General features: G+C 71.7%; 48 protein-coding genes (2 of these 48 running past the window's edge). 20 read left to right on the forward strand and 28 right to left on the reverse strand.

Going from position 1 to position 57,671, the window contains the following annotated elements:
• A protein-coding gene (locus tag AF1_RS00270; protein WP_067791956.1) for a (Fe-S)-binding protein crosses the window boundary here: on the forward strand, positions 1–375 show its end. It extends 912 nt beyond the left edge of the window; the window shows 375 of its 1,287 coding nt (coding positions 913–1,287); the start codon falls outside the window, past its left edge; its stop codon occupies positions 373–375.
• Positions 376–495: 120 nt separating this feature from the next.
• Positions 496–1,215 (forward strand): hypothetical protein, encoded by a 720-nt coding sequence (locus AF1_RS00275; protein WP_067791959.1) that lies wholly within the window; start codon positions 496–498, stop codon positions 1,213–1,215.
• A gap of 11 nt (positions 1,216–1,226) precedes the next feature.
• Here the strand turns inward: AF1_RS00275 and AF1_RS00280 are convergent, their stop codons facing one another.
• The 4 genes from AF1_RS00280 to AF1_RS00295 are packed head-to-tail and all read right to left on the reverse strand — an operon-like array spanning position 1,227 to position 6,479.
• On the reverse strand, positions 1,227–2,897 hold the full coding sequence (locus AF1_RS00280) for an ABC transporter family substrate-binding protein (RefSeq protein WP_067791962.1): 1,671 nt from the start codon (positions 2,895–2,897) through the stop codon (positions 1,227–1,229).
• Positions 2,897–4,699 (reverse strand): ABC transporter ATP-binding protein, encoded by a 1,803-nt coding sequence (locus tag AF1_RS00285; protein ID WP_067791968.1) that lies wholly within the window; start codon positions 4,697–4,699, stop codon positions 2,897–2,899. The genes AF1_RS00280 and AF1_RS00285 overlap by 1 nt, the downstream gene beginning before the upstream one ends.
• Entirely contained in the window at positions 4,696–5,493 is a 798-nt protein-coding gene (locus AF1_RS00290) for an ABC transporter permease (RefSeq protein WP_067791972.1), read from the reverse strand. Before AF1_RS00290 ends, AF1_RS00285 begins: the two co-directional genes overlap by 4 nt.
• Positions 5,490–6,479 (reverse strand): ABC transporter permease, encoded by a 990-nt coding sequence (locus AF1_RS00295; protein ID WP_067791974.1) that lies wholly within the window; start codon positions 6,477–6,479, stop codon positions 5,490–5,492. Before AF1_RS00295 ends, AF1_RS00290 begins: the two co-directional genes overlap by 4 nt.
• Positions 6,480–6,992: 513 nt before the next feature.
• Between AF1_RS00295 and AF1_RS00300 the strand changes: the two genes are divergently transcribed.
• Positions 6,993–8,954 (forward strand): sensor histidine kinase, encoded by a 1,962-nt coding sequence (locus AF1_RS00300; RefSeq protein ID WP_067792148.1) that lies wholly within the window; start codon positions 6,993–6,995, stop codon positions 8,952–8,954.
• A 254-nt stretch (positions 8,955–9,208) separates the two neighbouring features.
• Here AF1_RS00300 and dapF read toward each other — a convergent pair whose 3' ends face one another.
• The 4 genes from dapF to miaB form a co-directional block, all read right to left on the reverse strand.
• On the reverse strand, positions 9,209–10,009 hold the full coding sequence (gene dapF / locus AF1_RS00305; RefSeq protein ID WP_067791977.1) for a diaminopimelate epimerase: 801 nt from the start codon (positions 10,007–10,009) through the stop codon (positions 9,209–9,211).
• Positions 10,010–10,052: 43 nt separating this feature from the next.
• Entirely contained in the window at positions 10,053–10,943 is an 891-nt protein-coding gene (gene miaA / locus AF1_RS00310; protein WP_067791980.1) for a tRNA (adenosine(37)-N6)-dimethylallyltransferase MiaA, read from the reverse strand.
• 109 nt (positions 10,944–11,052) lie between these two features.
• Positions 11,053–11,766, reverse strand: a complete 714-nt coding sequence (locus tag AF1_RS00315; RefSeq protein ID WP_084262282.1) for a class III extradiol ring-cleavage dioxygenase family protein — start codon at positions 11,764–11,766, stop codon at positions 11,053–11,055.
• Positions 11,767–11,805: 39 nt separating this feature from the next.
• Entirely contained in the window at positions 11,806–13,338 is a 1,533-nt protein-coding gene (miaB, locus tag AF1_RS00320; RefSeq protein ID WP_067791983.1) for a tRNA (N6-isopentenyl adenosine(37)-C2)-methylthiotransferase MiaB, read from the reverse strand.
• 190 nt (positions 13,339–13,528) lie between these two features.
• Here miaB and AF1_RS00325 point away from each other — a divergent pair, with 190 nt between their 5' ends.
• The 5 genes from AF1_RS00325 (at position 13,529) to AF1_RS00345 (ending at position 19,255) form a co-directional block, all read left to right on the forward strand.
• Positions 13,529–14,347, forward strand: coding sequence for an amino acid ABC transporter ATP-binding protein (locus tag AF1_RS00325; RefSeq protein ID WP_084262283.1), 819 nt, complete (start codon positions 13,529–13,531; stop codon positions 14,345–14,347).
• A gap of 20 nt (positions 14,348–14,367) precedes the next feature.
• Positions 14,368–15,237 carry a glutamate ABC transporter substrate-binding protein gene (locus AF1_RS00330; protein ID WP_067791985.1) on the forward strand — a complete coding sequence of 290 codons (870 nt, stop codon included), beginning with the start codon at positions 14,368–14,370 and terminating at the stop codon, positions 15,235–15,237.
• Positions 15,238–15,397: 160 nt separating this feature from the next.
• Positions 15,398–16,081 (forward strand): amino acid ABC transporter permease, encoded by a 684-nt coding sequence (locus AF1_RS00335; RefSeq protein ID WP_067791990.1) that lies wholly within the window; start codon positions 15,398–15,400, stop codon positions 16,079–16,081.
• On the forward strand, positions 16,078–17,070 hold the full coding sequence (locus tag AF1_RS00340) for an amino acid ABC transporter permease (protein WP_067791992.1): 993 nt from the start codon (positions 16,078–16,080) through the stop codon (positions 17,068–17,070). Before AF1_RS00335 ends, AF1_RS00340 begins: the two co-directional genes overlap by 4 nt.
• 151 nt (positions 17,071–17,221) lie before the next feature.
• Positions 17,222–19,255, forward strand: coding sequence for a S9 family peptidase (locus AF1_RS00345; protein ID WP_067791995.1), 2,034 nt, complete (start codon positions 17,222–17,224; stop codon positions 19,253–19,255).
• Between the two features lie 47 nt (positions 19,256–19,302).
• Here the strand turns inward: AF1_RS00345 and rny are convergent, their stop codons facing one another.
• From rny to recA, 3 genes are all read right to left on the reverse strand, one after another.
• Positions 19,303–20,874 carry a ribonuclease Y gene (rny, locus tag AF1_RS00350; protein ID WP_067791998.1) on the reverse strand — a complete coding sequence of 524 codons (1,572 nt, stop codon included), beginning with the start codon at positions 20,872–20,874 and terminating at the stop codon, positions 19,303–19,305.
• Between the two features lie 493 nt (positions 20,875–21,367).
• The gene (locus AF1_RS00355; RefSeq protein ID WP_067792001.1) at positions 21,368–21,874 is read right to left on the reverse strand and encodes a regulatory protein RecX; all 507 of its coding nucleotides are present in this window, start codon (positions 21,872–21,874) and stop codon (positions 21,368–21,370) included.
• 136 nt (positions 21,875–22,010) lie between these two features.
• A complete protein-coding gene (gene recA, locus AF1_RS00360) occupies positions 22,011–23,129 on the reverse strand; it encodes a recombinase RecA (protein ID WP_067792004.1) in 1,119 nt (372 codons plus the stop codon).
• Between the two features lie 275 nt (positions 23,130–23,404).
• Between recA and AF1_RS00365 the strand changes: the two genes are divergently transcribed.
• From AF1_RS00365 to AF1_RS00375, 3 genes are all read left to right on the forward strand, one after another.
• On the forward strand, positions 23,405–24,274 hold the full coding sequence (locus AF1_RS00365; RefSeq protein ID WP_067792007.1) for an ATP-grasp domain-containing protein: 870 nt from the start codon (positions 23,405–23,407) through the stop codon (positions 24,272–24,274).
• A 96-nt stretch (positions 24,275–24,370) separates the two neighbouring features.
• The gene (locus AF1_RS00370; protein ID WP_242608703.1) at positions 24,371–24,730 is read left to right on the forward strand and encodes a hypothetical protein; all 360 of its coding nucleotides are present in this window, start codon (positions 24,371–24,373) and stop codon (positions 24,728–24,730) included.
• 3 nt (positions 24,731–24,733) lie between these two features.
• A complete protein-coding gene (locus AF1_RS00375) occupies positions 24,734–25,891 on the forward strand; it encodes a glutathionylspermidine synthase family protein (protein ID WP_174548802.1) in 1,158 nt (385 codons plus the stop codon).
• A gap of 3 nt (positions 25,892–25,894) precedes the next feature.
• Here the strand turns inward: AF1_RS00375 and AF1_RS32840 are convergent, their stop codons facing one another.
• The gene (locus AF1_RS32840) at positions 25,895–26,089 is read right to left on the reverse strand and encodes a DUF3046 domain-containing protein (RefSeq protein WP_084262284.1); all 195 of its coding nucleotides are present in this window, start codon (positions 26,087–26,089) and stop codon (positions 25,895–25,897) included.
• A 9-nt stretch (positions 26,090–26,098) separates the two neighbouring features.
• Positions 26,099–27,376: an alpha/beta hydrolase gene (locus AF1_RS00380; RefSeq protein WP_067792016.1), complete on the reverse strand. Its 1,278-nt coding sequence runs from the start codon at positions 27,374–27,376 to the stop codon at positions 26,099–26,101.
• A gap of 120 nt (positions 27,377–27,496) precedes the next feature.
• Between AF1_RS00380 and AF1_RS00385 the strand changes: the two genes are divergently transcribed.
• Positions 27,497–32,164, forward strand: coding sequence for an ATP-dependent helicase (locus AF1_RS00385; protein WP_067792019.1), 4,668 nt, complete (start codon positions 27,497–27,499; stop codon positions 32,162–32,164).
• 45 nt (positions 32,165–32,209) lie between these two features.
• Here AF1_RS00385 and secA2 read toward each other — a convergent pair whose 3' ends face one another.
• Positions 32,210–34,537 (reverse strand): accessory Sec system translocase SecA2, encoded by a 2,328-nt coding sequence (secA2, locus tag AF1_RS00390; RefSeq protein WP_084262285.1) that lies wholly within the window; start codon positions 34,535–34,537, stop codon positions 32,210–32,212.
• Positions 34,538–34,771: 234 nt separating this feature from the next.
• Between secA2 and AF1_RS33960 the strand changes: the two genes are divergently transcribed.
• Positions 34,772–34,912: a hypothetical protein gene (locus AF1_RS33960; RefSeq protein ID WP_157419121.1), complete on the forward strand. Its 141-nt coding sequence runs from the start codon at positions 34,772–34,774 to the stop codon at positions 34,910–34,912.
• Positions 34,913–34,983: 71 nt separating this feature from the next.
• Here the strand turns inward: AF1_RS33960 and AF1_RS00395 are convergent, their stop codons facing one another.
• Entirely contained in the window at positions 34,984–36,207 is a 1,224-nt protein-coding gene (locus AF1_RS00395) for an ROK family transcriptional regulator (protein ID WP_067792022.1), read from the reverse strand.
• 255 nt (positions 36,208–36,462) lie between these two features.
• On the opposite strand from AF1_RS00395, the gene AF1_RS00400 reads away from it, so the two are divergent.
• From AF1_RS00400 to AF1_RS00425, 6 genes are all read left to right on the forward strand, one after another.
• Positions 36,463–37,731 carry an extracellular solute-binding protein gene (locus tag AF1_RS00400; RefSeq protein ID WP_067792025.1) on the forward strand — a complete coding sequence of 423 codons (1,269 nt, stop codon included), beginning with the start codon at positions 36,463–36,465 and terminating at the stop codon, positions 37,729–37,731.
• Between the two features lie 21 nt (positions 37,732–37,752).
• On the forward strand, positions 37,753–38,724 hold the full coding sequence (locus tag AF1_RS00405) for a carbohydrate ABC transporter permease (RefSeq protein WP_067792028.1): 972 nt from the start codon (positions 37,753–37,755) through the stop codon (positions 38,722–38,724).
• Positions 38,721–39,614 (forward strand): carbohydrate ABC transporter permease, encoded by an 894-nt coding sequence (locus tag AF1_RS00410; RefSeq protein ID WP_165488345.1) that lies wholly within the window; start codon positions 38,721–38,723, stop codon positions 39,612–39,614. The genes AF1_RS00405 and AF1_RS00410 overlap by 4 nt, the downstream gene beginning before the upstream one ends.
• Positions 39,611–41,077, forward strand: coding sequence for a glycoside hydrolase family 3 protein (locus AF1_RS00415; RefSeq protein ID WP_242608704.1), 1,467 nt, complete (start codon positions 39,611–39,613; stop codon positions 41,075–41,077). Before AF1_RS00410 ends, AF1_RS00415 begins: the two co-directional genes overlap by 4 nt.
• Before the next feature lie 117 nt (positions 41,078–41,194).
• On the forward strand, positions 41,195–41,659 hold the full coding sequence (locus tag AF1_RS00420; protein ID WP_067792034.1) for an RrF2 family transcriptional regulator: 465 nt from the start codon (positions 41,195–41,197) through the stop codon (positions 41,657–41,659).
• Positions 41,660–41,666: 7 nt separating this feature from the next.
• Positions 41,667–42,491, forward strand: coding sequence for a DNA-formamidopyrimidine glycosylase family protein (locus tag AF1_RS00425; protein WP_067792037.1), 825 nt, complete (start codon positions 41,667–41,669; stop codon positions 42,489–42,491).
• Here AF1_RS00425 and AF1_RS00430 read toward each other — a convergent pair whose 3' ends face one another.
• The 13 genes from AF1_RS00430 to AF1_RS00490 all read right to left on the reverse strand — a co-directional run bounded on the left by AF1_RS00430 (position 42,492) and on the right by AF1_RS00490 (position 57,165).
• Positions 42,492–43,010, reverse strand: coding sequence for a hypothetical protein (locus AF1_RS00430; protein WP_067792040.1), 519 nt, complete (start codon positions 43,008–43,010; stop codon positions 42,492–42,494).
• A gap of 153 nt (positions 43,011–43,163) precedes the next feature.
• Positions 43,164–43,631 (reverse strand): Dps family protein, encoded by a 468-nt coding sequence (locus tag AF1_RS00435; RefSeq protein ID WP_067792043.1) that lies wholly within the window; start codon positions 43,629–43,631, stop codon positions 43,164–43,166.
• Positions 43,632–43,759: 128 nt separating this feature from the next.
• Positions 43,760–44,113, reverse strand: a complete 354-nt coding sequence (locus AF1_RS00440; protein ID WP_067792046.1) for a helix-turn-helix domain-containing protein — start codon at positions 44,111–44,113, stop codon at positions 43,760–43,762.
• 111 nt (positions 44,114–44,224) lie between these two features.
• Entirely contained in the window at positions 44,225–45,544 is a 1,320-nt protein-coding gene (locus tag AF1_RS00445) for a CinA family nicotinamide mononucleotide deamidase-related protein (protein ID WP_306303143.1), read from the reverse strand.
• A gap of 496 nt (positions 45,545–46,040) precedes the next feature.
• The gene (locus tag AF1_RS00450; protein ID WP_067792052.1) at positions 46,041–46,631 is read right to left on the reverse strand and encodes a CDP-alcohol phosphatidyltransferase family protein; all 591 of its coding nucleotides are present in this window, start codon (positions 46,629–46,631) and stop codon (positions 46,041–46,043) included.
• Positions 46,628–48,088, reverse strand: a complete 1,461-nt coding sequence (gene rimO / locus AF1_RS00455; protein ID WP_067792055.1) for a 30S ribosomal protein S12 methylthiotransferase RimO — start codon at positions 48,086–48,088, stop codon at positions 46,628–46,630. Before rimO ends, AF1_RS00450 begins: the two co-directional genes overlap by 4 nt.
• A gap of 57 nt (positions 48,089–48,145) precedes the next feature.
• Positions 48,146–48,886 (reverse strand): helix-turn-helix domain-containing protein, encoded by a 741-nt coding sequence (locus AF1_RS00460; protein WP_067792058.1) that lies wholly within the window; start codon positions 48,884–48,886, stop codon positions 48,146–48,148.
• Positions 48,887–49,044: 158 nt separating this feature from the next.
• On the reverse strand, positions 49,045–51,660 hold the full coding sequence (locus tag AF1_RS00465) for a DNA translocase FtsK (RefSeq protein ID WP_067792061.1): 2,616 nt from the start codon (positions 51,658–51,660) through the stop codon (positions 49,045–49,047).
• A 267-nt stretch (positions 51,661–51,927) separates the two neighbouring features.
• Positions 51,928–53,613: a ribonuclease J gene (locus AF1_RS00470; protein ID WP_067792064.1), complete on the reverse strand. Its 1,686-nt coding sequence runs from the start codon at positions 53,611–53,613 to the stop codon at positions 51,928–51,930.
• The gene (gene dapA / locus AF1_RS00475; RefSeq protein ID WP_067792067.1) at positions 53,610–54,509 is read right to left on the reverse strand and encodes a 4-hydroxy-tetrahydrodipicolinate synthase; all 900 of its coding nucleotides are present in this window, start codon (positions 54,507–54,509) and stop codon (positions 53,610–53,612) included. The genes AF1_RS00470 and dapA overlap by 4 nt, the downstream gene beginning before the upstream one ends.
• A gap of 195 nt (positions 54,510–54,704) precedes the next feature.
• Positions 54,705–54,953 carry a hypothetical protein gene (locus AF1_RS00480; RefSeq protein WP_131732494.1) on the reverse strand — a complete coding sequence of 83 codons (249 nt, stop codon included), beginning with the start codon at positions 54,951–54,953 and terminating at the stop codon, positions 54,705–54,707.
• A 111-nt stretch (positions 54,954–55,064) separates the two neighbouring features.
• Positions 55,065–56,081, reverse strand: a complete 1,017-nt coding sequence (locus AF1_RS00485) for a glycoside hydrolase family 18 protein (RefSeq protein ID WP_242608705.1) — start codon at positions 56,079–56,081, stop codon at positions 55,065–55,067.
• A 106-nt stretch (positions 56,082–56,187) separates the two neighbouring features.
• Entirely contained in the window at positions 56,188–57,165 is a 978-nt protein-coding gene (locus tag AF1_RS00490) for a DMT family transporter (RefSeq protein ID WP_084262287.1), read from the reverse strand.
• Here AF1_RS00490 and AF1_RS00495 point away from each other — a divergent pair.
• Positions 57,164–57,671, forward strand: partial view of an aminotransferase-like domain-containing protein gene (locus AF1_RS00495; protein WP_067792073.1) — the 5' portion only. It continues 884 nt past the right edge of the window; only the first 508 of its 1,392 coding nucleotides appear in the window; it begins with the start codon at positions 57,164–57,166; the stop codon falls past the right edge of the window. The genes AF1_RS00490 and AF1_RS00495 overlap by 2 nt on opposite strands.

Here is a 57,671-nt window from a genome sequence, read left to right on the forward strand (position 1 = left end):
GTCACCGTCGCCTATCACGACGCCTGCCACCTCGCCCACGCGCAGGGCGTGCGAAGCCAGCCCCGCGCGCTGCTGGCCGCGATTCCCGAGCTGACCGTGCGGGAGATCGCCGAACCGGACGTCTGCTGCGGTTCCGCCGGAACCTACAACCTGTTCCAGCCGGAGGCCGCCGCAGATCTCGGCGACCGCAAGGCGGGGAACGTGGACGCCACCGGAGCCGAACTCCTGGTCGCCGCCAACCCCGGCTGCTCCATGCAGATCGCCACCGCGCTGCGCGGGCGCGGCGCCGGCATCGCGGTCGCGCACACCGCGCAGGTGCTGGACGCCTCCCTGCGGGGCCTTGGCCGCGACGCCCTCATCTCACGCGGTTCGTAACCCACGGCCCCTGAATGCCGCCGATCCGGCGTCGGGTATCCTGTCCAGCCGCCATCGCCGACCGAGGCTAGACAGGACACGCCTACTGCGCCCACCAGGCCCGAGGGAGCCCGCATCGCCATGTCCAACAGCCACCAGCCGTACCGTTCGCATCGCCGGAGGAAGAAGGCCGGCGCGGGGAGGCTCGGCCTGGCCGCCGCCGTCGCCGGGGCCGTCGGGATCGCCGCGGTGGCCACCGGGATCGTGATCCTGCGGCCGGGCGCGGACGGTGGTGAGGGGTCCGCCCAGCCGACCCTGGCGAGCCAGGGCGACAGCGCCAAGGCGGGCTCGGCGGTGCCCGCGCCGCAGGCCGGCCCGCCGGTGGACTTCACGACCCCGGAGGGCTACGGCTACAGCCTGGCCGCGGTCCGGGCGGGGACGGACCGGCAGCCGCTCGGCGCCACGAAGGCCCCGCCGTCGGGGACGACCTACGCCTACGCCGACTACGTCCTGACCAACAGCCAGCGGCGGCCCGTCCTCCTGGACTTCCCCGCCGACCTGTTCATGCCGAAGGCGCAGGTCCCGGAGTCGGCACGGGAGCGGTGCATGCCGCAGGCGGGCATCCCCGACGACATGTGCACGCTGCCCAACCACAGCGAGGTCACCGCCCGTGTCGAGGGGGCCAAGGCGCCCGTCGAGGAGAACGGCAGCATGATGATGCCGGGCGGCGCCTCCTACGTGGTCCGGATCGCCTCGGACCTGCCGGTGAACGAGGACCTCTCCGCCGACGATCTGCGGCTGTACGTGTGGAGCGCGCGGTACGCCAACGACAGCAAGGGCATCCGGCTCGCCTTCCCATAACCGTCCGGATCTCATCGGTTCGTGAACCCGATGTCCTGGTAGGCGGGTTCGGAGAAGCCGCACGCTCCCATGTTGGCCAGGTTCGCGCGGGCCGCGACGAGCTGGGGACGCTGGTACAGCGGCAGGACCGACGCCTGGCGCCAGATGAGCCGGTCGGCCCTGTTCACAAGGACGTGGATCTTCGCCGGGTCGGCCTCGGCGATGGCCCGGTCCATCGCCGTGTCTATGGCGGCGGTTCCGGTGCGCGAGTAGTTCTGCCGGACATTGCCGCCGCGCGGCCGCGCGAACACCGCCCTCATCGGAGACACCGGGAACGACGTGCCCAGCCATGAGAACGGGACGATGTCGAAGTCCCCCCGCGTGACATAGCTGTCCAGGGCGTCATCGGCGGGGATCAGCCGAATGTCGATACGGACGCCGATGCGTTCGAGCAGTGCGCGCGCCAGTTCCGCTTCACGCTTGCCGATGGGGACGCCGGACGGCACCACGAACCGGAGGGCGAGCGTACGCCCGTTCTTGGCGCGGTACTTGCCGTGCGGTTTCCAGCCCGCTTCGTCCAGGAGGCGTCGGGCACGCCGGGGGTCGTAGGCGCCGAGCACCGCGGAGTTGTCCCGGTAGCCGTTCTGGGTGTTGACGTAGAAGTGGTTGCCGAGCGTCTGGACCGGCACGCCGAGGCCGGACAGGTCCGAGCGTGCGATGACCCGTCGATCGATGCCGAGCATGACCGCACGCCGCACGCGGACGTCCGACAGGGCGGCCCCGGCCGCGTTCAGCGTGAAATGCCGCCAGTCCGGTCCGCCGGCCCGGCGCACCTCGGCCCCGGGGACGCTCCGGACGCGCTGCAACGCGCCTGCGTCAAGGCCGATGTCCATGAGGTCGATCTCGTCGTTGGCGAACGCGCCGGGCATCGCGCTGGTGTCCATTGCGCGATAGACGATGCGGTCGAGTTTCGCGGGCACGCCCCACCAGGCGGGGTCGCGGGCCAAGATGACGGTCTTGGCGGTCCGGTCGATCCGGTCGATCGTGAACGGGCCCGCAGTGACGGGGAGCCGGTTCACCCAGCCGATGTTGAATGCGTGCGGGCTGGAGTAGGCGGAGGCCGGATAGAGAGGGTTGAACAGGCTACGCCAGTCGGCATAGGTCTTGGCGAACGTCACCTTGACCTCGTGTTCGCCGGCGCCTTGTTCGATGCGCTCGATCTGGCGGTAGCCGGTGACGGTGGACGCCTCATAGCGCGGGTCCCGTCCGGAAAGCGCACGCGCCTGAGCCACGAAATCGGCGTATCCGATGTGCCGGCCGTCCGACCATCTGGCCCGCGGGTTGAGCCGGTAGGTAACGCTCTGGCCGTGCTCGGCCCGTTTCAGCGTGGCCGATTGCAGATACTCCGGGACGGGATGCGGAACGGCTTTCTCGTCCGCGCGCATCAGGTACGGCAGGACGCCTTGGAGGACGTGCTCGACCGCGCCCTTGGTGCCGTTGACGTGGTTGAAATTCCACTGGGCGGGGAACTCCGGCAGCGGCCAGCGGAGCGTCCCGCCGTTCATGACGCGGTCGCGCGGGGCCGGGTTGACATCGGACGCGGGTAGCTCGCCGGACGCATTGGTCAGATCCCGCTTCTCAGTGCCGCTGCACCCGGTCATCAGCACGATGCCTAAGAAAACTGCGCCGAGTATCCGTCTCATCATTCTGCTCCGATGGTGACTAGGGGGTGGTGGCAGGCGACTAACCGATCCGTTTCTCGCCCCGGTGACGGGTCTTGCTCCTCACATAGGCGCCCGTCGGCCGCCGGGAGCATGGGGTAGCGAGGACAGCGAGACCGGAACCGGCATCCCCTGACCGGTGTCATGGGATCAGGCGTATCTCCCCGTAGGAGGACACGACGACGACCGCGTTCCAGCAGCGGATCAGGTACCGGGACCGCGTCCAAGAGCGCACGCGTGTACGGATGGGCGGGCGCGCGGTAGAGGTCGCCCACCGGCCCGATCTCGACGATGCGTCCCATATGCATGACGGCGACCCGATCAGCGATGCGGTGGACGACGGCCAGGTCATGAGCGACGAAGAGATACGTCAGCCCGAGACGCTCACGGAGCCCCTCCAGCAGAGCTATGACGGCCGCCTGCGCGGAACCGTCCAGGGCTGCGACTGGCTCGTCCAAGAGGAGAATGCGAGGTTCCAGGGCGAGTGCTCTGGCGATGCCCACACGCTGCCTCTGCCCGCCCGAAAGCTCGTGGGGGTAGCGCCTAGCGTGTTCAGTCTTCAGGCCCACCTGCTCCAGCAACTCCCCCACGCGGCCTTTGATCAGTGATGCTGGAACGCCATGCGTGGTCAGAGGCTCGGCGACGATACCGGCCACGCGCATACGCGGGTTGAGCGACGCGGCCGGGTCCTGGAACACGACCTGGACGTCCCGCCGCAGGGCCTTCCGCCGGGCCGCGTTCAAGGACGCCGTGTCCTGGCCGAGGACGACCACGCGTCCCTCCTGCGGGCGCGACAGCCGCAGGATCTCCATCAGGGCCGTGGTCTTGCCGCACCCCGACTCCCCCACAAGCGCGAGCGTCTCGCCTTCCCGGACGTCGAATCCGATGCCGTCCACGGCGCGCACGGTCCCCGCCCGGCGCCGCACCAGCGTCCCCTTGAGGACGGGGTGATGCCGCACAAGGCCGTCCACTCGCAGCACCACCGGACGCTCAGGCCGGGGCCGAGGCGCGTCGGCCCCGCCTATGCGCGGAATGGAGCGCAGCAACCCGGCCGTGTAGGCCGCGCGTGGTTCCCGGTAGATCTGCTCCACCGGCCCGGTCTCCACGACCTTTCCCCCGCGCATCACCATGACGCGGTCGGCGAAGCCCGCGATGACCCCCAGATCATGCGTGATCAGCACGATCGCGGCGCCCACCGCCTCCTTGGCGGCCCGGAGCACGTCCAAGACCCGCGCCTGGACGGTCACGTCCAGCGCGGCCGTCGGCTCGTCGGCCAGGATCACGCTCGGCTCGTTGGCGATCGCCATGGCGATCATCACGCGCTGCCGCATCCCGCCGGAGAACTCGTGCGGGTACGCGCGAGCCCGCCGTGCCGCACCGGGGATGCCGACCAGGTCGAGCAACTCCGCGGCTCGCGCGCGCGCCGCCGCCCGCGTGACCCCGCAGTGCACCCGGACGGTTTCAGCGATCTGGTCGCCCACGGTGTGGACGGGCGTCAGCGCCGGCTCTTGGAAGACCATCGCCAGGTCTTTGCCGCGCACCCGGGACAGTTCGGCGTCGGACCGTCCGACCAGTTCCTCGTCGTGCAGCCGCACGGACCCCGCCACAGTGGCACCGCCGGGAAGGAGCCCCATCACGGCGAGCGCGAGCGCCGTCTTGCCCGCCCCCGACTCACCGACGATTCCGAGGACCTCGCCCGCCCCGACCGTGACGCTCACCCCGCGCACGGCGCGCGCACCGCCCGCGTAACCGACCTCCAGGTCGGTGACCCGAAGAACCGTCAACGCCCGTCCCTCAGCGGATCGAGGACGTCCCGCAGCCCGTCCCCCAGCAGGTTCACGGCGAGGACGATCAGGACGAGCAGCCCGGCCGCCGCCCCGGCCGGCCACGTGGCCGCCGCGCCGTGCCCCTCCGCGACCAGCGTGCCGAGCGAGACGTCCGGCGGCCGAACCCCGAGGCCGAGGTACGACAGCCCGCCCTCGGCGATGATCGCGACGCCGACGGTCAGGCTCGCGTCCACGGCCAGCAGCGACGCGAGCCGCGGCGAAACGTGCCGGACGATCACGCGCGGCCCGCTCACCCCGAGGAACCGGGCGGCGAGCACGTATTCGCGCTCGCGCAGCGACCGCGTCATGGCCCGCACCACCTTGGCCGTGAGCATCCACATGAACGCCGCGAGCACCGGCACGAGCATCGGCCAGGCCCCGCCCGGCGCCAGGAGGGCGACGACGAGGAACGGCGGAAGCACCAGGAGAAGATCGGCGCCCCACATCAGGGCGCGGTCGAGCGCACCGCCCGCGAACCCGGCCGCGGTCCCGATCACGGCGGCGACTCCGGTGGACAGCACGGCGGCGAGCAGCCCGATCGCCAGCGACCTCCGCGCGCCGCGCAGGGTGAGGGCGAACACGTCCCGTCCGCTCTGCGTCGTGCCGAGCCAGTGACGCGCGGACGGCTCCTGGCGGAACGCCGTGAAGTCCGTCTCGTCCCAGCCCCACGGCGACACGAGCGGCCCGGCGAACGCCAGCAGGAACACCAGTACGAGCAGTACCGCACCGGCCGCGCCCCGCCGCGTCCTCATGCCGCGGCCCCGGCACGCAGCCGAGGGTCGAGGAGACCGCTCAGGACGTCGGAGACCAGGCCGGCCGGCAGCACCGCGCAGGCGGCCGCGCACTCGATCGCGGCGACCGCGTTGACGTCGCCGCGCGTGATCGAGTCGACCAGCCACTCCCCCAGCCCGTGCCGGCCGAAGATCTTCTCGGTGAACACGCCGCTGAGCACGAGCAGGCCGGACGCGTAGGAGAAGTAGGTGATCATCGGGATCAGCGCGGTGCGCAGCCCGTGCCGCAGCAGGGCGCGCCGCCGCCGGAGCCCCCGGGCCCGCGCGGTCCGGACGAAATCGGCGTGCAGGACATCGAGCATCAAGCCCCGCTGATAGCGGCAGTAGAGGGCGAACTGGGCCAGCGCGATCGTGGCCGTCGGGAGCACCAGATGCCGTGCCTGGTCAACGAGCCCGCGGAAGGCGCCCGGCTCTCCCGGCGTGGACTCCCCGACCCACGCGAACACCCGCACGCCCATGGCATCGTTCGCCGTGGCGGCGGCCATCTGTAACAGCGCCGCCAGGACGAACACGGGGACGGCCAGGAGCAGATAGGACCCGGCCGTGATGACCCTGTCGGCGCCCTGTCCACGCCTGACCGCCGCATAGGCCCCGAGGAGCACCCCCAGAACGCTCCCGATGACGCTTCCGGGGACCGACAGCCGCAGGCTCACACCGAGACGACGCCATAACTCGGCGTTGACGGGCTCCCCCTCCTGGGTCCGGCCGAAATCACCGTGCAGGACACCCCGGGCCCAGATGCGGTAACGGCTCGCCAGGGGAACCCGGTCGCTGAGGTTGAGGGCGCTGAGGCGGGCCTCCACGACGGCCTCCGGCGGGCGTGGCGCGCGCCCCTCGAACTCGGCCCGCGGATCGAGCACACCGGCGGCGAGCAGATAGGCGAGGCTCCCGGCGAGAACGACCAGCACTCCGCGGCCGACCAGCCGCCGCACCAGGAACCCCGCCAATGTCTCCCCTCCCGGGATCACGCAGCAACAGCCACGGAATGCTATCGATCAATCACTCACCGCGCCGGAAAACGCCGAGAGCCGGGAGATCGGCGCAGCCGCCCGCCAGGACCCCGGGACGGCCCGCGGCGCCGGCCGGGCGGAAGGCGTCGACGCGCGACGGCATGCTGACTCCACTGGCCTGACCCGGCCACCCGAACCGGTAACCCGCGGGTGCGCGCGGGCCGGCCGGGGGCGGCGGGGGTGCGACCAGGCCCCTCCTTCTCGTGGCGCGGAGCCGTCACCCGCGCCGGGCGGCGAAGTGCGCGAAGTCCGATTCCTGCGACTCTGACCTGCGTCTTCCGTTCTCCTCGGCGGATTACGCGGTTACCATCACGGCACGTCCCAGTGCACCGTGCCCCAGGCCGGCGTCCACCGAACCGGATCCCGGTGTCCTGAGACGGACGCCCTTCGGAGTGCGGGACGGTGACCAAGACGCTTTAACATTCCATTACCTCGGGCGGGGAGCGGATGATGGAAACGGCAGAACACGGCCGTGCGGCAGGACGCGTGGGCGCGCTGCTCGCGCTGACCGCGGTCGCGTTCGTCACCGCGTCGCTCATCATCGGCACCCGGATGCCCGCCCACCTGCGGATGGTCTGGTGGCACCCGGAGATCCTCGTCGCGCTCGCCTGGACGCCGGTCGGCGCCTTCCTGCTGCCGCACCGGCCCAGGCTGAAGGTCGCGTGGCTGATGGTCGGCGCCGGTGCCAGCGCGTCGGTATACGTCCTGTCACTGAATCTCGGCCCATGGGCGGACCTGCACGGCTGGCCCGGCGCCGGATTCATCACGTGGCTCGGGACCTGGCTGTGGGCCGTTGACACCTACGCCCTGACTCTGGTCCTGCCGCTGATCTTCCCGGACGGGCGGCTCGTGTCGCGCTGGTTCCGCCCGGTGCTCGTCCTGGCCTGCCTCGTTCCCGTCATCGTCTGCGTTCATCTGACGATCGATCCGGGGGTGCGGCGCTGGCACGACGGCGTGTCGGTCTACCCGTTCGACGCGATCCCGCCGCCGATCAGCGCGATCATCATCGCGACCCTGGCCGCGGGCCTGTTCTCGGTGCTCGTCCGGTTCGTGCGGTCGGCGCCGGACGTCCGGCGCCAGATCGCCTGGGTCGTCTACCCCGGAATCCTCGCCGAGGGGGTCATCTACATCGGCGAGAACAGCCCCATCGGGGATCCATTGCGCAACATCACCATCGTCGCCGTCCCGATCTGCATCGCCATCGCGATCTCCCGCTACCGGCTGTACGACATCGACCTCGTGGTCAGCCGGACGCTGGTGTACGCGGGGCTCGTCGTCGTCATCACCGGCGTGTACTTCGCGCTGGTCGGCGCCGCGAGCCTGCTGGCGCACGGCAGGGGCACCCTCGCCGGCCTGGCCGGGGCGATCGTCGCGGGCGCGGTGTTCGAGCCCGTCCGGCGGCGTCTCCAGCGCACGGTGGACGGGTTCATCCACGGCGAACGCGACCCGTACCGGATCGCCGACCGCCTCAACCGGCGGCTGCAGACCGCCGCCGACCCCGGTGCCGCGCTCGCCGTGGCCGCCGAGGTCGCCCGCTCCGCGCTGCACGCGACCGGCGCGGTGATCGAGGTCCTGGACCGCGACGGCCGGACGATCTCCGCGGAGGACGGCGTCCTCGGCGGCCGGCCGCAGCTCATCCCGCTGGTGTGGCACGGGGAGCCGGTGGGCCGGCTGCTGTTCGGCGTCACCCGCACCCCGGACGCGCGGCTGTCGGGCGTCCTCGCCCGCAACCTCGCCGAGCTGGCGAACGCGGTGCGGCTCGCCGCGGACGTCCAGCGCTCCCGCGAGCACATCCTGCGCACCCGGGAGGAGGAACGGCGGCGGCTGCGCCGCGACCTGCACGACGGGCTCGGCCCCACCCTCGCCAGCCTCGCCATGACGGTGGACGCGGCCCGCATCACGCTGAAGACCGACCCCGGGGCGGTGGACGCGCTCCTGGAGGATCTGCGCGCCACCATGGGACGCACCATCGGCGACATCAGGGAGCTCGTCTACGGCCTGCGTCCGCCCGCACTGGACGATCTGGGGCTGGAAGGCGCGATCCAGGCGCTCGGCGGGGTCGTCGCCACCGGGGACGGTCCGCGGGTGGACGTGCGCGTCGAGGGCGACCTGCAGGGCCTGCCGGCCGCGGCCGAGGTCGCCGCGTACCGGATCGTCCAGGAGGCGCTGACGAACGTCCACCGGCACGCCGGCGCCGGCTGCGCCGAGGTGCGGCTGTGCCTGAACGGCGACCTGCACGTCACGGTGGGGGACGACGGAGTGGGGCTGCCCGCGCACGTGCGTTCCGGCGTCGGCATGTCGTCCATGCGGGAACGCGCGGCCGAACTCGGAGGGTCCTGCACGGTGGGGCCCGGCCCCAAGGGCGGGACACTGGTCCGGGCCAGGCTGCCGGTCAACGGCGTCCATCCCTGACGTGCCCTTCACGGGGATCTTCGGCATCACCCCTGGTGGGAGGGCCGGTGACCGCCCCCCGCCAAGAAGGTCGCCACCGGCCCTCTGGCTCCGTACGGCTCCGGGGCTCCCATCCCGGTCCATACGGGCCATTCACCAGAGGGTGTGCAAGAAAGAAGTTATGCGGCGGAAGGTCCCGTTGGAGAGGGACACTTGTCCCGTTCAAGCCGGGACGGCCGCGGAACGCGCGCATTCCCTGGTGAGAAGGGGTTCCGTCAGATCCAGCCGGGGTGGGTCTCACCCTCGGCGACCAGCACGGCGGGGCCCCGCAGATGGCTGGTCTCCCCGTCGAAGGTGACGGTCACCCGGCCACCGGGAACGTCCACGGTCCATTCGGACGCGCCCGGCGTCCCCAGGGACGCCGCGGCGGCCACGGCGACCGTGCCGGTGCCGCAGGAGCGGGTCTCGCCGGAGCCGCGCTCGTACACCCGCATCTCCACGTGCCGCTCCCCGACGGCGCGGAAGAACTCGACGTTCACCCCGTCGGGGAACGCGGCCGGGTCGAAGCCGGGGGCGCGCGACAGGTCCAGGGCGTCGACCGGCCCGTCCACGCGGCACGCCAGGTGCGGGTTCCCCATGCTGACCCGCCGGCCCTGGAACGTCGCCCCCGCCAGGGTCGCCTCGCCGTAGCCGAGGAGTTCGGGCGGCCCCATGTCCACGCTCACGTCGCCGGACGCGCCGAGCGTCACGCGTCGCAGGCCCGCGCGGGTCGCCACGTCCCACTCGCCGGGCGCGGCCAGGCCCGCGTCGACCAGGTAGCGGGCGAAGACGCGCACCCCGTTGCCGCACATCTCGGCGATGCCGCCGTCGGCGTTGCGGTAGTCCATGAACCACTCGGCGTCGGCCTCGTACCCGGCCGCCTTCGTCCGGACGACGCGCAGGACGCCGTCGGCGCCGATCCCGGCCCGCCGGTCGCACAGCCGCGCGACGGCCCGCGGAGTGAGGTCGAGCGCGCCGTCCGGGTCGGGGAGGATCACGAAGTCGTTCTCGGTGCCGTGGCCTTTGACGAACCGCATCCCCCGATCGTATTGCCTGCGCCGGACGACCCCGCCCGGCGCGTCAGCCGATCCGGGCGAGCGCGCGTTCGACCAGGTCGGGAGCGTCGTAGGGCAGCCACTGGACGCGGGGGTCGCGGCGGAACCACGACTCCTGCCTGCGGGCGAAACGCCGGGTCGTCCGGACGGTGTCCTCCTTCGCCCGCTCCTGCGTCCACTCCCCCGCGAGGAACCGGAGGACCTGCGCGTAGCCGAGGGCGCGCCCGGCGGTCAGGCCGTCCCGCAGGCCCTTCTTCTCCAACTCGCGGACCTCGTCGACCAGGCCCGCGTCCCACATGCGCTCCACGCGCAGCGCGATGCGCTCGTCCAGCGCCTCGCGCGGGACGCTCAGCCCTATCTGCACGACCGCGTCGTAGCGGTACCGGTGCTCGGGCAGCGTCGCGGTGAACGGGCGGCCGGTGATCTCGATGACCTCCAGGGCCCGGACGATCCGGCGGCCGTTGCTCGGCAGGATCGCCTCGGCCGCCGCGGGGTCCAGTCCGCGCAGCCGTTCGTGCAGCACGCCGGGCCCGGCCTGCGCCAGTTCGTCCTCCAGGCGCGCCCGGACGGCCGGGTCCGTCCCCGGGAACTCCAGGTGGTCGAGGGCGGCCCGCACGTAAAGGCCCGATCCGCCGACCAGGATCGGCGTCCGCCCGCGGCCCCGGACGCCGGCGATCGCGTCGGCGCTGAGCCGCTGGTATTCGGCGACGCTCGCGGTCTTCGTCACCTCCCAGACGTCCAGCAGGTGGTGGGGAACCCCGCGCATCTCGGCCGCGGACAGCTTGGCCGTGCCGATGTCCATGCCGCGGTAGAGCTGCATCGAGTCGGCGTTGACCGCCTCCCCGTCCAGGCGCAGCGCCAGCTCCACGGCGAGATCGGACTTGCCGGCGGCCGTCGCCCCGACCACCGCGATCACAGGGGCATGAGGTGAGGTCACGGGATCGATTGTCGCAACAGAACGGGCATGGCCGGGCGGTGCGGGTACGGGCGGGCGGTGAGCCCGGCCGGCGCGGCGGGCGGCCGTCCTAACCCGCCGGGCGGCCGGTCCGCGACCAGCACGCCACGAAGTAGCCGACACCGTACGGCGCCTCGTGGGCGAGCAGGTCGCCGGCGAGACCGGCCGCACCACCGGTTGCACCGGCCAGCACCTGCCACGCCGCACGCCCCGCCGCCTGGAGGTCCCGGGAGACCTCGGGGCTCAGGGCGGCCAGGGCGGCGGCGTCGGCCGTGCCAAGCGCGCGCGCCACGCCCTCGTCATGGGGAAGCGCGCGCTCATCGAGATACCCGGGCGCCTTCTCCGAGCGGCAGGCCGACCCATCACCCATCACCAGCAGCGCGACGCGGTCGGCCGCCCCTGCCAGACCCCGCCCGAGCGCCAGGCACTCTTCTGGTTCGGCGTCGAAGGCGACGGCCTGATAGTGCGCGCCGACCTCGAAGCCCCGCCGTTCCAGCAGCCAGTGCCCGATCGTCAAGGACAACGGCAGTGCCTCAGCGTCGCCCTTGGGGTCGCCTGGGCTCGTCCAGTCGAGCCCGTAGGGCCGGAGCGTCGCGTAGGCGTCCGTCCCATAGGAGCACGTCTGCGCACCTCCTCCGACGACGATCAGGACGTCCGCTCCCGCGAGGTGGCCGATGGCCCGGTCGCACGCGGCGCGCACCGCGTCGAGCTCCGGCGCCGCCTCCCCCGCCATCTCCGGGACGAGTACGGGCGGATGCGGGCACACCGCCGCCGCTACCAGCACGCTGCCTCCTTGGGAACCGGACCGGCCGCGATGACCCGCTCAGGAGCAGCCGTGGCCGGGGGACGACGGCTGGGCCGGGCGCCCGATCGAGGGCATCCCCAGCGACACGCCTTTCTGACCGCCGTTCCCGCCCTGACGAGCCTCCCACGCGTCGCCCGCGCGCGTCCGGCGGACGGCCGGCACGGGCTTGTCGGCGACCAGGTGATGCGGTGCGGCGTAGGTGACCTCGACGGTGACCATGTCGCCGGGACGGACCGGCTCCGCCGGGACGGCGAAGTGGACCAGCCGGTTGTCGGGCGCACGGCCGGACAGCCGCCGGGTCGCCTCGTCCTTGCGCCCCTCGCCCTCGGCGACCAGGAGCTCCAGGGTGCGGCCGAGCTGCTTCTTGTTCTCCTCCCAGGAGATCTCCTCCTGGAGGGCGACGAGCCGCTCGTAGCGTTCCTGGACGACCTCCTTCGGGAGCTGCCCGTCCATGGTCGCGGCCGGGGTTCCCGGACGCCTGGAGTACTGGAACGTGAACGCCGACGAGAACCGCGCCTCCCGCACCACGTGCAGGGTCTCCTCGAAGTCGGCCTCGGTCTCGCCGGGGAACCCCACGATGATGTCGGTGGTGATCGCCGCGTCCGGGATCGCGGCCCGGACCTTCTCGATGATGCCGAGGTAGCGCTCCTGCCGGTACGACCGGCGCATCGCGCGCAGCACCGCGTCCGAACCGGACTGCAGCGGCATGTGCAGCGACGGCATCACGTTCGGCGTCTCCGCCATCGCGGCGATGACGTCGTCGGTGAAGTCCTTGGGGTGCGGCGAGGTGAACCGGACCCGCTCCAGCCCCTCCACGCCTCCGCAGGCGCGCAGCAGCCCGGCGAAGGCCGTGTTGCCGCCCCTGGTCATCGCGCGCACCTCGTCCGGCGCGGCGGACAGCGCACCGAAACCCGAGCCGTAGGCGTTGACGTTCTGCCCCAGCAGCGTGATCTCCAGGACGCCCTCGGCGACGAGCGCCTCGATCTCGGCGAGGATCTCCCCCGGCCGGCGGTCCTTCTCCTTGCCGCGCAGCGACGGGACGATGCAGAACGTGCACGTGTTGTTGCAGCCGACGGAGATCGACACCCACGCGGCGTACGGGGACTCGCGGCGCGTCGGCAGCGTCGAGGGGAAGGTCACCAGGGACTCTTCGATCTCGACCTGTGCCTCGCTCTGCACGCGGGCCCGTTCCAGCAGTGCGGGCAGCGACCCGATGTTGTGGGTGCCGAACACGACGTCCACCCAGGGTGCCCGCTTGATGATGGTGTCGCGGTCCTTCTGCGCGAGGCAGCCGCCGACGGCGATCTGCATGCCGGGATGGCCGTCCTTGACCGGCCGCAGATGGCCGAGGTTGCCGTAGAGCCTGTTGTCGGCGTTCTCCCGCACAGCGCAGGTGTTGAACACCACCACGTCCGGTTCGGTGTCCTCCGCGCGGACGTACCCGGCCGCCTCCAGCAGCCCGGACAGCCGCTCGGAGTCGTGGACGTTCATCTGGCACCCGTAGGTACGGATCTCGTACGTACGGGGGGCCGTCTCCATTGGCGCACTCATGACGGTAACCAAGGGTACGGGCACGTCACGCCACGATGGAACGCGTGCGGCCGCACGAGGCGCACCCGGCCCCTCAGCTCCGATGATCACTCTCCGCAACGACAGACCCCGTCCGACATGGGGATTCGTGATCGGATCGGTACCGCGTGGCAACTTCTGCGGGTCCGCCGATAACGTAGAGTCCGACCGCATGACGGACAGCGAAGGCGGGCTCGACCTCACCAAAGGCGGGCCGGAGGACTCCATCCAGGAGTCGGCCTCCTCCCCGGACGGCCGGCCTCTCGTCGTGGTGGAGAACGTCAACAAGCACTTCGGCGACCTCCACGTCCTCAAGGACATCAACCTCACCGTGAACCCGGGTGAGGTGGTCGTCGTCATCGGCCCGTCCGGGGGCGGCAAGTCGACCCTGTGCCGGTCGATCAACCGGCTGGAGCCCATCGACAGCGGCAGGATCCTCGTAGACGGCAAGGAACTGCCCAAGGAGGGCAAGGAGCTGGCGAGGCTGCGCGCGGACGTCGGCATGGTGTTCCAGTCGTTCAACCTGTTCGCCCACAAGACGATCCTGGAGAACGTCACGCTCGGGCCGGTGAAGGTCCGCAAGCAGGGCAAAGAGGAGTCGCGGAAGTACGCGATGGAGCTCCTCGACCGGGTCGGCATCGCCAACCAGGCCGGCAAGTACCCGGCGCAGCTGTCCGGCGGACAGCAGCAGCGGGCGGCGATCGCGCGCTCGCTCGCGATGAGGCCCAAGGTGATGCTCTTCGACGAGCCGACCTCGGCACTGGACCCCGAGATGGTCAACGAGGTGCTGGACGTCATGACGAGCCTCGCCCGCGAGGGCATGACGATGATCGTCGTCACCCACGAGATGGGGTTCGCGCGCAGGGCCGCGCAGAAGGTCGTGTTCATGGCGGACGGCCAGATCGTCGAGGAGAACGCCCCCGACGCGTTCTTCACCAACGCGCGCACCGACCGCGCGAAGGACTTCCTCTCCAAGATCCTCACCCACTGAGAGCAAAGGCAGGACGAGAAATGCGAGTACGTCGTTTCGGAGCCCTCATCGGAGCGGGGATGGCGCTGTCCCTCGCGCTCAGCGCATGTGGCAGCGACGCGGAGAAGACCGAGGCCAAGACGGTCGTCCAGAAGGCCAAGGCCGACAAGAAACTGACGATCGGCATCAAATTCGACCAGCCGGCGCTGGGCCTGAAGAAACCGGACGGCACCTACGACGGCTTCGACGTGGACGTCGCCAAGTACATCGCCCAGAAGCTGGGCGTCCCCGCGAGCGGCATCACCTTCAAGGAGACGACCTCGGCGAACCGTGAGTCGTTCCTGGGCGGCGGGCAGGTCGACCTCGTGGTCGCCACCTACTCCATCACCGAGGCGCGCAAGAGCCAGGTGACCTTCGGCGGTCCCTACTACATCGCGCACCAGGACACGATGGTGAAGGCCAGCGACAACAGCATCAAGAAGGCCGCCGGCCTCAAGGGCAAGAAGCTCTGCAAGGCGGCCGGGTCCAACTCCTTCCGCCGTATCACCGAGGGCCCGCCGGACGGCAAGCTCAACATCAAGGGCGTCACGCTGGTGGACGCCAGCAGCTACTCCGAGTGCGTGAGCAAGCTGAAGTCCGGGGCGCTGGACGCGGTCAGCACCGACGACCTGATCCTCGCCGGGTTCGCCAACCAGCAGAAGGGCGCCTTCAAGGTCATCAACGACCCCTTCACCGACGAGAAGTACGGCGTCGGCCTCAAGAAGGGCGACACCGAGACCTGCGAGGCCGTCAACAAGGCCATCAACGACATGTACTCCGACGGCACCGCCAAGACGCTGCTGGAGAAGCACTTCGTCGGCACTGGGCTGAAGTTCACCACGACCGTCCCGCAGATGGAGGGCTGCTCCTGATCGGGACGGCGCCCGACGCCCGTCAGGCCGGTGCGTCCCGGGAGAGGTTCTCCGGGGGACGCACCGGCCCGGCCTGACCCCGTCGGCCCCGGCCGCCGGCCCGACGGCCGGGGCCGGCGGCCGGCCCGACATCGCTGGAACGCCATGAAACAGCTGAGCAATGTTTGACTTCAGCCCGTTCTTCGACAGCTTCGACGAGATCCTCCAGGGGTTCTGGGCGACGATCCGCCTGGCGGCCGCCGCGGCGGTGCTCTCCCTCGTCATCGGCACGGTCCTGGCGAGCTTCCGCGTCGCCCCGGTGCCGGTGCTGCGCGCCTTCGGCACGGGCTACGTCAGCATCGTCCGCAACACGCCGCTGACGCTGGTGCTGCTGATGTGCAGCCTCGGCCTCAACGACATCCTCGCGCTGAAGTTCTCCTCGAACTCGTCGGTCACCTACTACTGGTGGGCCGTCCTCGGCCTGTCCGCCTACACCGGGGCCTTCGTCTGCGAGACGCTCCGCTCGGGCATCAACACCGTCCCGCTGGGGCAGGCGGAGGCGGCGCGGTCGATCGGGCTGACCTTCACCCAGTCGCTGCGCACGATCATCCTGCCGCAGGCGTTCCGGGCGATCATCGCGCCGCTGGGCAGCGTCTTCATCGCAATGATCAAGAACACCACGGTGGCCGCCGCGGCGAGCTACGCCGAGGTGGCGCTGGTCACCAAGACGATCGTTGACAAGCCCACGTTCGCCAACGGCGTCATCCCGCTGTTCCTCGGCGTGTCCGTCGGCTTCCTGATCCTCACCCTGCCGACCGGATACTTCTTCGGCTGGCTGGCCAAGCGGATGGCGGTGGCGCGATGAGCAAGGAAGCGACCGTACTCTTCGACATCCCAGGGCCGAAGGCGCGCACGCGGAACACGATCCTCACCGTCATCGTGTCGGTGGTGATCGCCGCCGTCTTCGCCGCGCTCATCTGGCGCCTCGCCGACAAGGGCCAGCTCGCGGAGAAGCTCTGGACGCCGTTCACCAAGTGGACCGTCTGGCGGCACCTGATCATCCCCGGCCTGCTGAGCACCCTGAAGGCCGCCGCCGTCGCGACCGTCCTCGCGCTGCTGTTCGGCGTCGTGTTCGGCCTGGCCCGGCTCTCCGACCACTGGTGGATCCGGCTCCCCGCCGGGGCCGTCGTGGAGTTCTTCCGCGGCCTCCCGCTGCTGATCCTGATCTTCCTGGCGTTCTTCGTCCCGAACAAGATCAGCCCGGCGATCGCCGAGTCCCAGTTCGGCCAGCTGCAGCGCCTGTCGGTCGACTACTTCTTCTCGATCTTCGGCGTGGAGAGCAACGCCGGCGTGGTCACCGTGCCCGCGTTCGCCGCGGTCGTGTTCGGCCTCACCCTCTACAACGGGTCGGTGCTCGCCGAGGTCGTCCGTGCGGGCGTCCTGTCGATTCCGAAGGGGCAGGCGGAGGCCGCCTACTCCATCGGGCTGCGCAAGAACGGCGTCATGCGGCTCGTCCTGCTGCCGCAGGCCATCACCGTGATGATGCCGGCCATCGTGAGCCAGATCGTCGTCCTGCTCAAGGACACCGCGCTCGGGTTCATCATCGCCTACCCCGAACTGCTGCAGGCCGGCTTCAAGCAGGTACCCGCCAACTACAGCAACAACGTCCTGCAGGCCGGGATCGTGGTCGCGGTCATCTACATCGCGATCAACATGTCGGTGAGCCGGCTGGCGACGGCGCTGGAGTCCCGCAGCCGCCGCAGCCGCAAGACCCAGGCCAGGCCCATGGACGCGGGCGGGCCGCCGCCCGTGCCGGGGGTCGGGGTCACCGGGCAGCCCGTCCCGTTGGCCTGACCTCCTGAGCGCCCGTGCGGGGGTGCCGCCGGTTCCGGCGGCACCCCCGCTCTGTTGCCGGCGAGTCCGCCGGTGGCCTGCATGTATCTTTCCGAAGTCAAACAGGCCGTCATGGCCCCAACCGATCCCCGTATGCGGGACGATTCCTGTTATGACCGCTCGTGCGACCCTCCCCTACGGCTCCTGGCCCTCCCCCATCTCCGCGGCCGATGTCGCCCGCGCCCGGCTGCGCCTCAGTTTTCCCACCGTCGCGGGCGATGACGTGTGGTGGCAGGAGACCCGGCCCGAGGAGGGCGGGCGGACCACGGTCGTCCATCTCAACGGCGGTCATCGCACGGATCTGCTCCAGGCGCCGTGGGACGCCCGTACCCGCGTCCACGAGTACGGGGGCCGGTCCTACCTGCCGATCCGTACCGGCGAGGGCTGGTCGGTCGTGTTCTCCAACTACGACGACCAGCGGCTCCACCGGCTCGACGAGGGCGACCCCAAGCCGTACCCGCTGACGCCCGAACCGGCCGTCCCGGCGGGGCTGCGCTACGCCGACTACGTCCTGTCCCCGGACGGGACGGAGATCTGGTGCGTGTGCGAAGGCCACATCACGGCGCCGGCCGAGCCCGCGCCCGCCGAGGGCGAGGACGCCGGGCACCCTCCGGCGGAGGAGCCGGGCACCACCGGGATCCGGCGCGCCATCGTCGCCGTCCCGCTGGACGGCAGCGCCGCCGGGGACGCCGGCGCGATCCGCGAGCTGGTCACCGGTGCGCAGTTCTACGCCTCGCCCGTCCCGTCGCCGGGCGGCGGGCACCTGGCGTGGGTGCAGTGGAACCACCCGCGCATGCCGTGGGACGGCACCGAGCTGCGCGTGGCGGCCATCGAGGACGGTGCGACGGTCGCGCCCAGGACCGTCAAGGGCGGGCTCACCGAGTCGGCCCTGGCGCCGCTGTGGCGCGACGACGAGTCCCTGTACGTGATCTCCGACTGGCCCGGCTGGTGGAACATCTACCAGGTCGGCCTGCACGGTGAGTCGCCGCAGGCCCTCTACCCGGCCGAGGAGGAGTTCACCGGCCCGCTGTGGCAGCTCGGCGGCATGCCGTACGCGCTGCTCAGCGACGGGCGGCTCGCCGTCCTGCACGGCGAGGGCGACATGCGGCTCGGCGTCTACGATCCGGAGACCCTCGACCTCGTCGACCTGGAGGTCCCGTACGAGCACTGGGCGACGCAGTTGTCCGCGGACGGGACGACGATCGTCGGCATCGCCGGCGGGCCCGACCTGCCGCCCTCGGTCGTCCGCGTCGACACCACGACCGGGCGCGTCGAGGGGCTGCGGCGCGAGCTGGCCGAGCTGCCGGACGTCGCGTACCTGTCCAGGCCGCGCGCCGAACGCCTGGAGGGGCCGTTCGGGCGTCCCGTCCACGCGTACGTGTTCCCGCCGACCAACCCGGAGGCGGCGGGGCCCGAGGGTGAACTGCCGCCGTACGTGGTGTTCGTGCACGGCGGCCCCACCCAGCGGGTCTCCACGGTGCTCGACCTGGAGCGGGCCTACTTCACCAGCCGCGGCATCGGGGTCATCGACGTCAACTACGGCGGATCGACCGGCTATGGCCGCGCCTACCGTGAACGGCTGCGCCGCCAGTGGGGCGTCGTCGACGTAGAGGACGCCATAGCCGCGGCTCAGGCACTCGTGGACGGCGGCATAGCCGATCCGGCACGGCTGGCGATCCGGGGCGGTTCCGCGGGCGGCTGGACTACGCTCGCTGCGATCACCCAGACGGACCTGTTCAAGGCCGCGACGTCCTACTTCGGCATCAGCGACCTGCAGAGCTTCGCCGAGGCCACGCACGACTTCGAGTCGCACTACCTGTTCGGGCTCATCGGCCCCCTGCCCGGCTTCGAGCGCGCCTACGAGGAGCGTTCACCGCTCGGCCGCGCCGACCGGACGGCGTGCCCCGTCCTGCTGCTCCAGGGGCTGAACGACCCGGTCGTGCCGCCGGACCAGTCCGAGCGTTTCGCGCTGGCGCTGGCCGACAAGAAGATGCCGTACGCCTACCTCACGTTCGAGGGCGAGTCGCACGGCTTCCGGAAGGCCGACACGATGATCCGCTGCCTGGAGGCGGAACTCGCCTTCTACGGCCAGACCCTCGGTTTCGAACCGCGCGGCGTGGAGCCGATCAACCTCACGGTCGGCTGATCCGTCCCGCCCGTCCGCTCTCCGGCGGGCGGGCGCCGGACCGGGGCTCAGCGGGCGAACTCGGTCGCCCGGGACTCCCGCACCACGGTGACACGGATCTGGCCCGGGTAGGTCAGCTCGTCCTCGACCTGCTTGGCGATGTCGCGGGCGATGACCTGTGCCTGGATGTCGTCGACCGTGTCCGGCTTGACCATCACGCGGATCTCGCGTCCGGCCTGCATCGCAAAGACCTTCTCCACGCCCTCGTGCTTGTCGCGGGCGATCTGCTCGAGCCGCTCCAGGCGCTTGACGTACGCCTCCAGGGACTCCCGGCGCGCCCCGGGCCGGCTGCCGCTCACCGCGTCCGCCGCCTGGGTGAGGACGGCCTCCACCGTCCGGACCTCGACCTCGTTGTGGTGGGCCTCGATCGCGTGGACGACATCCTCGTGCTCGCCGTAGCGGCGCGCGATCTCGGCGCCGATCAGCGCGTGGCTGCCCTCCACCTCGTGGGTGAGCGCCTTGCCGATGTCGTGCAGCAGCGTGCATCGCTTGGCGACCTCCACGGGAAGCCTCAGCTCGCTCGCCATGACCCCGGCGATATGCGCGGACTCGATCAGGTGCTTCAGCACGTTCTGCCCGTAGGACGTCCGGTACCGCAGTTGCCCGAGCAGCGCGATCAGCTCCGGGTGCATGTCGCCGATGCCGACCTCGACCAGTGCGTCCTCGCCGGCCCGCACGCACAACTGCTCCACGTCGCTCTTGCTGCGCTCGTAGATCTCCTCGATGCGCTGCGGGTGGATGCGCCCGTCCAGGACGAGCTTCTCCAGCGTCAGCCGGCCGACCTCCCGCCGCACCGGATCGAAACAGCTCAGCAGCACCGCCTCGGGCGTGTCGTCGATGATCAGGTTGACGCCGGTCGTCGTCTCGAACGCGCGGATGTTGCGGCCCTCGCGGCCGATGATGCGGCCCTTCATCTCGTCGCTCGGCAGATGCAGCACCGACACGACGGACTCGGCCGTCTGGTCGCTCGCGACCCGCTGGATCGCCAGTGTCACGATCTTGCGGGCGCGCTTTTCGCCCTCCGCCCGCGCCGCGTTCTCGATCTCACGGACGATGGGGATCGACTCCCGCTTCGCCTGGTTCTCGATCGCCGCGACCAGTTCGCCTCTGGCCTGCTCGGCGGTGAGCCCGGCCGCCCGCTCCAGGATCTTGCGCCGCTCCTCGGCGACGCCGGCCAGTTCCTCCTTGCGGGCCTCCAGCGCGTGCTTGGCCGCGGCGAGCCGTTCCTGCCACTCCTCCAGCCGGCGGACCTCGCCGTCCAGCCGCTGCTCGCGTTCGGCGAGACGCGCCTCCCGGCGCTCCAGATCCTCCCGGACGGTCCGCAGGTCGTCCCGGAGGGTCCGGCCCTCCTCCTCGGCCTCGGTGCGCGCCGCGGACGCGATCTGCTGCGCCTCCTGCTCGGCCTTCTCCAGGGTTTCCTGCGCGTCCCGTTTCGCCTTCGACCGGATCTCGTCGGCCTCGCTCTGCGCGCGGGCCATCTCCGCCGCGGCCTTCCCGGGCGTGCCGGGGCGCCACAGGACGACGATGATGAGAGCGACCAGGGTCACCAGCAGAGCTGCACCCAGCAGGACGCTCTCCATGAGGCAGATCCTTCCTCGCCGCGGGCCCCTCCGGACTTCGGGACCCTGCCTAGCGAGGATTTACTCGCGCTCGGATTCACGACATCGCGGGGCCACGCGCGGCGCGCCCCGATGCCCCGGCCGTATCCGGTCGGCGAACGGTGTCCTGTGTGCCTCTCAGCTGCTGGAACGTGCTCGGTCGTATGGCAATCCGCAAGACGCGGAGTAACTCCTCACTGCCGTAACGGTAAGCGGCGCGGAGGTAATGAGCAAGCAAACGAAGGGCATTCCGGACTAACCGAACGTCAGCGTGACTCCTTCCTTACCGCCCTTCCCGACCCTCCACGCCCCTTCCCACCAGGCCGATCACTCTTGTGGGGGAGAGTCAGAAAACACCTCACCCGGCAGTCACCCCGCTCCGCAACCCGGAGTGTCACCGGCCCACGTCCGTGCGCGGGGCGCGGGCCTGCCCCGTATGACCTGCCCCATATGACCCGCCCCGTATGGAAGGTGGTCAGTCGAAGGCGTCGTCGGGGATGGTCTCCAGGTCGGTGCTCTCTTCGGCCAGCGCCTCTTTGACCACCCGGTAGGAGAGGCCGGGCGGGTAGCCCTTGCGGGCGAGCATGCCCACCAGGCGGCGCATGCGCTTGGCGGGGTCGGCGCCCCTGGTGGCCGGGAGTTTGCGGTGAACCAGGGCGCGGGCGGTTTCCTCCTCCTCGGCGGGGTCCAGGGACTCGACGGCTTCGTCGACGGTGTCCTCGGCCACGCCGCGGCGGCGAAGCTCGGCGGCCAGGGCTCGCCTGGCCAGGCCGCGGCCGGCATGCCGGGACCGGACCCAGGCCCGCGCGAACGCCTCATCGTCGATGAGGCCGACGTCGGTGAAGCGGGAGAGGACCCGTTCGGCCACCTCGTCCGGGATGTCCTTGCGGCGCAGGGCGCTCGCGAGCTGGGCCCGCGTGCGGGGCGACGCCGACAGCAGACGCAGGCAGATCTCGCGGGCCCTGGCCTCGGGATCGCTCATGCGGCCGTGGGAGCGGCGGCGCCGCCGGGGAAGGTCCGTGCACCGATCGCGCGGTGCCGGGTGAGGCGCCGCCGCCCTGCATACGAGATCATCGCTCACCCTTCGTCAAGTGTCACCCACCGCCGCGGATTCTTGGTTATGAATCACCCGTCTTGGTGGCCTTCGCCCCCCTTTTCGCGGCGGTGGTCCGGCCGGCGGCGGCCGGAGCCGGGGGCGCGGGCGGCGCGGCGGCCGGGGCGGGCTCGGCCTCCTTGTCGACCTTGGGACCGATGCCCAGCTTCTCCTTGATCTTCTTCTCGATGCCGTCGGCCATGTCGGGGTTGGCCTTGAGGAAGTTGCGGGCGTTCTCCTTGCCCTGGCCGAGCTGGTCGCCGTCGTAGGTGTACCAGGCGCCGGACTTGCGGACGAAGCCGTGCTCCACGCCGAGGTCGATCAGGCCGCCCTCGCGGCTGATGCCCTGGCCGTAGAGGAGGTCGAAGTCGGCGACGCGGAAGGGCGGAGCCATCTTGTTCTTGACGACCTTGACGCGGACGCGGTTGCCGACGGCCTCGGTGCCGTCCTTGAGGGTCTCGATACGGCGGACGTCCAGCCGGACCGAGGCGTAGAACTTCAGCGCCCGGCCCCCGGTGGTGGTCTCCGGGGAGCCGAACATGACGCCGACCTTCTCACGGAGCTGGTTGATGAAGATGGCGGTTGTCTTGGTCTGGTTGATCGCGCCGGTGAGCTTGCGCAGGGCCTGGGACATGAGGCGGGCCTGGAGACCGACGTGGCTGTCGCCCATCTCGCCCTCGATCTCGGCGCGCGGGACGAGCGCGGCGACGGAGTCGATGACGACGATGTCGATCGCGCCTGAGCGGATCAGCATGTCGGTGATCTCCAGGGCCTGCTCGCCGGTGTCGGGCTGGGAGACCAGCAGGGCGTCGATGTCGACACCGAGCTTGGCGGCGTACTCGGGGTCGAGCGCGTGCTCGGCGTCGACGAACGCGGCGATGCCGCCCTTCTTCTGGACACTGGCCACCGCGTGCAGCGCGATGGAGGTCTTGCCGGAGCCCTCGGGGCCGTAGACCTCGACGACGCGCCCGCGCGGGAGGCCGCCGATGCCGAGCGCGATGTCGAGGGAGATCGCGCCGGTGGGGATCACCTCGACGGGCGCCCGCGCCTCCTCGCCCATCCGCATGACCGACCCCTTGCCGAACTGCCGCTCGATCTGGGCGAGTGCGGTCTCGAGAGCCTTCTCCCGGTCGTTCGCTGCCATGAGATGTCCTTCTCGTCGTGACTGTCGGCTTCTCGGCCGCTGCTTTGCGCTGTCGAGGGCGACGTTACGGCGGGCCACCGACACTTTTCGAGCCCCCGCGCAATTGTGGACGACGCCGCCATGGACGGCACCGCCATGGACGACGCCGCGCGTCAGAGACCAGCTTACCGAACATCCGTTCGATCATCGCTCGTTATGCCGATTCGAGCATGAATGGCCGTGCGCTCTCTGGTCCCGACCCCGTACGCTGGCGCAGTCCACGGAGGGTTCCGAACATGACGCTGACCGTCCTCTTCTGCGTCGATCCGCTCCATCCCCGGCGCGTTGACCCCCACTTCTCCCGCGAGGCCGCCGCCGTGCGGGACCACTACGGCGAGATCGCCCTGATCGACCACGACGCGCTGCGGCGCGGCGACGCAGAGGACGCCGTCGACGCGGTGCCCTCCGGCCTGGGGCCCGCCTGGTATCGCGGCTGGATGCTCTCGGCGGAGGAGTACGGCGCGATGGCCGCCGCCTTGAAGCGGCGCGGGACGGTCCTGCTGACGCATCCGAACGACTACAGGCGCGCGCACGAGCTGCCGGGCTGGCATGAGACGTTCGCGGGGCTCACCCCGCACAGCGTGTGGCGGCCCCTCGGCCCGGGGCAGGACCCCGGTGCCCTCCATGAACTGGAGGAGCTCGTCCGTCCGCTGCGCGGCGGCCCGGCCGTGGTCAAGGACTACGTGAAGTCGTGCAAGCACGAGTGGGAGGAGGCGTGCTTCGTCCCCGACGTGAAGAACCTCGCACGGCTGCACGACGTCGCGTCCAAGATGGTCGCGCTACGGGACGACCATCTGGCGGGCGGCCTCGTCGTGCGCGAGTTCGAGGAGTACGACGGCGAGGGTGAGGCGCGCGTGTGGTGGGTGGACGGCGAGCCCGCCCTGGTGGGCCCGCATCCCGACAGCCCTGATGTGGAACTCGATCCGGACGTGGACGCCGTGGCGCCGGCCGTCCGCGCGCTCGGCTGCCGTTTCATCACCACCGACCTGGCCCGCCGCACGGACGGCGCATGGCGCGTGGTGGAGGTCGGCGACGGTCAGGTCAGCGATCTGCCGTCGTCGGTGGACGCGATGGATCTCTACGCCCACCTGCCCGTACCCGAATGACCGGTCGGCGCGGAACCGGGACACATGTCTCTTCCGTCTCATGATCCGCAGTTCTAGGCTGCCTGATCACTGATGCTTGACTAAGGACGTGTGCCCGTGTCCCCACAGGAGACCGATCGCCGGTTCAGCTCCCGCGTCGTGAAAGTGGGAATGGTGAGCGCGCTGTCACTGACGCTCGTCGCGTGCGGCGCCGGTTCGACCACGGCGCGATGCGTCGATCGGAATTCGCCCGGCAGGGGCGGTTACCGGGTCGTCCCGGACGGCAACTGCGACCCCGGCGACATCGACCGCACGTCCCACGCGTACGGCCGGTACTTCTGGTACTACGGCGGGAAGAGCACCTCCGGGTTCGCGTCCGGCGGCAGCGGCATCCGGCCCGACGGGAAGATCAAGTCGAGCAGCGGGCGGACGCTGAGCCGTGGCGGGTTCGGCGGCAGCGGCCGGAGCGGAGGCTGACCCGTGCACCGTATGCGTTCGACGCCGCGTGACGGCTGGGCGGAGAAGATCGAGGCGCACGGCCTGGCCTTCCACCGCACCGCGCACCCCGAGTACCTGACCCGGCCCTACTGGGACGAGTCCGTGCACTACGTCTTCGACATGATCGAGGTACTGGCACTTGAAACGGCCGTCGAAGAGCTGCACCGGATGTGCCTGGACGTGGTCGAGCACGTCGTGTCCACCGGCCGCTACCACGCTCTCGGCATCCCCGGCTGGGTGGCGCCGCTGATCGAGGAGTCGTGGCGGCGCGGCGATCCGCACCTGTACGGGCGGTTCGATCTGCGTTACGACGGCCAGGGCCCGCCCAAGCTCCTGGAGTACAACGCCGACACTCCGACGGCCCTGGTCGAGAGCTCCGTCGTCCAGTGGCACTGGCTGCAGGACACCCATCCGGGGGACGACCAGTGGAACTCCATTCACGAGCGGCTCGTGGCCCGCTGGAAGGAGATCGCTCCGGCCGCGGGCGGGGGGCCGGTCCATTTCGCCTGGACGGCCGATGACGAGACCGGTGAGGAGGTCATGACGATCGCCTACATGCAGGAGACGGCCGAGGAGGCCGGCCTGCCGGGCATGGCGATCGCCATGGAGGACATCGGCTGGGACTCCGCACGCGGGCGTTTCGTGGACCTGGACGAGCGGGAGATCGGGACGCTCTGCAAGCTCTACCCGTGGGAGTGGATCGTCGCCGAGCCGTTCGGGAAGAACATTCCGGGAGCGCCCACGTCGTGGATAGAGCCGATCTGGAAGATGGTGCTGTCGAACAAGGCGCTGCTCGTCCTGCTGTGGGAGCTCTTCCCCGGGCACCCCAACCTGCTGCCGGCCTACCTGAACACACCCTCGGACCTCACGTCCTACGTGCAGAAGCCGCTGCTGGGGCGGGAGGGGGCGAGCATGCGCATCGTCCTGCCGGACGGAACCGAGCAGCGAACCGAGGGCGACTACGGCACGGAAGGGTTCGTCTTCCAGGAGTTCTGCCCGCTGCCGGACTTCGATGGCGAGCACCCGGTGCTGGGGGCGTGGGTGGTCCACGATGAAGCGGCCGGCCTCGGCATCAGGGAGACGTCGGGACTCATCACCGACGACACGTCGTCGTTCGTCCCGCACCGCATTCGGCTGTAGCGGCTACTGCAGGGTGGACGGCACGTCGAAGTTCGCGACGACGGCCTCCCAGACCTTCCTGGCGGGTTCCCCGTCGGTGAGTGCCTGCTCGATGGTGCGGCCGCCCAGTTCGGCCATGACGTAGTCCTTGGCCACACTCTCGGCGTAGCGCTCGCCGAACTGCTGCTTCATCCGATCCCAGAAAACTGTGAGCCGCACCGCTCCACGCTATCCGACGGAGGACTCCCCCAAGGACCGCGTGACCTCGCCGGGGACGGCGGGTCCGGTCCCTTGGCGGTGCTGGCGGTGCAGACCCGTCAGGTAGCGCTCGACGCCCTCGATGACGCGGGCCGTCCGGTAGGAGGGGAAGACGTCGAAGGCGTGCTGGGCCCCCTTCATCTCGGCATGGATGACGGGTGACTTGGAGACGTCCCGGAGCCGTTCCACGAACCGGCGTGCTTCGGCCACGGGGATGAGCGAGTCGCGGCTTCCGTGGATGACGAAGAAGGGCGGCGCGTCCTCGCTGATGTACGTGACGGGGGACGCCTTGGCGTACGCTTCCCGGTTCCCTTCGAAGGGCTGCTTGATCACCATTCGTTCCATGAGGCCGGTGGCGCCCATGGGACGCGGCCACGGCCCCGGTTCGAAGAGGTTGTAGACGCCGTAGAACGGGACGGCACCCTGCACGCTGGTGTCGGTGTCCTCGAAGCCCGGCTGGAATTCGGGCACGTTCGCCGTCAACGCGACCATCGCCGCGAGGTGCCCGCCGGCCGAACCACCGGTCACACAGAGGAAGCCGGGATCGGCTCCGTACTCCCTGGCGTGCTCCCTGTACCAGGCGAGGAAGTGCTTGAGGTCGATGAGGTGCTCGGGCCAGGTGGCGCGGGGGCTGAGCCGGTAGTTGACGTTGAAGCCGACCCATCCCTGCGAGGCCATGTGGTTGAGCAAGGGCAATCCCTGCTCGCGTTTGTCTCCGATGACCCACGCGCCGCCGTGGATCTGCATGAGCCCGGGACGCAGTTCATCGCCGGGGAGCTCGCCGGTCGGCCGGAAGACGTCCAGCTTCAGGCGCAGCCGGCCGTCCTCGCGGTAGACGACGTTGCGTTCGACCCGCACGCCTTTGCGCGGGATCAGGCACAGCGGCGGGACGATCAGATGCGAGAGCGGATAGTGGGGAGCGCCTTCGGGGTCCAGGTCGAGGGGCGCGCCGCTGCCCCGCAGCGTGACGACCGTACGGCGGGACGCGACGATGGTGGCCGCGACGCCCGCCATGCCCAGCGCCGCCAGGGCGAGACCCGTCCAGCCGGGCCAGCCGTCCAGTCCACCGAACACGGCCGTGAGCGTGGTGGCGACGGCCCCGGTGACGAGCACGTGCGGCGCCATCTCGATGGTCAGCCACCCCAGGAAGAAACTCGGCGTGAGCAGGACGGCGCTGCGCCGGGGAGCGTGCGCGTTGGCGGCGGCCAGGGCGAGCAGGATCCCGAGGACGAGCAGGACGTAGGTCATCGAGATCCCCTTGGCGGCGAGTGTCCCATCCGTAGAACCATGCCCGGACAAGTGCTTGCTTACAAGGTGACGCCCGCCACCCCGTCGCGTTCTGTCGGCCCCGCAAGGCAGTATGGCGCCATGGGCGGTGACGTGCTCGAACGCTTCTCCCCGGCGACCCGCGCCTGGTTCCGCGGGGCGTTCGCCGCGCCCACCCCCGCCCAGGCTGGGGCGTGGGAGTCCATCACGGGCGGCGGCGACACGCTCGTCGTCGCGCCCACCGGGTCCGGCAAGACCCTGGCGGCGTTCCTGTGGTCGCTGGACCGGCTCGCCACCGGGCCCGTCCCGGACGATCCGCTGCGGCGCTGCCGCGTCCTGTACGTGTCGCCGCTGAAGGCCCTCGCCGTGGACGTCGAGCGCAACCTGCGCGCCCCGCTGACCGGGATCCGGCAGGCGGCGCGCCGGCTCGGCCTGCCCGAGCCGGCGGTCCGGGTCGGGATGCGGTCGGGCGACACCCCGGCCGACGAGCGCCGCCGGCTCGCCGTCAAGCCGCCGGACATCCTGATCACCACGCCCGAGTCGCTGTTCCTGATCCTGACCTCGCGGGCGCGCGAGTCGCTGCGCGGTGTCGAGACCGTCATCGTGGACGAGGTGCACGCGGTGGCGGGCACCAAGCGCGGCGCGCACCTGGCGCTCTCCCTCGAACGGCTGGACGACCTCCTCGATCGGCCCGCCCAGCGGATCGGCCTGTCGGCGACCGTCCGTCCCGCGGACGAGGTGGCGGCCTTCCTGGGCGGGACGAACCCGGCCTCCGTCGTCCAGCCTCCGTCCGACAAGGTCTTCGATCTCGACATCGTCGTCCCCGTGGAGGACATGGGCGAGGTCGGCCAGTTCGTTGACGACTCCGGTACGGCCGACCCCCGGCAGCGCAGCATCTGGCCCCATGTCGAAGACCGTCTGCTCGACCTCATCCAGGCACACCGCTCGACACTGGTGTTCGCCAACTCACGGCGGCTGGCCGAAAGGCTCTGCGGACGGCTGAACGAACTCGCCTACGAACGCACGACGGGCGAGCCCCTGCCCGAGGACCACTCCCCCGCCGCCACGATGGCCCAGGCGGGTACGGCCAGAGGCGCCCCTCTGGAGATCGCCAGAGCGCACCACGGCTCGGTCTCCAAGGAGGAACGGGCCGGCATCGAGAACGCTCTGAAGGAGGGGCGCCTTCCGGCGGTCGTGGCGACGTCCAGCCTGGAACTGGGCATCGACATGGGCGCCGTCGATCTGGTCGTCCAAGTGGAGTCACCGCCGTCGGTGGCCGGCGGGCTCCAGCGGGTGGGGCGCGCGGGCCACCAGGTCGGTGCCGTCTCCAAGGGCGTGATCTTCCCCAAGTACCGGGGCGACCTCGTCCAGACGGCGGTGGTGGCCGAGCGGATGCGCGACGGCGAGATCGAGGAGCTGCGCTACCCGCGCAACCCCCTGGACGTCCTCGCGCAGCAGATCGTCGCGATGGTCTCCATGGACGAATGGACCGTCGACGATCTGGAATCACTGGTCAAGCGCGCCGCTCCCTACGCCACGCTCCCGCGTTCGGCCCTGGAGGCGTGCCTCGACATGCTCGCCGGGCGCTACCCCAGTGACGAGTTCGGCGAACTCCGCCCACGCCTGGTGTGGGACCGGGTGACGGGCGTCCTGCACGGCCGTCCCGGCGCGCAACGCCTCGCGGTGACCAGCGGGGGGACGATCCCGGACCGCGGCCTGTTCGGAGTGTTCCTCGCCGGCGGGGCTCCGTCCGCCCGGGGAACGGCCTCCGGAGGGTCCCGCGTCGGGGAACTGGACGAGGAGATGGTCTACGAGTCGCGCGTCGGCGACGTGTTCGTGCTCGGCGCCAGCTCGTGGCGCATCGAGGACATCACGCCCGACCGGGTGCTCGTCTCCCCCGCCCCCGGCCGGCCCGGCAAGCTGCCGTTCTGGCACGGCGACACACCGGGGCGGCCGGCCGAGCTGGGCCGCGCGCTCGGCTCGTTCACCCGCGAGCTGGCCGGCCTGCCCGCGCGGGAGGCCCGCGAGCGCGTCTCCGCCGCGGGGCTGGACGCCTGGGCCGCGGCCAACCTCGTCTCCTACGTGAGCGAGCAGCGTGAGGCCACGGGGCACGTCCCCGACGACCGCACGGTGGTCGTCGAACGGTTCCGCGACGAGCTCGGTGACTGGCGTATGGTCGTCCACTCTCCGCTGGGCGCGCGCGTGCACGCGCCCTGGGCCCTTGCCATCGCGGGCCGTCTGCGCGAACGGTACGGCGTCGACGCGCAGGCCATGCACGCCGACGACGGCATCGTCATCCGCATCCCGGACATGGACGAGCCGCCCGGCCTCGATCTCGCCGTCTTCGACGCCGACGACATCGAGCGCGTCGTCGTGGACGAGCTGGGCGGCTCGGCGCTGTTCGCGGCCCGGTTCCGCGAGTGCGCGGCGCGTTCCCTGCTGCTCCCCCGCCGTCGCCCCGACAGGCGCACGCCGCTCTGGCAGCAGCGCCAGCGCGCCGCGCAGCTCCTCGCCGTCGCGAGCAAGTACCCCTCGTTCCCGATCGTGCTGGAGACCATCCGCGAGTGCCTGCAGGACGTGTTCGACGTCCCTGGCCTGGTGCAGCTCATGCGCGACCTGTCGGGACGCAAGGTCCGCACGGTCGAGGTGGAGACGCCGGAGCCGTCGCCCTACGCGCGGTCCCTGCTGTTCCACTACGTCGGCGCGTTCATGTACGAGGGCGACTCCCCGCTCGCCGAACGCCGCGCCCAGGCACTCGCGCTCGACTCGGCGCTGCTCGCCGAACTGCTCGGCCAGGCCGATCTCCGCGAGCTGCTCGACCCCGACGCCGTCGCCGACACCGAACGCGAACTCCAGCGCCTGGCCGCCGACCGCCGTGCCCGCGACATGGAGGGCGTCGCCGACCTCCTCCGCGCCCTCGGGCCCCTCACCACGGCGGAGGTCGCCGAACGGGCCCTCGGCCCGGGTGCCGCGCCGAGCGGTCACGCCGCCCTGGAGGGCGAGGCGGCGGGTCCGGACGCGGCTCCGGACTCCGGCGCGGTACTCGCCCTGGTGGCGCGGTGGCTGGTGGAGCTGGAAGGAGCGCGGCGGGCGATCCGGGTGCGGGTCGCCGGGCAGGAGCGCTGGGCCGCGATCGAGGACGCGGGGCGGCTCCGCGACGCGCTCGGGGCGCCGCTGCCCGTGGGCGTCCCGGAAGCGTTCCTCGAACCGGTGGGCGACCCGCTCGGCGACCTGATCTCCCGGTACGCGCGCACACACGGGCCGTTCCGGGCGGGTGAGGCCGCCGCCCGCTTCGGGCTGGGCATCGCCGTGGTCGTGGAGACCCTGCGGCGGCTGGCGGGCGCGGGCCGGGTCGTCGAGGGCGAGTTCCTGCCCGCCCAGGCCGTTGCGGGCCCGCTGACGGCCGAATGGTGCGACACCGGCGTCCTGCGCGTGCTGCGGCGCCGCAGCCTGGCCCGGCTCCGCGCCGAGGTGGAACCGTCCCCGCCGGAGTCACTCGGCCGTTTCCTGCCCGCCTGGCACGGCGTTTACGGCGGGTCGCGGCTGCGGGGCGTCGACGCGCTCGTCCAGGCGATCGAGCAGTTGCAGGGCGCGGCGGTCCCGGCGTCCGCGCTGGAGTCGCTGATCCTGCCGTCCCGGGTGCCCGGCTACACCCCCGCCATGCTGGACGAGCTGACGTCCGCCGGCGAGGTCGTGTGGGCGGGGCAGGGCGGTCTGCCGGGCGGCGACGGCTGGGTGGCGCTCTACCTGGCCGACACCGCGCCGCTCCTCATGCCGGAACCCGCGGAGATCACCCTCACGCCCGTGCATCGGGCCGTCCTGGACGCGCTCGGTGACGGCGGCGCCCACTTCTTCCGGACGCTGTCCGACCGGGTGAACAAGGACGTCACCGCGAACGATGCCGACCTCGTCACCGCCCTGTGGGACCTCGTATGGTCCGGGCACCTCACCAACGACACGATGGCGCCGTTGCGCGCCGCGCTGGGGTCCGGCCGTCCGGCGCACCGTTCCCGGACGACACGCCGCGGCCGTCCCGTCCTGCCGTCCAGGACGGGCCCGCCCACGGTCGCCGGACGCTGGTGGCCGCTCCCCGAGCGGGAGGCCACCGCGACACTGCGGTCCCACGCCCTCGCCGAAGCCCTCCTGGAGCGGTACGGCATCGTGATACGCGGTGCTGTCGCCGCCGAACGCACCCCCGGCGGTTTCTCCGCCGTCTACCCGGTGCTCCGCGCGTTCGAGGAGACGGGCCGGTGCCGCCGGGGCTACTTCGTCGAGGGCCTGGGAGCCGCCCAGTTCGCCCTGCCGGGCGCCGTCGACCGGCTCCGCGCGCTCCGCCCCGCGGCCGCTCCCCCGGGCGACGTCCCCGCACTCTGGGAGACGCCCCGCGAACCCGGCGGCCGGGCCCTCGTCCTCGCCGCCACCGACCCGGCCAACCCGTACGGGGCGGCGCTGCCCTGGCCGGAACGCGGTGAGGAGGCCGCCGGCGGCCACAAGCCCGGCCGCAAGGCGGGCGCGCTGGTCGTGCTGGTCGAGGGGCGCCTCGTCCTCTATGTCGAACGCGGCGGCCGGACCCTGCTGACCTGGTCCGATGATCCGGGCATCCGGCAACCGGCGGTGGACGCCCTGGCGCTGGCCGTCCGCGAGGGCGCCCTGGGCAAGCTGACCGTGGAACGCGCCGACGGGGAAGCGATCAGCGACTCCCCGCTGGCCGCCGCCCTGGAGTCCGCGGGTTTCCATCCGACCCCCCGGGGCCTGCGCCTCCGCTCCTGATCATGCGTGATCGCGGCGGACGCGTTCCGGGGAGGCGGCCCGGGGTCAGCGGCGGCGTTTGAACATGGCGATCAGGCCCCGGAGGGCTCGTTCGTCCAGGGAACCGAACGGGTTGTCGTGGACGAGGTAGGTCCAGGTCGCGGAGGGGCGTTTCAGGCCGGCGGAGGCCAGGTCGATGCCGCTCTCATCGGCGGTCAGGGCCGCGAAGGCGGCCACCGCGCGGTTCCGGGCGTCGCCGAGGAGGCGTTTGCCCGCCGGGACAGCCTCGCGGTTGAACTCGATCAGCGGGTCCAGGCCGCGGCCGAGGGAGCGCAGGTGGATGCCCTCGCGCAGGTCGGCGAGGTAGGCCAGGTGCTCGGCCCAGCAGCGGTCCAGGTGGTACAGGACGATCTGGCGCGCGGCGGCGGTGACCGCGCCCGCGCCCGCGATCGCGGTGAGCTCGGCGTGCCGTCCGGGGGCGGCGGCGGCCATGGCCCGGCCGGCGGCGTCGCCGTGCAGGACGGCGTCGCGTTCGGTGAGAAGCTCGCGGCGCTGCAGTCCGATCAGGTGGTTGTAGCGCCAGGTGTTGCGGTGCAGTTCGAGGGCGACGCCCTCGGCGACGCGCTGGGCGTGGCCGACGATCCAGTGCGCGCCCTTGTCGGTGATCAGCCCGTCGTCGTCCGAGGGCGCCCTGCTCTTCTCGTCGGGCGCGTAGCGGGTGACGAGGTCGTCCTGGAGGCTGGTGAAGAAGACGGAGCCGCCGGGGTCGCCCTGCCGGCCGGCGCGGCCGCGGAGCTGGTCGTCCAGGCGGCTGCTGTGGTAACGGCCGGTGCCGATGACGAGGAGTCCGCCCGCCTCGGCGACGCGGTCGTGGTCGGAGCCCGGCGCGTCGGCGGGCGCGGTGCCCGGGGCGGTGGACGGGCTGCCGCCGAGGCGGATGTCGGTGCCGCGGCCCGCCATCTGGGTCGAGACGGTGATCGCGCCGTGGGCCCCGGCCTCGGCGATGATCGCGGCCTCCTCGGCGTCGTTCTTGGCGTTGAGGACGACCCCGTCCAGCCCGGCGCGGGCGAGGCGGCGGGCGAGGCGCTCGGACTCGGCGACGTCGCCGGTGCCGACCAGCACCGGCCGCCCGGCGGCGTGCGCGGCGGCGATCTCCTCGACGATCGCGACGTCCTTGTCGGCGGTGGTCGCGTAGAGGCGGTCGGGCTCGTCCACACGGACGCAGGGCCGGTTCGGCGGGATGATCGCGATCTGCAGCGAGTAGAACTCGGTGAGCCGGCCGGACACGGCCATCGCCGTGCCGGTCATCCCGCACCGGACGGGGTAGCGCCCGATCAGCTCCTGGACGGTGATCGAGTCGAGGATCTCGCCGCTCGGGGACGCCTCCAGGGCCTCCTTCGCCTCCACCGCGGCCTGCAGCCCGTCCGGCCAGCGCTGCAGCAGCGCGACCCGGCCCCGCGACTCGCTGATCAGCTTCACCGCGCCGTCCAGGACGATGTAGTCCACATCGCGGTGCAGCAGGACCTCGGCGTGCAGCGCCACGTTCACCGCGGTGAGCGTGGAAAGGTTCTCGGGCGCGTAGAGGTCCAGGTTCAGAACGCGTTCCACCTCGCGTGCCCCGGCCGGCGTGAGCTGGACGTTCCGCGCCTCGTCGTCGGTGGCGTAGTGCAGGCCGGGCCGCAGCCGCCGGACGAGGTCGGCGTGCCGGGGGTCGGCGGCGTCGAGGCCGGCGGCCCCGGCGAGGACGAGCGGCGTCATGGCCTCGTCCACGAGCACCGAGTCGGCCTCGTCGATCAGCACGGCGGACGGCGAGGGCAGGACCAGGTCGCCGGGGTCGGTGGCGAGCCGGTCCCGCAGCAGGTCGAAGCCGACCTCGCTGACCGGCGCGTACGTCACGTCGGCCGCGTACGCCGACCGCCGCTCGCCGGGCGTGGACGACTGCCCCACCCAGCCCACGGAGACGCCCAGCATCGCATGCAGCGGGCCCATCCACTGCGCGTCGCGGCGCGCCAGGTAGTCGTTGACCGACAGCACGTGCACCTGACGGCCGCGCAACGCGTGCCCGGCGGCGGCCAGGGCCCCCGCCAGGGTCTTGCCCTCGCCGGTCGCCATCTCGGCGACGTGCCCGGACAGCAGCGCGAGCGTCCCGATCAGCTGGACGTCGAACGGCCGCTCCCCCAGCGTCCGGCGGGCGGCCTCCCGGCCGAGGGCGCACAGCTCCGCCGGGTCGTCCTCCGCGCGGAGAGCGGACACGGCGGAGGTCAGCTCGGCATCGGACAGCTCCCGGACCCGGGACTCGCGCCTTCCCGCCTCGTCCGCCAGCGCGCGGAAGGGCGCCAGGTCGACGCTGCCCGGCTTCTGGGCGAGCCTCCGCAGCCGGTCACGCAGCGCCATGGCGTCCCCTCGGTCGATCTGTCGCGGTCCCCCCCGCGGGCGGGTCCGAGACGGCGTTCCCCTCCATGATCCCAGTGTGGAGGCCAGTGCCGCCAAGGGCGTTCTCCGCTGTTGGTCTGAGTCCGATTTCATTCCTTGGTTGGATCCCTTCCGCCCCTTCCGTTTGAGATCATGAGGTCATCACGGGGTTGCGGTGGCCAAGGGGAAAGCGTCACCGCGGAACGGGGTTTCGCCATGACACCTACGGCACGGAAGGCAGCCGCGCTCCGGCGCAAGCGCCAGATCATCAGCCAGACCGTCATCGACCGGGCGCTGAACGATCCGCGGCGCCACAAGGAGGCCGCCGTCGCGGCGGCGTCGCCGGGTAGCCGCTGAAGGAACGGTCCACAAAAGCGCCCCCCGCCGGCCGGCGGGGGGCGCTCGGCTTCGCCTGAGCCGCCCCGCCGCTAGGGCGTCCCGCCCGCAGAGAACACCTCGTCGCGGGCCTTCTGCAGCGCCGCGTACAGGGCGCCGCGCAGAACGGGGTTGCCCTCCACCCCGGTGACGGCCACGGCCGGACGGGTGGGGCTGATCCGCCCGACGATCCGCTCGATGCGGGTGGCGAGGGGACGTCCGCCGGCCCGGCCGAGACTTCCCGACAGCACGACGAGGCCCGGGTCCAGGACGATGTTGACCGAGGTCACGCCGTAGGAGATGCGGTTGGCGAGTTCGTCCAGGAACGCGCCGCCGCGGCTCTCGTCGGCGGCGGCCGCGCTGACGCAGTCGAACGCGGTCGGCTCGGCGATCCCGTGCTCGTGGGCCAGGGCGCGCACCGCGTCGGCGCCGACCAGGGCCCCGTAACCGCCGGCGAGGGTCGGGATCCCCCAGGTCGTCGACTCGGTGACGCCCTCGTCCTCGGGGGCGCGGCGGGCGGCGCCGAGCGGCAGCGGCGCGCCCGGGACCGGCAGGTAGCCGATCTCCCCCGCACCGCCCCAGCGCCCGCGGTGCAGCCGGCCGCCCAGCATCACCGACAGGCCCATGCCGCGGTCGAACCACATGAGCGCGAAGTCGTCGGCGCCCTGCGCGGAGCCGTACGCCCGTTCGGCGATCGCGGCCAGGTTGACGTCGTTCTCTATGGTCACGGGCCGCCGCAGGTCGGTCCTCAGCGCGGCCAGCACGCCCTCGTGCCAGGACGGCAGGTCGAACGAGAACTGGACATCCCCGGAGCGCGGGTCGACGACGCCGGGCGTCCCGATGACGAAGGCGTTCAGCTTCGACACCGCGACCCGGGCCGACCGGCACGCCTTGACGACGGCGTTGTGGACCATCTTCACCGGCTCGCCGGCGCCATTCGGGTCCACGGTGACCTGGGCGGCGATGTGTCCGGTGATGTCGGCGACACCGGCGGTGACGCCGTCCGGCCCGACCTCCAGCCCGGCGACATAGGCACTGGACGGGACGACCGCGTACAGGGCGGCGTTGGGCCCGCGTCCCCCGGCCTGCTCGCCGACGACCGAGACCAGCCCCCGCTCCTCCAGTCTCGACAGCAACTGGGAGGCGGTCACCTTCGACAGCCCGGTGTGCTCCCCGATCTGGGCGCGGGTCAGCGGGCCCCGCTCGACGAGCAGGTCCAGCGCCGCGCGGTCGTTGAGCTCACGCAGCAGCCTCGGCGTTCCCGGGCGTGTGGCCATGCCGGCCCCCTCGATGTCTCAATCCGCTAACGGGCGGTTTTGTTTAGGAAAGTTTCTTGTTAGTTTACGCCCAAGCGCCGGCCGGTCCGGTACCCCGGGCCGGGGGCGCGCGCAGAGCGCGGACTGGCGAGCAGGGCGCCCGCGAGCGATGCGAACGCGAGGAGGGCATGGCCAGGACCCTAAAGGGTTCACGCCGTTCCCACTCGCTCCGCAGGCCATAAGGCCGCGCGAGGCGATGCCGGAAAGGAACCCCCAGTGAAGTACATCAAGGTGGCGGCCGCGGCGGCCGCGATCGCCCTGGCCGCCACGGCCTGCGGCGGCGACAGCAAGGACGACCGGGCCGGCGCGGACAAGGACCCGGCGCGGCTCAAGGTCTGGATGATGGGCGACGGGACGCCGGAGCAGACCAAGTTCCTCGACGACGTCGAGACGGAGTTCAAGCAGAAGCACCCGAACACCGACGTCCAGATCAAATACGTCCCCTGGCCGCAGGTCGCCACCACGTTCCAGAAGGCGGCGGCGGGCGGGGAGGGGCCCGATGTCACCGAACTCGGCAACACCGACGTCCAGTCCCACATCGACCAGGGCAGCCTCGCCGACATCACCGGCCGGTTCAACGGCTGGGCGGACGGCAAGACGCTCAACAGGACCGCGCTCGGCAACGACACCGCCGACGGCAAGATCTACGCGGTGCCGTGGTACGGCGGCGTCCGCGGCGTCTGGTACCGGACGGACTGGTTCCAGGACCTCGGCATCCAGCCGCCGAAGACCTGGGACGAGCTGACCGCCGCCGCCAAGAAGGTCCAGGACGCCAAGAAGGTGCCCGGCATCGGCATCCCGAGCGACCAGACCAACGCCCTGCTCAGCTTCATCTGGGGCAACAACGGCGACGTGGCCGCCAAGGAGGGCGGCAAGTGGGCCGGCAAGCTCGACCAGCCCGCCGCCGTCGAGGCGGTCGAGTACTACGCCGGTCTCGTCACCACCGAGAAGGTCGCGCCCGAGAAGTACGTCGGCAAGAACGAGCTTGAGGGCCCGCAGCGCGACTTCGCGCTCGGCAAGCTCGGCATGTACATCGACGGCAGCTGGGCGCTGAAGGAGATGAAGAAGGTCTCCGACAAGAACGCCGACAAGTGGGGTGTGTTCCCGATCCCGGGCAAGGCCGGCGGCAACGCCCCGGTCATGGCGGGCGGCTCGGACCTCGCCGTCTGGAACGACAGCAAGGCCAAGGCCGCGGCGTTCGACTACATCACGGTCCTGAACAACGCCAAGAACGCCAAGGCGTGGGCCGACTACAGCGGTTTCTCCTCCATGCGCTCGGACGTGAAGTTCTCCGACCCGAAGCTGGAGATCTTCACCGAGATCGCCGGCAACACCGAGTTCCCGCCGATCAGCCCGGGCTGGGGCGAGTTCGAGCAGGCCAAGAAGGTGCTGCCGAACGCGGTGAAGGCCATCATGCAGGGCAAGCCCGCCGAAGGGGAGATGAAGAAGGCGAACGAGCAGGCCAACACCCTGCTGAACCCGTAGCCCCGGCTGATCGGAACGTCCATGCTCGACACCGCACCCGCGGTGCGGAGAGCGCCCGGCCGGAGGTTCTCCGGCCGGGCGCGCCCCCGCCGCCGGCCCCGCCGCGGGCCCTACCTGCTGATCGCGCCGACCGTGCTCGTGATCGCCGTGCTGATGTTCTGGCCGATGATCCAGATCGGGATCATGTCGTTCCAGAAGGTCGGCAACCGCCAGTTGCGCGGCGAGCCGGCCGAGCCGGTGGGGACCGAGAACTTCGACAAGATCTTCAATGATCCGTTCTTCTGGCAGACCCTCCGGCACACGGTGCTCTTCGCCGTCGTCGCGGTGTCCCTGACCCTGCTCATCGGGACGCTCGTGGGCCTGCTGCTCAACAAGCTCGGCAGGAAGATGTCCGGCTTCGTCGCCGGCGGCGTCATGGTCGCCTGGGCGACCCCGCCGGTCACCGCCGCGATCATCTTCAGCTGGCTGTTCGGCACGACCGGCGGCCTGGTCAACTGGTTCCTCGCCCTGCTGCCGGACTTCCTCGCCGGCGGCGGCTGGAACGACCACAACTGGTTCGCCACGCCGCTGTCCACCTACACCGTCCTGACCGTGTGCGTCGTGTGGCAGGCGTGCCCGTTCGTCGCCGTGTCCGTGCTGGCCGGGCTGAAGAGCGTCCCCGGCGAACTGTACGAGGCGGCACGGGTGGACGGGTCGGGCCCGTGGCGGACGTTCTGGAGCATCACCTACCCGATGCTCAAGCCGATCTTCCTCGTGCTGATCGTCATGTCGATCATCTGGGACTTCAAGGTCTTCACCCAGCTGTTCATCATGTCCGGGACGGCCAACCGCGACGCGTTCAACCTGTCGCTCTACGGCTACTCCGAGGCGTTCGGCTCACTGAATCCGAAGCTCGGCATGGGCTCGGCGATCGCGCTGGTGCTCACGCTCATCCTGCTCGTCGTCACCGCCCTGTACGTGCGGGTCATGGTCCGTCAGGGGGAGACACGATGAGGTTCAGACCCGCGAAGCGGCCGGGGGGCGCGGGGGGCCGTCCCCGCGCGATGAAACGCCGGGCGCGCGGGATGCTGCTGAACGGGACGGGCCTGCTCGTCTTCCTGATCGCGGTCTTCCCCGTCTTCTGGATGGCGTCCACCGCGTTCAAGCCGAACACCGAGATCTTCAGCACGACACCGAAGCCGCTCCCCGCCCACCCGACGCTGGAGCACTTCGACCTGGTGCTGAACGGCGGCATCGCCGAGGTCTCCTTCTGGGAGTACTTCCGCAACAGCGCGATCCTCGCCCTCGTCACCGTCCTGGCGTCGGGCCTGCTCGCGCTGATGGCCGCCACCGCCGTCGCCCGGTTCCGCTTCCGGTTCCGCACGACGTTCCTCATCATGCTGCTGATCGTGCAGATGGTGCCGTGCGAGGCGCTGGTCATCCCGCTGTTCCTCGACCTGAAGCGGCTCGACCTGCTCAACAGCCTGGCGGGGCTCGCGCTCGTCTACGTCGGCTTCGCGGTGCCGTTCGCCATCTGGATGCTGCGCGGCTTCGTCGCCGCGGTGCCGCGCGAACTGGAGGAGGCGGCCGCCATCGACGGCGCCGGCCCGGTCCGCACGTTCTTGCGCGTCCTGCTCCCGCTGGTCGCGCCCGGGCTCGTGGCGACCAGCATCTTCTCCTTCATCACCGCCTGGAACGAGTTCATCTTCGCGTTCACGTTCCTCGACGACCAGAACAAGTACACCTTGCCGATCATGCTGCAGTTCTTCTTCGGCCGCAGCGGCAACGCCTGGGGGCCCATCATGGCAGCGTCCACGCTGCTCACCATTCCCGTCATCGCCTTCTTCCTGCTCGTCCAGCGCCGTATGGTGTCCGGCCTCACCGCCGGGGCGGTGAAGGGGTGACGGCCGGCGACATCGCGACCACGGCGGAGATCGCCCGGCTGGCGCGCGGCACACTGCTCCCGTCGTTCCCCGGGGCGACCGCGCCGCGCTGGCTGCTGGACGAGCTGGAGGCCGGCCTCGGCGGCGTCACGCTCTTCGCCCTCACCGGCAACGTGCCGAGCCCGGAGTCGCTCGCCGCGCTCACCGCGCGGCTACGGGAGGCCGGCGACCCGTTCATCACGATCGACGAGGAGGGCGGTGACGTCACCCGCCTCGGCGGCCACGCCACCGGCAGCCCCTATCCGGGCAACGCCGCGCTCGGCGCCGTGGACGATCCGGAACTGACCCGCCGCATCTACCGCTCCCTGGGCGCCGAGCTGGCCGAGGTCGGCGTCAACGTCAACTTCGCGCCGTCGGTGGACGTCAACACCGCCGACGACAACCCCGTCATCGGGACCCGCTCGTTCGGCTCCGACCCCGAGCTGGTCGCCCGGCACGCCGCCGCGTCCGTCACCGGAACGCAGGAGGCGGGCGTCGCGGCCTGCGCGAAGCACTTCCCCGGCCACGGCGCGACGGTGGACGACTCGCACCTGTCGGTCCCGCTCGTCGACGCCGACCTGGACCTGCTGGAACGCCGCGAGCTGGTGCCGTTCCGGGCCGCGATCGCGGCCGGCACCCGCGCGGTGATGACCGGGCATCTCAACCTGCCGGCGATCACCGGGGGCGTCCCGGCGACGCTGTCGCACGCGGCGATCACCGGGCTGCTCCGCGAACGGCTGGGCCATCCGGGCGTGATCGTCACCGACGCGCTCGACATGCAGGGTGCCAGCGGCGCGATCGGCATCCCGGAGGCGTCCGTCCGGGCGCTCATCGCGGGCGCCGATCTGCTGTGCCTCGGCCCGCGCGAGCACGCCGAGACGGTCGCGGCGACGCTCGCCGCGATCGACGACGCGGTGCGGACCGGGCGGCTGCCGATGACCCGGCTGGCGGACGCCGCCGAGCGCACCGCCCGTCTCAAGGAGTGGCTGGCCGGGCACGGCTCCGCTGTCGTGGACCGCGCGGCGGGGCTCGAAGCCGCCCGCCGCGCCATCCGGGTCGCGGGGGCGCTCCCAGGCTGGGACGCGGCGCCCCTGGTGGTCGAGACGGAGTCGGCCGGCAACATCGCGGTCGGCCCGACCCCGTGGGGACTGCACCCGTGGGCGCCCGACGCCGTCCAGGCCGACGGGACGGACGGGGCGGCGGACCGGGTCCTGGACCGCGCCAAGGGACGCGGGCTCATCGTCGTCCTGCGCGACGCGCACCGGCACGCCGGCCAGCGGGCCCTCACCACGGCCCTGCTGACCGCCCGTCCCGACACCGTCGTCGTGGAGATGGGGCTCCCCGTCTGGCGTCCCGGCTCGGCCGTCTACCTGGCCACCTACGGAGCCGCCGCCGCCAACGCCCAGGCCGCCGCCGAGCTGCTCGGCCTGACCGCGGCCGGCTAGGCCCGTGGCGTGCCCGCCGGAGGAGGAGCCCGGTTCCGGCGGGCGCGCCGCGTCGCCCGCGGCGCCCGATTTCGACACGGTGTCCGACTGGTCCGATCGGCAAGGGATAATACCCGCATGCGATTGTCCGCCAGGGTCGACTACGCGTTGCGCGCCGCCGCCGAGCTGGCGGTCGCCGGGAGTCGCCCGGTGACCGCGGTACAGCTCGCCGAGGCGCAGCGGATCCCGCCCAAATTCCTGGAGAACATCCTCGGCCAGCTGCGCCGGTCCGGCCTGGTCCGGAGCCAGCGGGGGCCCGAGGGCGGCTACTGGCTGGCGCGGCCGGCCGAGCGGATCTCCCTCGCCGACATCATCCGCGCCATCGACGGGCCGCTGCTCGGCGTGCGGGGCGAGCGTCCCGAGCATGTCGGCTACGAGGGGCCGGCGCGATCCCTGCAGGAGGTGTGGATCGCGCTGCGCGCCAGCGAGCGCGCCATCCTGGAGCAGGTCACGCTCGCGCACATCGCGGCCGGGGAACTGCCCGCCCCCGTCCGCAAGCTCACCGAGGACCCGTCCGCCTGGGAGAGCCCGTCCCTGATCTGAATCCGCCATGCCGGAAGGCGATGTCGTCTGGTTCACCGCCCGGCGGTTGCGCGAGGCGCTCGCCGGGCGGGTGCTGACGCGCTCGGACTTCCGCGTCCCCCGGTTCGCGACCGCCGACCTGCGCGGGCGGACGGTCCTGGACGCGGTGTCGCGGGGCAAGCATCTCCTCGTCCGCGTGGAGGGCGGGCTGACCGTCCACACGCATCTGCTGATGGAGGGCCGCTGGCAGATCCGCCGGGCGGGACCCGTGCCACGCGACCACCGGGTCCGGCTCGTCCTGGCGAACGCCGAGTGGCAGGCGGTCGGCCACTCCCTCGGCCTGGTCGAACTGCTGCGCACCGCCGAGGAGGACACGGCGGTCGGCCACCTCGGCCCCGATCTGCTCGATCCGTCGTGGGGCCCGCAGATGGCCGCCGAGGCCGCCCGGCGGCTGCGCGAGCAGCCCGCGCGGGCCGCCGGCGAGGCGCTGCTCGACCAGACACGGCTCGCCGGCATCGGCAACATCTACAAGGCCGAGATCCTGTTCCTGCGGGGCGTGAACCCGTGGACGCGGGTCGAAGACGTCCCCGGCCTGGAAGGTCTCGTGGAGCTGTCACACCGGCTCCTGGACGTCAACAAGGCGCGGCACGGCCACATCACCACCGGTGACCTGGGACGAGGCAGGGAGCACTGGGTGTACGGGCGGGCCGGGCGTCCCTGCCGGCGCTGCGGGACCCCGATCGAGCGCGCGGACCAGCCCTCCCATGCCGGTGAGCGCGTCACCTTCTGGTGCCCGCACTGCCAGCCCGCCCCCGGTACCGGGCCGGCGCCCGCCCGGCCCCCGCGCCCATGATCATCGGACGGTCACCGCACCGCCCGCAACGGTCAGCCCGGCCTGTGGGGCGCCCTCGCCGCAGTCCGGGCCGTTCGGGAACGTGGCCTCGGGGGTGACGTCGACGCGCTCGTCGAGCAGCGTCCGGCCGCCGGCGCCGCGCAGGGTGAGGGTGACCCGCACCGGTGCCTTCGGCAGCCCCTCGACGGGGGCGAACCCGGCCTTGCCGCCGTCCGGCGACGCGGCGGCGCCGCAGCCCGCGTCCGGTTCGGCGCCGTCGCAGCCCATCGGGACGGCCGTCGACGACGGATGCAGCTCGACCCGCGGTTCCCGGCACGTCCCGTCCCAGCACACCCGCAGCGCCACCGACTCGACGCGCCCCGCGTCGGGAGCCGAGACGGCGACGCTCAAGCCGGGCTGTGCGCCGATCTCCGTGCACGGACGCCCCGCGCCGTGCCCCTCTGCGCCGCAGGCGGCCAGGGCGAGCAGCGCGGCACCGAGCGCGGCGTATCTCAGCGGCGCCGCCGCCATGACGTTCATCCCCCAATGATCACCGCATTCGGGGCGCCGGCGGGCCCGGAACGCGAAAAGGCCCCGGCCCCGCCGGTGCGGGACGGGGCCGGGGCCCATCGCACTCGGCGCCCGTTCCGTGCCTGGATCGCGGCGGCACGGCGCCGGGCCCGGTCGCGCCGGTCAGGTCTGCGCCTGGAACATCCAGTGCTGCTTCTCAAGCTCGTGCGTGATGCCGATGAGCAGGTCCTGGGTCACCTGGTCCGGCTCGTCGGTGGCCGCGATGCGCTCCCGGAACCGGCCGATGATCTGCGCCAGGATGTCGGTGATCGCGGCGACGACCTTGTCGTCGACCAGGTAGCCGGCATCGAGCTGCGGCAGCTCGGTACGGTCGGCGACCGTGCGGGCACGGCCGTCGGGATTCACGCCGATCGCCACGGCGCGCTCGGCCACATCGTCCTGCCCGCTGCGGGCGAGGGCGACGATCTCGTCCAGATGCTCGTGGACGACCTTGAAGTTGCGCCCGGTCAGGTTCCAGTGCGCCTGCTTGGCCACGAGAGCGAGATCGATCAGATCGATGAGGGCGCCCTGCAGGGCCTGTCCCGCGACCTTCGCGGCCTCATCCGGAAGCGGGCTCTTGACCGTCCCCATTATCAGGCTCCTTCCGCATCGTTTACGGTTATCCGCTACGACACGGAAATCCCCTCGAATGCCGCGTTCATGCGTGAGACCGCGCACACCCGCGGCCCCCGGTCGGGCATGAACGCACCAAGAACGGGTCAGGCCGCGACCATGTCGGCGCGGAACTCCCCGGTGATCTCCTCCGGCGTCTCCGGAATGCTCTCGGCGGAAATGCGCTCATGCTGCGGCGCGCCCGCCATGACGGGCTCGTGCTGCAGCTCGGCGAGGGCCAGCTGATCCGCTACTTCCCTCAGCACGTGCGACAGCGGGACGCCCAGGGCCTTGCAGATCGAGGACAGCAACTCCGAAGAGGCCTCTTTCTGCCCCCGTTCGACCTCGGAGAGATAGCCGAGTGACACCCGCGCCGCCGCGGACACCTCACGGAGGGTGCGTCCCTGGCGCAGCCGCAGCTGCCGCAGTACGTCACCGAGCAGCTGGCGAAGCAGGACCATCGTCTCGCTCCCTCCCTCAGTTCGGACCATCTGCCGGTTCCACCGTACCCGCCTTGACGGCGGCCATGGCAGACCGTTGATTTCGTGTTCGCTCGGAACGTAACGCTGTAATCAGTCCAGGTCTTCCCGATCTGCCCGAGCCTCCTCGCTCCCGTCCTCGACGTCAAGCCCCATCAGGACGCGTCTTAGCAGCTCAAGGGCGTGCACCACGGTCATCCGGCGGATCACCGCGCGAATCTCCGGCCCGGCACCGGACACTGGGAGTCGCGGGCTGACCACGGTGCGTGAACCTTTCGGTCCGGCCACAGCAATGTAGACCGTTCCCACCGGGCGCCCGTCCTGCGTGTCGGGGCCGGCCACGCCCGTCACGGCGAGCCCGTAGGTCGCGCCGACCGCGTCGCGGACGCCCGCGGCCATCGCCGCGGCCACATCCGGATGGACCGCCCCGTGCTCGGCGAGCAGATCCGCCGGGACGCCCAGCAACCGCTCCTTCGCCTCCGTCGCGTACGTCACCATGCCGCCCGCGTAGGTGGCGGACGAACCGGGCATCGCGGTCAGTTCCGCGCCGATGAGCCCGCCGGTCAGCGACTCCGCCGCCGCGACGGTCTCGCCGCGGGCGGCCAGCAGCCGGTGGACGACCCGGTCCAGCGACTCCTCCTCCGCCCCGTAGACGGCCGAGCCGAGCAGCGACCGGACGCGCGCCTCCACGCCCGCCAGGCGCCCGGCGGCGTCGGGACCGGCCACGGTGATCCGGATCTTCACCTCCGCCGGGTCGGGCAGGTAGGCGAGCTTCACCCCGTCCATCGCCTCGACCTCGGCGAGCCGGGTCGCGACGACCGACTCCCACATCCGGGCGGTGCGCAGCGTGCGGCGGGCGACCGCGGGCAGCCCGGCGATCCGGGCGAGCTCCGGCAGCACCACCTCGTCCATGATCGTGCGCATCTCGAACGGGACGCCGGGCAGCGCGTAGACGACCCCGCCGGGCAGTTCGACGCGCAGGCCCGGCGCCGAGCCCGCGGAGTTGGCCAGCACCCGTGCGCCCTTGGGGACGTCCGCCATGCGCAGCGCCATCGGCTGCAACTCCCGGCCGGCGCGGGCGACCCGCTCGCGCAGCCGCCGCTCCAGGTCCGGGTCGCGGACGAGGGCGGCGCCCGCCGCCTCGGCCAGCGCGTCCCGGGTCAGGTCGTCGTAGGTGGGGCCGAGACCGCCGGTGGTGATGACCGCGTCGGCACGCTCCAGCGCGGTCGTCACGGCCGCGACGATCACCTCCAGTTCGTCGCCGACGACCACGCTGCGGGTGACCTCGACGCCGTGGTCGGCGAGCCGCCGGCCGAGCCACGCCGCGTTCCCGTTGATCGTGTCGCCGAGGAGCAGCTCGTCCCCGACGGTGAGCAGTTCGACCCGCATGGCGTCCCCATCCTCGGTGATCACGGTCCGTCGCGAGCGTCTCGAATCTACCGGCGCCCGCCCGGGACGGCCCCGCCCGCCCGGCGGTTGACCGGGAAAGACGGCCGAATGAGGACGGCGCCGCCGCGGGCGTGTTCGAACCGGTCCAAGCGGCATATCCCTTTTCCGTCGCGGCGGAAAAGACACGGCGCGCTTTTGTTCCCGCGGACGGGACCCTGCCCGTCACCGTGCGCGGACGGCCCACGAGGACGGACGCGCATCGTCGCCGCACGTCATCGGCCGTGAACCCGACAGAACCGGGAAGCGCAGGTCACAATGTGAGTCAAAACTCATCGGCCCGATTCGTCTGTTCGGGCGCGGACAGGGATAATCGAATAGCGTGGCGCCAGCGCAACGGGGCCGCGGGGCCACGACCGGGGTGGGCGTGGCCTCGCGGTCTCCCGCGCGCGTCACGGCCGACTTCCAAGCCGACGAACCGGTGTCAGGTATCACCGCCTTTCCCGGCGGCCCGCGGGGCGGGTCAGGACTCGCCGGGCGCGCGGCGCATCCGCCACGCCCGGACGACGTAGTCCACGCCGGTGACGACGGTGACGACGAGCGCGGCGCCCATCGTGATCCAGCGCAGATAGTCCAGCGGGCCGGGCAGGATGTAGAAGCCGATGGCGATGACCTGGAGCATCGTCTTCAGCTTCCCGCCCTTGCTGGCCGGGATCACACCGCGCCGGATGACGACGAAGCGCAGCACCGTGATGCCGACCTCACGGACCATGATGGCGATCGTCACCCACCACCACAGCTCCCCCATCACCGACAGGCTGACCAGCGCGGCCCCGGTGAGCGCCTTGTCGGCGATCGGGTCGGCGATCTTGCCGAAGTCGGTGACCAGGCCGCGCGCGCGGGCGAGGTCACCGTCGATCTTGTCGGTGATCGAGGCGACGGCGAACACCGCGAACGCGGCGAGCCGCCAGCCGGTGCCGTCCAGGAACAGCAGCCACACGAAGATCGGGACCAGCGCGATCCGGAGCATGGTCAGCGCGTTGGCGATGTTCCACACGCCGGCCGGCGGCGGGGCCGGCGAGCCCGCGACCGGATCCGTCGAGTCCGCGATCATGGCACCTCCGCGATGAGGTCCACGCCGTCGCTGCCGACGACGCGGGCCTCGACGATCTCGCCGGGCGCCAGGCCCTCGCCGCGGACGAGGACCGTCCCGTCCACCTCGGGCGCCTGGTGCTCCGCACGGCCCTCGAAACCGCCGTTCTCCGCCTCCTCCTCCAGCAGCACGCGGACGCGCGAGCCGATGCGGTCCTCGGCCCGCTGGGAGGTCAGCTCGTCCGCCAGCTCCGACAGCTCCGCGACGCGGCGGGCGACCTCGGCCGGGTCGAGCTTGCCGTCCAGATCCGCGGCCTCCGTACCGTCCTCGTCGGAGTAGCCGAACACCCCGATCGCGTCCAGCCGCGCGGCCGACAGGAACTCCACCAGCTCCTCGAAGTCGTCCTCGCTCTCGCCGGGGAAGCCGACGATGAAGTTGGACCGCACGCCCGCGTCCGGCGCCAGCGCGCGGATCTGGCCGAGCAGCCCGAGGAACCGCTCCCGGTCGCCGAACCGGCGCATCGAACGCAGCACCGGGCCGCTCGCGTGCTGGAACGACATGTCGAAGTACGGCGCGACGCCGGGCGTGCCGCAGATCGCCTCGATGAGCCCCGGGCGGGTCTCGGCGGGCTGCAGGTAGCTGACCCGGACGCGCTCGATCCCGTCCACGGCGGCGAGGTCCGGCAGCAGCTTCTCCAGCGCGCGCAGGTCACCGAGGTCCTTGCCGTAGGACGTCGAGTTCTCGCTGACGAGCACCAGCTCGCGGACGCCGTGCCCGGCGAGCCAGCGCGCCTCCTCCACCACCTCCGCCGGCCGGCGCGACACGTACGCGCCGCGGAACGCGGGGATCGCGCAGAACGTGCAGCGCCGGTCGCAGCCGGACGCCAGCTTCAGCGGCGCCACCGGCCCGCCGCCGAGCCGCCGCCGCAGCACCCGCGGGCCGGACGCCGGCGCCACCCCGTCCGGCAGGTCCTCCGCCCCGCCGTGCCCGGGGACCGCCACGGGCGACGCCTGCGGCGTGCGCGGGGACGGCCCCTCGGCGGGCGAGCGCACGAACCGGGGACGCTCGACCGGGCTGATCGGCAGCAGCGTGCGGCGGTCGCGCGGGGTGTGCGCGTCATGCCGGCGGCCCGCCATGACGTCGTCCAGCCGCTCCCCGATCGCGGTGTAGTCGTCGAAGCCGAGCACGGCGTCGGCCTCCGGCAGCGCCTCCGCCAGCTCCCTGCCGTACCGCTCGGCCATGCAGCCGGCCGCCACGACCTTGGCGCCCGAGTCGTGCGCGGCCAGCAGCGTGTCGATGGAGTCCTTCTTGGCGGCCTCGATGAACCCGCAGGTGTTGACGACCACCACGTCGGCGCCGTCCGCGCCGTCCGCCAGGTCCCAGCCCGCGTCCTCGATGCGCGCGGCGAGCTCCTCGGAATCGACCTCGTTGCGGGCGCAGCCGAGCGTGATGAGCGAGACCTTGCGGCGAGTGGACATGCCCCTAAAGGTAATGGGCTCCGGCACCCCGCCGTACCAGCGACCCCTGCCCCCGGCTCAAGCGGATTCGGGGTCGTTGCGGTCGAAGCTCAGCCGCTGGACGCCCTTGCCCTTGCCGGGCGAGCCGAGGTCCTTGCCGTTGACGGTCAGGTTGACGCTGCCCCCGACACCGATCACCAGCTTGACCTTCTTCTTGGCGGTGAAGTCCTTCTCGTCGCCCTTGTGCAGCGTGCCGCTGAACAGCGTCCTGCCCTTGTCACCGATGACGTTCACCCACGTCGTGCGCTTCGCCTCGACCCGCACCTCGACCTTCGTGCGCGGCGCCTCGGCGATCGGGGCGCTGCTCTTCGGCGGCGTGGACGGCGACGGCGCGGGCGTCCCGGCGACCTGCTGGGCGGTGCGCCGCTCGCCGCCGCGGTCATGCCCCACCACCTGGACGATCCCGTAGATGACGACGAGAGCGAGCGCCAGCGCCATCGCGGCGCTCCAGTTCGGCGCCTTGCGCTCGCGGAACGCGAGGGGCTGCTCGGGTTCGAACGCCGACATCGCCGAGACCGGCTGCGGGGCGCCGCCGTGAGCGGCGTCGAACTCGGCGACCAGCGGCTCGGGGTCGATGCCGATGACCCGCGAAATGCTGCGGATGTGGCCGCGCGCGTAGAAGTTGCCGCCGCAGGCGGAGAAATCGTCGGCCTCGATGCCGCGGATCACGGTCTCGCGGATCCGCGTCTGGAGACTCACCTGTGTCATCGAGAGACCGGCCCGCTGACGCTCCTCCGCCAAGGTCTCACCGATGCTCACCTCGGGCCTCCTTCGAGGGCGCTCGCGGCCGATTCCGCGTTACTGCGGCACCAGTCTAGGAACGGCAATGCCCGCTGGGCGACTGACAACACGTTCGAAACAGGGCAAGATTTCGCATCATTCCGCAATGCGCCGTCCGGGTCCGGGTCCGCCGCCGCTCAGCCGCCACCGCGCAGCTCCGCGAGCACCCCGGGAAGATCATCCGGCTTGACCAGGACGTCCCGGGCCTTGGATCCCTCGCTCGGCCCGACGATGTCGCGGCTCTCCATCAGGTCCATCAGCCGCCCGGCCTTGGCGAACCCGACACGGAGCTTGCGCTGCAGCATCGACGTCGATCCGAACTGGGTCGACACCACCAGCTCGATCGCCTGGACGAGCAGGTCCAGGTCGTCGCCGATCTCCTCGTCGATCTCCTTCTTCGGCTTGCTCGACTCGGCGACGTCGTCCCGGTAGTCCGCCTCCATCTGCTTCTTGCAGTGGTCGACGATCCCGTGGATCTCCTTCTCCGCCACGTAGGCGTTCTGGATGCGCATCGGCTTGCTCGCGCCCATCGGCAGGAACAGCGCGTCGCCCTGCCCGACCAGCTTCTCCGCACCCGGCTGGTCAAGGATGACGCGGCTGTCGGACAGCGACGACGTCGCGAACGCCAGCCGGGAGGGGACGTTCGCCTTGATGAGCCCGGTGACGACGTCCACCGACGGCCGCTGCGTCGCCAGGACGAGGTGGATGCCGGCGGCGCGGGCGAGCTGGGTGATGCGGACGACCGAGTCCTCCACGTCGCGGGGCGCGACCATCATCAGGTCGGCCAGCTCGTCCACGATGACCAGCATGTACGGGTACGGCGTGTAGACGCGCTCGCTGCCGGGCGGCGGCTTGAGCTTGCCCGCCTTCACCGCCTTGTTGAAGTCGTCGATGTGCCGGTACCCGGACGCGGCGAGGTCGTCGTAGCGGCGGTCCATCTCCCCGACGACCCATTCCAGGGCCTCGGCCGCCTTCTTCGGGCTGGTGATGATCGGCGTGATCAGGTGGGGGATGCCCTGGTACATCGTCAGCTCGACCCGCTTGGGGTCGACCAGGATCATCCGCACCTCGTCGGGCGTGGCGCGCATCAGGATCGAGGTGATGAGCCCGTTGATGCACGTCGACTTGCCCGCGCCGGTGGCGCCCGCGATGAGGATGTGCGGCATCTTCGCCAGGTTCGCCACGACCGTGCGTCCCTCGACGTCCTTGCCGAGCCCGACGATCATCGGGTGGTGCTCGTTGGTCGCGGCGGGCGAGCGCAGCACGTCGCCGAGGCTGACGATGTCCTTGTCGGTGTTCGGGATCTCCACCCCGATCGCGGACTTACCGGGGATCGGGGAGATGATGCGCACGTCGGCGCTCTTCACCGCGTAGGCGATGTTCTTGGTCAGCGCGGTGACCTTCTCGACCTTCACCGCCGGGCCCAGCTCGATCTCGTAGCGGGTGATCGTCGGGCCGCGGGTGAACCCGGTGACCTGGGCGTCGATGTCGAACTGCTCCAGCACGCCGGTGAGCGCGTTCACCACCGTGTCGTTGGCCTTCGTCCGCGGCTTGGACACGCTGCCGGGACGCAGCTCGGACGGGTCGGGCAGCACGTAGATCTCGCCGGACGACGACAGCGGCAGCTGCTCGGACCGGCGCGGCGCCGGCGTCGGGTCGCGCACCTCGGGAGACTCGGGAGGCTCGGCCTCGGCCATGGACTCGCCGGCGACGTGCCGGTCCATCGGCTCGTCGTCGACGGGCGGCGCGGGCGGCGGGACGTCCGCGCCGAACGGGTCGGGGTCGAACAGCTCGTCGGCGAGGTCGCGCTTCGGGCGGGCGGCCTTCTTCGGCTCCTCCTCCAGCAGCGGCGTGTCGTAGGGCCGGGAGTGCTCGCCGACCTCCAGCTCGTCCTCGCCGTCCTCGGGCTTCTTCTTGCGGCGCCGCTTCTTCGGCGCGTCCTCGTCCTCGCCCTCGGCGGCGGACGGGGGTTCCGGGCGGCTCTGCAGCGTCGCCATCGCCCACAGGTCGGCGATCCGCTCGGGAACCTTCGCGATCGGTGTCGCGGTGACGACCAGCAGCCCGAACCCGGACAGGAGCAGCAGCAGCGGGACGGCGACCCAGCCGCTCAGCGCCGTTTCGAGCGGGGCCGACACGAGCCAGCCGAGCACGCCGCCGGACTCGCGGACGCCGTCCATGTCCTTGGCCGGGGACGGGACGCCCGCGGCGATGTGCAGGATGCCGAGCACGCCGGCGCCGAGCGCGGTGACGCCGATGACGACGCGGCCGGTGTCCTCGTGGTGCTCGGGGTGGCGCAGCGTACGCCACGCGAGCAGCGCCAGCAGGACCGGCAGTGCCATCGCCATGATGCCGAGACCGCCGCGCACGACCTTCTCCAGCGCGACCGTGACGACGCCGTCGGGCCGGAACCAGGTCACCGAGGCCAGCACGATGGAGGAGCCGAGCAGGGCCAGCCCGAGCCCGTCCCGCCGGTGCTCGGGGTCGAGGCTGCGGGCGCCGTGCCCGTAGGCGCGGAAGACCGACCCGACCGCGACGGCCGCGAGCAGGTACAGCTTGAACAGGAGCTTGAAGAACCCGAGGACCGCCTGCGAGGCCGGATCGGGCTTTTGCGGGGGACGCCCCCGTCCCGAACCGCGGCCGCCCCTGGCGGGGCCGCTCGGCCGCTTGCGAGGGGAGGAACCCGCGGACCTGCGGGCCGCACCGCCCCTCGCACCCGAAGAGGTCCGCGTTCCCCCAGACGCACGTGCGGCCATTATCTCGAACCTCCGAGGAGCCCTCGTATGGTAGCTTGTGGCGCACTCTGGCCGCCGGGCTGGCGGTGTCGGCCTGTGGAGCCGGTGTAAGACCTCAACGGGAACCCTCCCGGACGGGGCGGTCGGCTGCGAAGCAGGAAACCTCACGACGCGAGCCGTGGGAATCCTCCTCCCTTATGAGGGGATGAAGTCAAGAGAGTAACCAAGGCCGAAGAAAATTGCCTGGGTATGGTGGACGGGCGCGTCGCCACGCGCCCGTCCGCCCCATCAGACCTCGACGATCACCGGGACGATCATCGGGCGGCGCCGGTAGCTGTCGCTCACCCACTTGCCGACGGTGCGCCGGATGAGCTGGCTCATCTGGTGCGGGTCGTTGACGCCGTTGCCGGCGGCGTCCCGTAGCACGTCCTCGATCCGCGCGATGACCTCGTCGAAGTCCTCGTTGACGATGCCGGCGCCGCGGGCGTGCACCTCCGGCCCGGCGACGAGCTTGCCGGACGTCGAGTCGATGCCGACGACGATGGAGACGAAGCCCTCCTCGCCGAGGATGCGCCGGTCCTTCAGCGAGGTCTCGGTGACCTCCCCGACCGACAGCCCGTCCACGTACACGTAGCCGGCGGGGATGGCGCCGGCGATGCGGGCGCGCCCGTCCACGAGGTCCACGACGACGCCGTCCTCGGCGATGACGATGCCGTCGTCGGGGACGCCGGTGAGCGCGGCGAGCTTGGCATGCGCGCGCAGGTGCCGCCACTCCCCGTGGATGGGCATGAAGTTGGCCGGTTTCGTCACGTTCAGCACGTACAGCAGTTCGCCCGCCGACGCGTGCCCGGACACGTGCACGAGCGCGTTGCCCTTGTGGACGATGCGGGCGCCCCACCGGGTGAGGCCGTTGATGACGCGGTTGACCGCGTTCTCGTTGCCGGGGATCAGCGAGGACGCCAGCATCACGGTGTCGCCCTCGGTGATGCGGATCGAGTGGTCGCGGTTCGCCATCCGCGACAGCGCCGACATCGGCTCGCCCTGCGACCCGGTGCACACCAGCACCAGCCGGTCGCCGGGGATGCCGTCCAGCTCCTTCTGCTCGACCATGATGCCCTCGGGCACGTCGAGATAGCCGAGCTCGCGCGCGACGCCCATGTTGCGGACCATCGACCGCCCGATGAAGCAGACCTTGCGGCCGTTGGCGACGGCGGCGTCGAGGACCTGCTGGACGCGGTGGATGTGGGAGGCGAAGCAGGCGACGATGAGCCGCTCCCTGGCGGTGCGGAACACCTCGTCCACGACCGGGCCGATGTTGCGCTCGCTGGTGACGAATCCCGGCACCTCGGCGTTGGTCGAGTCGGCCATCAGCAGGTCGATGCCCTCGGCGCCGAGCCGGGCGAAGCCGGGCAGGTCGGTGAGCCGGCCGTCCAGCGGCAGCTGGTCCATCTTGAAGTCGCCGGTGTTCAGGACGAGACCGGCGGGCGTGCGGATGGCGACGGCGAGCGCGTCCGGGATGGAGTGGTTGACGGCGAGGAACTCGCAGTCGAACGGCCCGAAGTCGCGCCGCTCGCCCTCCGCGACCACGTCGGTGACCGGCTTGATGCGGTGCTCGGTGAGCTTGGCCTCCAGCAGCGCGAGCGTGAGCCTGGAGCCGACGAGGGGGATGTCGCGGCGTTCGCGCAGCAGGTAGGGGACGGCACCGATGTGATCTTCGTGACCGTGGGTGAGGATGACCGCCTCGATGTCGTCGAGGCGGTCCCTGATGTATTCGAAATCGGGCAGGATCAGGTCGACGCCGGGCTGCTCGGTCTCGGGGAACAGCACGCCGCAGTCGACGACGAGCAGGCGTCCGCCGTACTCGAACACCGTCATGTTGCGGCCGATCTCCCCCAGCCCGCCCAGCGCGACGATGCGCAGACCGCCCTCGGGCGGCGCGGGCGGTTCCGAGAGCTCCGGGTGAGGATGACTCACCGGGCGACCTCCGGGATGGCGACCTCGGGCACTTTGACTCCCCCTATCGTGAGGTCTTCACGCAGGCGCGCCGCGAACTCCGGCGAAGCCTCCAGCAGCGGCGCACGGAGCGGACCGCCTCCGGGAAGGCCGAGCAGGTTCAGCGCTGCCTTGACGGCGATGGCGCCCTGCGTACGGGTCATGATGGCGGTGACCACGGGAAGCAGCCGACGGTGGATCTCCAGCGCCCGCCCGTGCTCACCGGCGCGGTATGCGTCGATCATCTCATGGAGTTCGACGCCGACGACATGCCCGACCACGCTGACGAACCCCGCCGCGCCGACCGACAGCCAGGGCAGGTTGAGGTTGTCGTCGCCGGAGTACCAGACCAGATCGGTCTGCGCCATCACGCGGGACGCGCCGAACAGGTCGCCCTTGGCGTCCTTGACGGCGATGATCCGCGGATGCTCGGCGAGCTGGATCAGGGTGTCGTTCTCGATCGGCACCCCGGCGCGCCCCGGGATGTCGTAGAGCATGCAGGGCAGCCCCGTCGCGTCCGCCACCGCCGTGAAGTGCCGGACGAGGCCCTCCTGCGGCGGCTTGTTGTAGTAGGGCGTGACCACGAGCAGCCCGTGCGCGCCGGCGGCCTCGGCCTGCCGCGCGAGTTGCAGGGTGTGCTCGGTATGGTTCGTTCCGGCACCGGCGACGATCACCGCGCGGTCGCCGACCGCCTCGATGACCGCGCGCAGAAGCTTGCTCTTCTCGTCGTCGCTCGTCGTGGGCGACTCGCCCGTCGTCCCGTTGACGACGAGGCCGTCGTGGCGCCGCTCGTCGACCAGGTGGGTCGCGAGGCGCGCGGCGCCGTCGTAGTCGACGCCGCCGTCCGGCAGGAACGGGGTGACCATGGCGGTCAGCATCCGTCCAAACGGAGCGTCAGTCGTTGTGCTGGGTGCCATGCAACGAACGGTACCGTTCCGGCCGTTCCACTTGGACCCGCAGGTGCAAGTGGAACGGCCGAAGTGAAAGGGAGAAGCCGCCGCCACACGCTCGGGGGTACGCGTGGCGGCGGCTTCTCTCTCCACATCGTGGCACGCAAATGCGGCGTTACGGGGTCAGTCCGGCCACTTCCCGGCCTCGGTTGGGTAACGTGACCCAGCGGTCATCTCATGCAACCGGACACGCAGCTCCTCGACGTCGGGGGTGCGCACGAGATCGTTCCCGCGGACGGCCCACCAGTGGCCGGATCCGCCCCGGCCGATCCGCCAGCCGGTGAACTCGGCTGACAGCTCGCCGATCCGGTCGGCATCGCGCGCCGCGGTCTGCTGACTGCCCATCGGCTCGTCCCCCACTTTCTTTGCCATCCGCAGGTCGGATCTTTACCTCCGCACCGGGCAATACCCCGCGGGTGCGCGGTTACCCCAACCTTTCTACCTGCGAAGACAAGGGAATGGAAACGTCGGCGGCCGGTTTTCTCAACCGCCAGGACCTCCTGTCGCCGGAGGCGGCCAGATGGTGCGGTAACGGGCCCACTCGTCCGGCCGGGTCGTCCAGTCCGCGTACACGCCGACGCCGTAGGGGCGCTTCGGCGGGCGCTCCAGCTGGCCGACACCGCGGCGGACGCCGCGCAGCGCGACCGGCAGGTCCTCCGCCCACTCCATGAGGGGACGGTAGGTGGGGACGCCCATGAAGACGGTCGTGCGGTCGCCGATCAGCTCCAGCGTCGCGCGGGTGTGCCGGGCGAAGTGCCACCCGGTGAGGGAGCGGGTCGGCAGCGCCACGTCATAGGTCATGATCGCGACCTGGTCGGCGCGGTCGGCGACGGCGCGCAGGAAGTCCTCGGTCGGACGCGGCGGGTAGTGGACCGCGCCGGTGCGCGGGACGAGCATCCTGTAGACGGGCTGCAGGGCGTCGGCGAGCGTCGGCTGCTCCAGCGCGACCGAAAGCAGCCTGCCGCGCGACCTGGTCAACTCGCGGGTGTCGGCCATGAGCGTCAGGAACGCGTCGTCGTCGGGATAGATGGGCTCGAAGTCGTAGTGGATGCCGTCGAAGCCGAGGTCGAGGAAGGCCGCGTCGGTCTTGAGAACCCGTTCCCGGACGGCCGGGTCGTCGAGGTCGATGACGCCCTCCCCGTCCACCACCCGGATCTGCCCCAGGTACGCCTGTGCGCGGACGCCCGGCGCGTGCTCGCGCATGGCGCCGATGAGCCGCCGCGCGTTGCGGTACTTGGAGGCGGGGACGGTGCCGTCCGCCTCGAAGGGACCCGCGTGGAAGAACACGTCGGTGATGCGGTTCTCCTTCAGGAGGTTCCCGAACGCGCGGTACTCGGCGTCGCCGTGCGGCTCCCCCACCCACTGGTGCCGGGCCCACAGCGCGTTGACCTCGGTGCCTCGCGCCTTCGGCTCGGGCTGCCACCACACCCACGCCCCCGCGAAGACGAGGGCGATGAGCCCCAGCGGGTACGCCGCCGTCCACACCGCCCAGCGCGGCACCCCGCACCGAATCCCCCCAACCCGCCCCTTGTGCCTCATCACGCCATGATCTCGGATCGGCGGGATGCTTCGGACGCCGTGCGCCAGGCCGCGCCCTCGGGCCCGCTCACGGCCCGGTCGGGAAACGATCCCTGCCAGAGCGTGTTCGCGCGCCGGGTGCGGTGGTCGGCACGCGGCCGATCCGGGCCCGCTGGGTGAGGGCCACGCAGACCAGCACGGCGACGGCGGCCAGCGCGGTCGTGGCGTCGATCGGCTCGGCGAGGAGGAGCCCGGACCAGATCAGGGTCAGTATCGGCTGGGCGAGCTGGGTCTGGCTGGCGCGCGCGATCCCGGCCCGCGCCAGGCCCTCGTACCAGGCGAAGAACCCCAGGTAGGCGGAGAAGACGGTGACATAGCCGAAGCCGAGGACGGCGTGTCCCGTCCACCGCGGGTGGGTCGTGGCGAGCAGCCATCCGGTGACCGGGACGGTGATCGGCGCGGCCAGGATGAGCGCCCAGGAGATGACGCGCCAGCCCGGCATGTCGCGGGTCAGCCGGCCGCCTTCGGTGTAGCCGGCCGCGGCGGCGACGAGCGCGGCGAACAGCAGCAGGTCGGCGGCGGTGACACGGCCGGCGCCGCGGATCAGCGCGAAGCCGGTGACGCAGGCCGCACCGGCCGTGCCCGCGAGCCAGAACGCGCGGGACGGCCGCTCCCCCGCGCGCAGCACGCCGAACACGGCGGTCGCGGCGGGCAGCAGTCCGACCACGACGGCCGAGTGCGCGGACGAGGCGCCGTGGTCGAGAGCGAGCGTGGACAGCACCGGGAACCCGAAGACCACCCCGGCCACGGCGACCGCGAGCCCGGCCCACTGGTCGCGGCGCGGCGGACGGGCCCGCACCGATAGCAGTGCGACGGCGGCGAGGACGCCCGCGGCGGCGGACCGGCCGACGCCGACCACGTACGGGTCGACCCCCTCCAGCGCGAAGACCGTGGCGGGGAGGGTGAACGAGTAGATCAGCACGCCGAGCGCGGCGAGCCAGAGGCCCCTCCCGGAGGGGTGCTCCGCTATCGGTACAGGGACAGTAGCGCTATCCTGAGTCTTCATGAAAAACGATAGCAGTGTGACGGCGCTGGCCGACGCGCTGCGCGCCGGCGTCCACCGGATGAGTCCCGGCGAGCGGCTGCCGTCGAGCCGGGCGCTGGTCGAACGGCACCGGGTCAGCCCGGTGACGGTGTCGCGCGCGCTGGGGCTGCTCGCCGCCGAGGGGCTGGTGGTGACGCGGCCGGGCAGCGGGACGTTCGCCGCCGACCGCCGCGCGGCCGGTGCGGAACCGGCCGACTTCGGCTGGCAGGCGGTGACGCTCGGCGACCGGTCCGTGGACCCGTCCGGGGTGGCCTGGCTGCTCACCCCGGCGCCCGACGGCGTGGTGCCGCTCAGCGGCGGCTACCTGCATCCCACGCTGCAGCCCACGCGGGCGCTGGCGACGGCGGCGGCGCGGGCCGCCCGGCGCCCGGACGCCTGGGAGATGCCCGCGCTCGGCGGGCTGCCCGCGCTGCGCGCCTGGTTCGCCCGGACGGTCGGCGGCGTGGTCTCCCCCGCCGACGTGGTGA

This window comes from Actinomadura formosensis NBRC 14204 (assembly GCF_001552155.1).
Classification (GTDB): Bacteria; Actinomycetota; Actinomycetes; order Streptosporangiales; family Streptosporangiaceae; genus Spirillospora; species Spirillospora formosensis.

What these genes read in the sequence shown, in the direction of transcription:
- AF1_RS00275 (WP_067791959.1), top strand. Translation starts at nt 496, where the DNA reads ATGTCCAACAGCCACCAGCCGTACCGTTCGCATCGCCGGAGGAAGAAG.
- AF1_RS00280 (WP_067791962.1), bottom strand. Translation starts at nt 2,897, where the DNA reads ATGAGACGGATACTCGGCGCAGTTTTCTTAGGCATCGTGCTGATGACC.
- AF1_RS00290 (WP_067791972.1), bottom strand. Translation starts at nt 5,493, where the DNA reads ATGAGGACGCGGCGGGGCGCGGCCGGTGCGGTACTGCTCGTACTGGTG.
- AF1_RS00300 (WP_067792148.1), top strand. Translation starts at nt 6,993, where the DNA reads ATGGAAACGGCAGAACACGGCCGTGCGGCAGGACGCGTGGGCGCGCTG.
- dapF (WP_067791977.1), bottom strand. Translation starts at nt 10,009, where the DNA reads ATGCGGTTCGTCAAAGGCCACGGCACCGAGAACGACTTCGTGATCCTC.
- miaB (WP_067791983.1), bottom strand. Translation starts at nt 13,338, where the DNA reads ATGAGTGCGCCAATGGAGACGGCCCCCCGTACGTACGAGATCCGTACC.
- AF1_RS00325 (WP_084262283.1), top strand. Translation starts at nt 13,529, where the DNA reads ATGACGGACAGCGAAGGCGGGCTCGACCTCACCAAAGGCGGGCCGGAG.
- AF1_RS00330 (WP_067791985.1), top strand. Translation starts at nt 14,368, where the DNA reads ATGCGAGTACGTCGTTTCGGAGCCCTCATCGGAGCGGGGATGGCGCTG.
- AF1_RS00335 (WP_067791990.1), top strand. Translation starts at nt 15,398, where the DNA reads ATGTTTGACTTCAGCCCGTTCTTCGACAGCTTCGACGAGATCCTCCAG.
- AF1_RS00340 (WP_067791992.1), top strand. Translation starts at nt 16,078, where the DNA reads ATGAGCAAGGAAGCGACCGTACTCTTCGACATCCCAGGGCCGAAGGCG.
- AF1_RS00345 (WP_067791995.1), top strand. Translation starts at nt 17,222, where the DNA reads ATGACCGCTCGTGCGACCCTCCCCTACGGCTCCTGGCCCTCCCCCATC.
- rny (WP_067791998.1), bottom strand. Translation starts at nt 20,874, where the DNA reads ATGGAGAGCGTCCTGCTGGGTGCAGCTCTGCTGGTGACCCTGGTCGCT.
- AF1_RS00355 (WP_067792001.1), bottom strand. Translation starts at nt 21,874, where the DNA reads ATGAGCGATCCCGAGGCCAGGGCCCGCGAGATCTGCCTGCGTCTGCTG.
- recA (WP_067792004.1), bottom strand. Translation starts at nt 23,129, where the DNA reads ATGGCAGCGAACGACCGGGAGAAGGCTCTCGAGACCGCACTCGCCCAG.
- AF1_RS00365 (WP_067792007.1), top strand. Translation starts at nt 23,405, where the DNA reads ATGACGCTGACCGTCCTCTTCTGCGTCGATCCGCTCCATCCCCGGCGC.
- AF1_RS00380 (WP_067792016.1), bottom strand. Translation starts at nt 27,376, where the DNA reads ATGACCTACGTCCTGCTCGTCCTCGGGATCCTGCTCGCCCTGGCCGCC.
- AF1_RS00385 (WP_067792019.1), top strand. Translation starts at nt 27,497, where the DNA reads ATGGGCGGTGACGTGCTCGAACGCTTCTCCCCGGCGACCCGCGCCTGG.
- secA2 (WP_084262285.1), bottom strand. Translation starts at nt 34,537, where the DNA reads ATGGCGCTGCGTGACCGGCTGCGGAGGCTCGCCCAGAAGCCGGGCAGC.
- AF1_RS33960 (WP_157419121.1), top strand. Translation starts at nt 34,772, where the DNA reads ATGACACCTACGGCACGGAAGGCAGCCGCGCTCCGGCGCAAGCGCCAG.
- AF1_RS00395 (WP_067792022.1), bottom strand. Translation starts at nt 36,207, where the DNA reads ATGGCCACACGCCCGGGAACGCCGAGGCTGCTGCGTGAGCTCAACGAC.
- AF1_RS00405 (WP_067792028.1), top strand. Translation starts at nt 37,753, where the DNA reads ATGCTCGACACCGCACCCGCGGTGCGGAGAGCGCCCGGCCGGAGGTTC.
- AF1_RS00410 (WP_165488345.1), top strand. Translation starts at nt 38,721, where the DNA reads ATGAGGTTCAGACCCGCGAAGCGGCCGGGGGGCGCGGGGGGCCGTCCC.
- AF1_RS00420 (WP_067792034.1), top strand. Translation starts at nt 41,195, where the DNA reads ATGCGATTGTCCGCCAGGGTCGACTACGCGTTGCGCGCCGCCGCCGAG.
- AF1_RS00425 (WP_067792037.1), top strand. Translation starts at nt 41,667, where the DNA reads ATGCCGGAAGGCGATGTCGTCTGGTTCACCGCCCGGCGGTTGCGCGAG.
- AF1_RS00430 (WP_067792040.1), bottom strand. Translation starts at nt 43,010, where the DNA reads ATGAACGTCATGGCGGCGGCGCCGCTGAGATACGCCGCGCTCGGTGCC.
- AF1_RS00435 (WP_067792043.1), bottom strand. Translation starts at nt 43,631, where the DNA reads ATGGGGACGGTCAAGAGCCCGCTTCCGGATGAGGCCGCGAAGGTCGCG.
- AF1_RS00440 (WP_067792046.1), bottom strand. Translation starts at nt 44,113, where the DNA reads ATGGTCCTGCTTCGCCAGCTGCTCGGTGACGTACTGCGGCAGCTGCGG.
- AF1_RS00450 (WP_067792052.1), bottom strand. Translation starts at nt 46,631, where the DNA reads ATGATCGCGGACTCGACGGATCCGGTCGCGGGCTCGCCGGCCCCGCCG.
- rimO (WP_067792055.1), bottom strand. Translation starts at nt 48,088, where the DNA reads ATGTCCACTCGCCGCAAGGTCTCGCTCATCACGCTCGGCTGCGCCCGC.
- AF1_RS00465 (WP_067792061.1), bottom strand. Translation starts at nt 51,660, where the DNA reads ATGGCCGCACGTGCGTCTGGGGGAACGCGGACCTCTTCGGGTGCGAGG.
- dapA (WP_067792067.1), bottom strand. Translation starts at nt 54,509, where the DNA reads ATGCTGACCGCCATGGTCACCCCGTTCCTGCCGGACGGCGGCGTCGAC.
- AF1_RS00480 (WP_131732494.1), bottom strand. Translation starts at nt 54,953, where the DNA reads ATGGCAAAGAAAGTGGGGGACGAGCCGATGGGCAGTCAGCAGACCGCG.
- AF1_RS00490 (WP_084262287.1), bottom strand. Translation starts at nt 57,165, where the DNA reads ATGAAGACTCAGGATAGCGCTACTGTCCCTGTACCGATAGCGGAGCAC.